We start from the raw sequence: 57671 nt of genomic DNA on the forward strand, positions 1-57671 counted from the left end.
AAACGAGAAATACAATAAGCAATTTGATAAGAGAAGTTTACTACATAACATTAATCATAAAATTGTCCCTGTGTTAGTTGGGACTTATAGAGACATAGAAAATGGAGTTACGAAGAAGAAGTGTAATAGATGTAAAGAGCATAAATTTGCATCGGAAACAAACTACGGAAAGGATAGGAAGGCGCTTAAATCCATCTGCAAGAAGTGTGCAGCGAAAAAAGAAGGAAAAAGAAAACAAATCGTTTGACTTTAGTATTAAATATAGGTTATATTTAAATATTACATAAAACTACGACAATGTATAAGATATAATTACACTACTTGTCTATTAATAATGAGAGGGTAATACCTCTCCTTCTCCCTTATCTTTGAACAGTGAAAACTGTTCTATTTTTTTGGGGAATTGAGGTTATAAATTATGTGTTATGAAGAGTTAAACTTAGTTTCAAAGTTGAAGGTGTACATGGTACTGAATGATATTAATCAGTCTGAGCTGGGGAGACTCCTGAATGTATCGCAGCCAGTTATCAGTAGAGTCTTAAATAAGACTAAACCTTCTGCTCAGCTTGAGAAACGTATACGCAAATTAATTAATGACATGAATATATAGGTTACTAAGGCATCGATCAATTAGGTCGGTGTCTTTTTGTATTTATAAATAGAATCTTAGGGGGAAGTAAAATGGCAAGAGGAAGAAAAAAATATCCGCCAAATGAAGTTGAGTTTGTTGGAGATTTAGTTTATATCCACTTACGAGGCAAGCATGGAGAGGGTAGAGTAGCAATAACCGATTTAGCTAGTTATTTAAAGTTTAATCTTGATAATTACGTATGGGTTGGTGTTAAGGGTAATAAAACTTATTATGCACATGCTCGTGATACCGAGAACAAATGTGATATTAGAATGCATAGAGTAATCTCTAGGAACACAACAAAGTACCATACTGATCACAAAGATAAGAATGGATTGAATAATTTACCTGGAAATTTACGTATCTGTGATGCGACTGAAAATAATTTTAATACAGGCACTAGGCGAGATAACACAACAGGGTATAAAAATGTTACTCGTAATGCAAATAAGTTTGTTTGCCAGGTGAGGATTAAAAAGCATAAATGGTATATGGGGCGTTATGGAACTGTAGAAATGGCTGCTGAAGCTTATAACTACTGTATGAGGTTTATATCGCCTGAGTTTACTTTGTTTAATGAGATACCTGAAGGAAGTTTGACTAGTGAACAAATAGAGCTGGTACATAATAAAGTTAATCAACAGTTGGAAAAAGTGTTTGGTAGTAAATTAGATCCTAAATTGAATGTATTTGATTATACGGATATTAAGGAAGAAAAAATAACAGAAAAGAAATTACTTAAGATTAGTTAAATTAAATAACTACATAAATTTTCCATATTCAAAGGATATACTCTTTTCTTGTCGAATTAAGTAGACAGGAAGGGAGGGTATTAAAATGACCATAGGATTATCTAAAACGGAAATCATTGCTAAATTAAATGAAAATGAAGATATAGTTTCTGACGAGTTATTTGAAAAAATTGCAGAAATTATTGTGGAAAATAACAAGAAAATTGAAAAAGAAATTACTAAAGTAGTTAGTGGAGACTTATTAAAAAAAATAAGAAGATAAGTGATTCACCAAGCAGTCCGTCAATCGATGGGCTGTTTTTTATTTTGATATGGGAGATGTTGAGAATGAAGATATTCTTTGATACTGAATTTACCGGATTACATAAGGATACAACGTTAATTAGTATTGGTTTGGTTAGTGAAGAAGGTCATACTTTCTATGCTGAAATTAATGACTATGATGATACACAAGTTGATGATTGGATTCAGGAAAACGTAATTGATAATTTAAGCATGAATCACTTAATTAAAGAAGAAAGTAAACAAACACATTCAGACGGGTCATTTAGTATGCAAATAAAGAATACTAAAGAAAATGTATCATATCGATTAGGGTACTGGTTAAGTCAATTTAATCAAGTTGAAATGTGGTCAGATTGCCTTTCTTATGACTGGATACTCTTCAATGATTTATTTGGTCATGCTTTTAATATTCCGAAGAATGTTTATTACATACCATTTGATATTTGTACGCTGTTTAAGATGCGTGAAGTAGATCCTGATATTAACCGTGAAGAGTTTGCAGGTATTAAAAACACTGAGGGTAAACATAATGCCTTACATGATGCAAAGGTGATTAAGGCTTGTTATGACAAGTTGACGAGTAGTAAGTTCTTATTGGATCAGTCTGAGAAGATGCTACGTGAAATGTTAATTAAACATACATAAGGATGGTGATTAATATGAGTGAAAATATAGACATTGATGCTCAGAGAGGCACAAAACTTGGACTAACAGGTAAGCAAATAGATATAGCGAGAATACTTGCAGATCCTACAGAAACAAGGACAATTAAGGCTATTTGTGATGACCAAGGAGTGCCAAGAAGGACGTTTTATAATTGGTATTCTAAGCCTGAGTATAAGAAGTATGTGGACAGCCTTATTGATAAATATACTGATGCTGAATTAGGTGGCATTTGGAAGGCTTTAACAAGGAAAGCGCACTCTGGAGATATGGCAGCAATTAAATTGTTCATGGAAATGAAGGGTAAGTACAAAGAGATTAAGGAAATTAAACATAACTTTGAGAATTTAACAGATGAGCAGCTTGATAACCGTCTCCAGGAGTTAATGAAGAAAGTTGGAGATAATTCTTCTATTCAAATTGACATAAAATAAGCGTTTTATCGTTACATAAAACATTTATTAAGTGTAATCTAACAGGCTAAATGTAAAAGGTTGCTATATTAAGGTTTTTATATTACATAAAATTATTACATAAAATATTACATAAAACATTTACATTAATTAATCTCTATTCTATAATGGAATTATAATCCATTATAGGGGGTATTAGTTTTGGAAACTAAAGTAATAGCTTATGCTCGTGTATCAACTCAAGATCAACATTTAGATAGGCAGCTAGAGGCTTTGCAGAAATACGGTTATAACGCATTGATTAAAGAAAAGTACACCGGAACGAAACGGGATCGAGAAGGTTTAAATGATTTAATGGATCGTGTTCAAACAGGAGATACAGTAATCGTTGAATCTATATCTAGATTAGGAAGAAAGACATTAGACATACTTAGTATTGTTGAGGAACTCAAGAATAAAGGTGTTAGATTTGTCAGTCTCAAAGAGAATATGGATACCTCTACACCTACTGGAGATGCAATGTTTAAAATGATGTGTGTTATTGCTGAATTAGAAAGAAACATGATTGCTGAAAGGGTAAAGGAAGGTTTAGAAAGTGCCAAGAAACGTGGTAAAAAGTTGGGTAGACCTAAGTTAGATAATGATAAAATAAGTGTTGCTATGCGCATGTATGACAGCAAAGACTACAGTATAAAAGAAATCATTGAACAGGTTGGTATTTCACAAGGTAAACTATACAAAGAGATTAATAAAAGAAAATTGCAGCAACAAAATTAGGCTATCCAATAATGGGTGGTCTTTTTTATTGTCTTAAAAGGTAGGTGAAACAATGGATTTATGAACTTAGACAAGTTAACTCCACATGAAAAAGAAGAACTTCTAACCTTATTGGAAAAGAAGCAGCTTGAAAAAGTCCGTAATAGTTACGTTGATTATGTTGAATATGTGCATGAAGGCTTATATGAACACGCTAAACATACAAGGTATCTTTGCAGCATTATTCAGGAAGCAATTGAAAATAAGAAACGTATGGTAAATGGTGAAATACCACTAAAAAATCAATACATAGCCTTATCAATACCACCACGACATGGTAAGTCAATGACAATTACAGAAACCTTACCTAGCTTCTATCTCGGGCATTTTAAGCACCACAGAGTTATTCTCGGTGGATATGGTACTGAATTTGCAACTAAGTTCGGTAAAAAGAATAAGGAAAAAGTTGAACGATTTGGTGATAAGTTGTTTGGAATTGGAATTAAAAAAGGTACTTCTTCTGCTACGGACTGGGACATAGAAGGACATAGAGGTGGTACTATATCTCGTGGTATCTTAGCAGGTGTTACGGGTGAAGGTGCTGATTTAATGATAATTGACGATCCCATCAAGACACGTGAAGAAGCTAACAGTGAAGTAACACGGGATAAGATATGGGGAGAATGGATTGATTCCTTTTCAACACGTTTACACCCTGGTGCAATTGTAATTATCATAATGACACGTTGGCACGAATCCGACTTAGTGGGTAGGTTGTTAGATCCTGAATATGGTCAACCATTACCCTGGAAAGTAATTAACTTACCACTTGAAGCAGAAGATGAGAATGATCCATTAGGTAGGCAACTAGGTGAACCGTTATGGGATAGATTTGGTTATGAATTCATTGAAACACGTAAACAAATGTCTGCTTCTTCTTTTAACGCACTGTTCCAAGGTAGACCAACTTCACAAGAAGGTAACATTGTTAAGCGTGAATGGTGGAAAAAGTACAGTACTTTACCTAAAATTCCACGAAAAATCATGTCTGTTGATGCCACTTTTAAGGATTCTGAGACATCTGACTACGTATCTATACAAGTGTGGGGTAAATCAGGTATCAATGCTTATCTAATTGACAGACACAAGGCAAGAATGGACTTTCCTACTACATTAAAGAAGATTATTGAAATGAAGGCTAAACACCCTGACATCAGTGGTATCTTTATTGAAGATAAAGCAAATGGATCAGCAATTATCAGTATGTTACGCACTAAAATTCCAGGCATTATTCCTGTTAATCCCCAAGGTGGTAAGGTGGCACGGGTTAATGCGATATCTGACTATATACAAGCTGGTAATGTATGGCTGCCTAAAAATGAGCCTTGGATTGAGGACTTCATTGAAGAGTGGGCAGCATTCCCTCGGGGTAAAAATGATGATGATGTGGATTCAGCTTCTCAAGCATTAAATAAACTGTTTTATTACTATGCTGAAATCCCTGTAGAAACTGATCCAGATAATCCAACACCGGAAGAAAAGCATTCACAAATGATAAAAGACATGACAGGTGGTACTCCACCTCCAGGAATATTTAAATGGGGTTGATAATATGGAAATTCTAATTGGACTAATTACTGGATTAGTCTTATTTGCCGTTCTCGCTTTAGGATTCTTCATAGGATATAAATTCACAAATAAACACAAAGCTACATCTCTCGAACCTGTATCAGAAGAAGCTAAGCGTAAAGCGGAAGAAATACAAAAGCACTTTTCAAATTTAATGAATTATGACGTTGCAACAGCGTATCAACGGAAGAAGGTGGATTAATGAATGGTAACAGTCACTACACTAAGGACTGGGAACTTTATATTGCAGGTAAGAACTATAACAACAGGTTAAAACCCAACTATTACGATACTGTTGATACCAATTTAGCATTCTTCCATGATGATCAATGGAGAAATGTAGGCGGAAATGACAACATGCCTAAACCTCAGTTCAATATTTTGAAGAGGGTTATAACCTTTCTAGTCGCTTCACTGACAACAAGTAAAACTAAACTTCACTTTGAACCACTTCTCTATTCAATTAATAAGGAAGAAACAAATAATATTGATATATCAGACTTTGCTAATGCCCAAGTGTCAAACTTATTTGAGAAGTGGAAGATGGACTTCAAAATAAAGGATGCTTTATTCGATGCTTCCATTACCGGAGATTGTGGAGCACACCTATATTTTGATATGTCTAAACGCCCTTATGGTGGAAGCGGAGCTTTCAAAGGTATAAAAGGTGAAATCGAGCTTGAATTAGTGGATGGGGTTAACGTATATTTCGGCAATGCGAATAATCGAAGAGTTGATTCTCAGCCATATATAATCATAGCCGGACGTTCTACTGTAAAAGAGCTTCAAGCAGAAGCTAAACGCTATAAGCAAGATGAACGTGATATCAATACAATTGACTCTGATTTGAGCTATATGGAACAAGCTGGAGATGCAGGGAAAATTGAAGTGGAAACTGATGGTGATGGTAAGGCTCTTTATATCATTGTCTATCGCAAGAAAAAGGTTAAACGTGTTAAAAAGGACGAATTCGGAAATGAGATCACTAATGAATTAGGGGAAAAGGAAACTGAAGAAGTTGAAACAATCATGGCTTCTAAAAGTGTTGAAAATGCCTATATTTACAAAGATATTGATACTGAACTAAGTTGCTATCCATTTGCTTGGTTGAATTGGGAAAAACAAAAGAACCAATATCATGGTAAAGCAGTTTGTACAGGCATTCTTCCTAATCAGATCTTCATTAATCGTATGTTTGCAATGGTTATGTACCATTTAATGATGAGTGCATTTCCAAAAGCAGTCTATAACGCTGACTTAATATCTAATTGGAATAATGAAATAGGTTCTGCAATTGGCGTAAGAGGTGTCGGATTAGAAACCAACATTAAAAATGTTGCTGGATATTTAGAGCCAGGAACAATGTCCAATCAAATTTTCCAAGTTATTGATTTAGCCATGCAATTTACAAAGGAATGCTTAGGTATTTCTGATGCTGCTATTGGTAATATAAAGCCTGATAACACTTCAGCTATTATTGCAGTTCAGAAAAGTTCAGCTATTCCACTGGAAAATCCAAGAGCTAATCTTTATGAGTGGATAGAGGATATAGGTAAGATTATTTTTGATATGATGGGCGCATATTATGGCACTCGCCCTGTTGTTTTAGAACAAAATGGTGAAAAAACTGTAGTAGATTTTGATTTTACTCAATTTAAAGATCACTTTTTTAATGTTCGTGCTGATGTGGGTGAGTCTTCATTTTGGTCTGAAATTGCTGCATTGCAAACTTTAGATAATTTATTAGCTTCTGACCGTATTAATTTCCTTCAGTATCTGGAGAGGGTTCCTGATGAGTTAATACCACAAAAGCAACAATTAATTACTGAAGTAAAAGCTAAAATTGAAGCAGATCAACAAGCATTATTACAACAACAGCAAGTAGATGCTGAACAATTAATAAGTCAGCTTTCACCTGAAGAACAGCAGGCATTCTATAGTGCTCCGCCTGAATTACAACAACAGATGTTAGCTCAAATACAGCAACCACAAGCACCTCAAATGTAGGTGTTTTTATTTTGTCCTAAGCATGACATTAAAAGGCTAACAATTCGCCAACCATAGCGAAGGAGGAAATTGAAAATGTTTGAAGATGATGTAATTTTACCTGATGATTTTCAGGCAGACCAACCACAGTCTGAAGAAGTAGTAGATGAAACACCTGTTGAAGAAAGTTTCGATACCAACGAACTGGAAACAACAGAAGATGAAGTAACACCTGAAGTTGAGCAAAATACGGAACAACCTATAGATCAGCAACCACAAACCATTAAGGTGAAGTTCAATCATGAAGAATTGGATTTAAGCCTTGATGAAGCCATTCAATATGCTCAAATGGGTATGAATTACCCTAAACTTCAGGAACGCTTGCAAGCTCTTGAATCGGATCCTAGCAGATCCTTTGTTGAGGAAATGGCAGCAGAACAAGGTATGGAAGTGAATGAGTTTCTTGAAGCTGTTAAAGAAGCCCGGGAACAACAGAAACTAGATGAACTCATACAACAGAACATACCTGAAGAATACGCAAAAGAAATGTTGGAAGCACGTAAGGATCGGGAATCTCGTCAGAAAGCTGAACAAGAAAAAGCTGAACAAGAAAAAATGGACGCTGAGTTCAATGATTTCTTTCAGCATTTCAAGCAGGCTAATGATCGGGATTACAATCCAGACAAAGATCAAATACCACAAGAAGTATGGGAAGCACATGCATCTGGAGTGCCTTTAGGTTTTGCTTACTTACAATATCATAATAATCAATTGAAGAACCAATTAAAGGTGCTAAAACAAAATGAATCAAATACAAAACGAGCGCCTATCGGAAGTGTTACAGAGTATGGAAGCACAGAAGTAGCAAGTGAGGATGATTTCCTCAAAGGTTTCAATTCAATCTAAAAATTTTACTAATGGAGTGATAATAAATGGCAGTAAATTTAGCTAGTAAATATGAGAAAAAAGTAGACGAGCGTTTTAAATTAAAATCGGTAACACAAGTAGCAGTCAACACAGATTACGATTGGAATGGTGTAGATACCATTAAGGTATACTCAATTCCAACTGTAGGAATGAACAATTACACGAAGTCAGGTACTAACCGTTACGGCACAGCAGCAGAACTGGACAACACTGTACAGACTATGCTCTTAACTCGTGACCGTTCTTTCACTTTCACAATTGATAAGGCTAATACTCAAGACACTGGCGGTACAATGGAAGCTGGAAAAGCTCTCGCTCGCCAGGTAGATGAAGTGATCGTCCCTGAAATTGATATTTATCGTTTGGCTACTATGAGTGCTGCTGCAGTTGCTAATGGTCACACTACAACAGGCGCAGTAACCAAAGATAATGCTTATGAAGCGATATTGACAGGTACAGAAAAACTTGATGATGATAAGGTTCCTGTAGGTGGAAGGGTGTTGTTCGTCACACCTGGGTTCTATAACCTTGTTAAACTAAGTTCAGACTTCATTAAGTCTACTGATATTGCACAAAAGATGCTTATTAATGGGCAAGTTGGTGAGATTGATGGAATGAAAGTCATCAAAGTACCTACTTCTTACATGCCTGCTAATACACCTTTCTTAATCGCACATCCTGTAGCAACGGTGGGTGCTCAAAAGCTGGAAGATTACAAGATTCATGATAACCCTCCAGGAATTAATGGAAAACTCATCGAGGGAAGAAAACGTTATGACGCCTTTGTACTTGAAAATAAGAAAAATGCTCTATACGTACACAAAACTATTTAACTTTAATATTTACCGAGGTGATAAAAGATGAGTAAAGTATTTGTAGCTGAAAACGGTGAAAAGTTGGTTGCAAAAGATGAGATTCAAGTGGCTGCTTTTATAAAAGCAGGTCTTAAAGAAGAGAAATCTAAGAAGTAACAATGTAGGGTGGGCTAAGAAATTAGTTCACCCTTTTTAATTGTATTTAGAGGGGTGATTGCATGGCAATAAAAGCCCAGCAAGTATTTGATATAGCAATGACATTAATTGATGAAGTTGAAGAAGAAACAGGCAACGTATCTGTTGATAATCCTGCTTATAAGAGTAAATCTTTATCCATTCTAACCACATTGCAAGCGGAGTTGCTACCCATTACAGAAGACATAGCTGTCTTAGCAAGCTTAACTCAAGATTTATTATTACCTGATCGTATTTGTTTACTTGTTTTACCTTATGGTTTATCAGCTCATTTATTACTTGCTGAAAGTGATGATACAGGAATGGCTGCATTCTACAATAATCGCTATGAAGAGTTAAAACGGAAAATACCTACAGAAATTAGTCCTATTGTTGATCTTTATAATGTTGGAATGAGGGTTGACTAATGGCTCAAATGAATTCGAGAGTAAATGCTTCACCTCCCCTTTTACGCATAGAACCATTTAAAGGAATGAATCTTAGCGTAACTCCTACTCAAATAGATCATTCCCAAAGTCCAGATATGCTGAATATGAACATAGACGAGCGTGGGGCATTAAATAAAAGAACCGGATACGAGAGGATTATACCTCATTCATTAGGAGATGGAAATATAAATGGGATGTTTCTGTACCGGAAGAAGGATGGTACAGAGATTTTTTTATTTGCTCATGGTAACAAACTTTATAAAGGTGATACAGTACCAAACTGGCAGAATGAACGTCTTGCGAAATGGGGAGATGATGATTTAACACAAACCTGGGAAAGTGAGGTGTAGATATGGCTGAAAAAACACCATTTTTAGATTTGTATCAATGGGATACAAAAGATACGAAGTTAACAACGATTCAAGAAACAGCGAAAAACGTAGTCAAAATGGATACTAAGTTTCAGGAATATTCCACAAAGATAGAAGAAGCATTAGTAAAGGGTCAACAGGCTCAGGAACAAGGTTTATACGCAAAAGACCAAGGTGATTACGCAAAAGTACAAGGGGATTATGCTAAATCTCAGGGGAATTTGGCTAATGAAAAAGCCCTATCAGCCGATACTGCTGCAACAAATGCAAACTCAGTTGCCGAAACCTTGAATTTGTTAAAACAAGACGTAATTACAGCTACTAACAATGCTAATAAAGCAACAACTGAAGCTAATGCTTCCACATCAAATGCAGATGCCAAGGCAGAATATGCTAAGCAACAAGGTGATTATGCAGTAACAAAAGCAACCGAGTTGGAACAGAGGGTAGATGCTGCCATTGCGGAAACAACTAACAGTGCCGAGATCATTGACGCTCGTGGCGGGAAGGCTACATTAAGGGAACGTCTCAATGAGCATAGTGAACAGTTGGCAGAAACTGTACAGTTAATCAAGCCTACTGGAACAGGAAATGATAGCACGAATATTAACATGTTAATTGCAAGTGGTGGGAAGTTTCTTGTAAAGAAAGGAACTTATAATATCGTTGAAGATATTCAAGTGAAAAGCAATACGAGAATCGAATTTGAAAAAGGAGCTTTTTTCCAAAAAACAGCAACAGAAAGCAATATGTACTATATGTTAAGCATTGATTCTGTTGATGATGTTGAAATTATAACACCGCAACTTATCGGGGATAGAAATGTACATTTAGGTACGGGTGGTGAATATGGACACGCAATAAATATTGTCCATAGTAATAAAGTGACAATCCATGAACCTGATATAAAAGACTGTTGGGGTGATGGTATCTACATTGGAGTTAATTACTACGGGGTTAACACCAAAAAGACGGACAACATTAGAATTATCCGACCTATTATTGATAACGTGAGAAGAAATGGAATTTCAATTTGCAGTGGGGGATTAATTGAAATTATTGATCCTGTTATCAAAAATGTAAACGGAACAGCACCACAGGCAGGAATTGATATAGAACCCGAAAGTGCACACAATGAAGTTTATTTAGATAAACTAATTATAACAAATCCCATTACCGAGAATTGTAATTTAGGTATTACGGGTTATTTAAACGGACTGGATGGAAAAGACACTATTATTGAAATCAAAAACCATAAAGACATAGGTTCGGTCAACGGTTTTGTTATTTTCAACGGATTAGCCAACGTAAAAGGAGTTTTTGACTATGAAAACTCCATATTAATGAACAATTACCACAAAGGAATTAGCATCAATGATTATGGGATTAATATGCCAACACTTAAAATAAAAAATCCTACTATCATAGATTCAAACCAAATGAACAGTGCAGATGATGCTATTGCTTCTGCTATTTATCACCCTCCTACTAGCGGGACAGCCGGTGTTGGTAACATAGAAATTGAAAACGCTACGGTTATCGACACAAGAGAACCAAAACAAATAAGATATGCGATTAATATGGCTGATAACTTACTTAAAAAGGTTAAAATTATTAATCCTAAACGATTAGACACTTCTTTCAGGCACATTAATTTTTATGCAACAGAATCTCTTATAGTTGACGGACTTGGAGTGACAACCACAGAAGATACGTATAGTGGTGGTTTAGATATTACCGCTCAGAACTATCGTTCAAAAAGAAGAAACACCAACGCAACTGATTTTATCACTTATAACCTAAAAGAAATACCACACTCTTCACCAGTAACGTTCGAGGTGACAGGAAACTTTAAAATAGTAATTAACGCTCCGACCGGTAAAGCCATATTCCCTTTGACAACAGTTGGACAGAAACTTGAATCGAGTGTGAAGGGCAGCAAAATCACACTAACACCATTGAGTGACGGTAATTGGACAGTTGATAGAACGATTGGTACGTGGACAGTGGTTTAATAAACAGTTGGATCAAACTGTTCACTAAGGCAACTCTTAAAAACTGTCCTTTTATTGTGTTTTTTGAAGGTATTTATCTTTTATGTAACTAATGATTTTCATCAAGATATCATTAAAGAACATAAATGTAGCATCTAATTGTGAAATCAAATTGCGTTCAGTAAAGGAACGAAACTTATTAATAACAAACTGTTTGCCTGGATATAAATTTCCAGATGGATAAAGAAATGAGGAAGCAAAGAGTTCATTCTGTTCCAATACACCAATGATATTCCGATGTTTAGTCACATTGCAAAATGCACGGAGGTATTTTGTTAGTTCATTTTGTTTCATTTCTAATAATAGAACATTTAGCTCTTCGTCAGGAATGTGATATTTAAATATCTCATCAAAATATACTCGCTTTTTTATTGTTGAATTTAATAATTTAGCATTAACCCATTGTGCAATAATATCAAGTGAAGATTGAAAGGTTAGCATCATTGCTGTGAATTCAGAAGAAACTGCTATCAATTGTTCTTCTTCGTTAAAATCCTTGATTGATTTTAATGTTTGCATATGATGAAACGCAGCAGATTTTAATTTAAATTGTAAAGAATCTAAGTAAATGTTTGGATTCATAATTTCACTTTCCTCTTCCATGAATTGGTTTCTTTTATAAATCAATTGTATCGTTAAAGAAAAACAGAGAAAAGACATTGTTTACTAACTTTAAGAAAGGAGGGTGAACATGCAGGTTTGGCAAAGTGATTTATATTACTTGATAAAACCAGTCGAATTACACTCAGGGATATCTGATAATCAGGTATCCTTTTTTGTTATGAATGACAAATGCTATATCTTGGACGGTGTGAACTATCTTGAGTTTGACGGAACAACCATGAAAGCTGTGGAACCGTACATTCCGACAATTTCAATATCCAAGGAACCTGCTGGAGGTGGATCAGCACACGAGGACTTCAACCTATTAGGAGCAGGATTTAAAGACAGCTTCAGTACACTAGGTACAGATACAGTATTCCATCTTTCACTAAAAGGATTAGATACCACAGTATGTAAAGCAGAAGTAAATGGAGTGTCCATGACTGAAAATAACGGCTTTACAGTAGATCGTGTGAATGGAACAGTAAATTTTACAACAGCCCCGGCTAAAGGAACAAACAATGTGATAATCACTGCTTATAAAACTCAGGTAGGGTTCCCAGAACGCATTAAGAAATGCCGTTTCCAAACTATGTATGGCGGTTCAAATGATACGAGGGTGTTTATCAGTGGTAATCCTGATATGCCTGATTATGTATGGCGCAGCGGTTTATATGACCCAACATACTTTCCTGAAAATGGTTTCTATAAATTCCCTGAAGATGTAAAGGGGTTCTCTAAACAATACGATTACCTTGTTGTTCATCGGGTGAATGGTAAACATTTGATTTCATATGAAATTGGTGCAGACGGACTTGCAACGTTTCCTTCTAAACCGATTAATGATCAGATTGGGACTCTTGCATCTAAGTCGATTCAAATCATTGAAAATAACCCTGTTTCCTTGTCAAAGAATGGTGTTTACATGCTTACTGCGTCAAACGTAAGGGATGAACGTAACGTAACTCATCTATCAGCACCCATAGATGCTAAATTGTTAAGGGAACCGAACCTTGATAAAGCCGTGTCTGTGGAATTTGACAAAAAATACTGGCTTGCGGTGGATAATAATGTCTACATGTATGATTACATGGTACAAGAATGGTTCTTGTATGATAATATCCACGCTTCAAATTTCCTGGAGTATAAAGGAAATCTTTATTTCGGGGATCATCAGGGGTTATTATACCGATTCAAGCGTGATGATGAACCTCGTGCTTTTCATGATGATGGAAAAGCTATTAATGCATATTGGACATCAAAGCATTTCACATTCGGAGCCGATGAATTAAGGAAGTTCGTTGAAAAAGTGTTCTACAGTATTAAGCCAGGAAGCAGAACGTCAGTTGATCTGTATTATGTGACCAATAAAAAAGAGAGTGAACTTGTTAAAAGTACTCGAATGGATTTATTCGATTTCAATGATATAGATTTTAATAATTTTAGTTTCTTAACAAGTATCTTCCCTCAAGAAACTATGGCGAAAATTAAAGCAAAGAAAATTACACATTTCCAATTGATACTTAAAAATGATAAAGCGGATGAATCGCTTGGTATTTTATCAGTTGGTATTAAATACAAATATCAATCTTATGTGAAATAGAGGTGAGGACATATGACATTACAACCATTAAACGGATTTACAAAAAAAGTCGCTGATATGCCGGATAGACCGAATCGGCAATTAACTACTGCTGAAGTTAAAGCGCAATTTGATGCGGCTCCTGAAGAGTTGAGGGTGTTTGTTAATAACATAATATCGCAGTTAAATGCTGATTTTGCATTGAAGCAAGAAATCAATAACATTGTGCTCGGACAGATTAATGACGGTAGTTTGCCTGATATAAAACTGTCAAATGATGCCGGTCAGATTAAGGATAGGTTAGCGAAGGATATAACAGATCTAGCGAACTTTAAAGCGGAAAAAGCACAACCTAACGGTATAGCAACTTTAGATGCAAACGGTATTTTAGCACAATTACCGTATGTGACCGGAACGTATACAGGAAATGGTGTGAATGGTCGTTTAATTGATTTAGGATTTCGCCCTAGCGCTGTATTGGTAGCGGCTATGGGAGGCAAACAGTTCGAGGCTGGAACAAACAACTATTTTTATGCACTTGGTGGGTTGGTTACGGCTGCGAATCCTACATTGACTGGCAGTACATTAACGATACTATCCATTCAACCAACAGGTTTCAATGTATATAGCGGAAGCGATGCTTCATCAATCACAAACTACTCTCAAACAAATGCGAATAACGGTGTTTATACGTATATGGCGTGGAAATAAAAAGGAGTGATTCTATGATAGTTTACAAAGACAACAAAGGATTTGAATCCAGGGAAGATAAACCCAGTGAAAATTGGACAGATGCGGATGTATTCGTTGTAGAGGACGGATCAGAATTAGCACAAAAAATCATGGCAAATTACCCTTATTATAATTTTGTTACGGATCAAGATGGTGAATTAATCGACATTACACCAACAGAAAGACCACCTGAGCCACAGGAACCTCCATCAACGGAGGAACGGTTGCAAGCTGTAGAAGAAACGTTAACGGCTCTGTTAGGGCTGTAGGAGGAATCATATGTACAATTTCATTCGCAATCAATGGATCATGGGGAAATATACCCCGGAACAGGTACAAAATGCAGTAACAAAAGGATATATCACACAAGAGCAAGCGGATACCATTCTGGCTACACCACAAGTAGTATAAACACCTTAAGAGGTGTATTTTTTATGGGGAGAAATCCCAATTCTTTTTAAGGGGTGAAACAATGGCAATCACAAAATCAGTAGTAACACCTAAAAAACCAACTGTACCAAATAAACCTACAATTACTACGTATAATCAATCAAATGTGCAGACAGCATCGTCTAAACCAAACGTAACCATAGATCAGAATCAACCTAATCCAAATGTGACAGTAGGAACGAAAGCAGATGGAACGAAAATATTTTATCAGACGGGTACCCCTTCGGGAGGTGGTGGAGGGGGAGGTTCATCCAAACCAAAGACTTCTTCTTTTAATCAACAAGCATATACCCAGCAATATCAGAATCAGATTAACAGTATGTACGATAGACAGAGAGAGGCACAGTTAAATCAATTACGTGCAACTCGTGATCGTGCTGTAGGGGAGATTAATCAACAGAAACAGCAGGTCGCTCCACAGTACCAAACTATGCGAAACCAAAGCGATGTAGTGAATACTCAACAAGTTCAAAGACTACGTGAAACAATGGCTGCAAATGGTTTACAAGCAAGTGGAGAAAATGTGACTGCTCAAACAGGATTGGCTAACCAAAGACAATCAAATTTAAATTCTCTAAACCTACAAGAGCAGCAAACAATGAATGACCTTAATCGTAGAATAACTGATTTAAATAACCCAGCAGAAGAAAATGCATTAATCGCAAACCTTGAAGCAGAACGTGCTCGTGCATTGTTAGATATTGGTATGAGGGCAGATGAAATCGGTTATTCTCGCAGTCGTGATGCAGTTATGGATGGTCGATATGCCGATGAGACTAATTACAATCGTGGAAGAGATTCTGTTGCAGACCAACGTTATGCTGATGAAACAACCTATAACAGAGGGCAGGATCAAAAACAATGGGATTATCAATCGAGTAGAGATAAGCTCAACGATTACTGGAGACAGCGTGAATACGATGCCAGTAGATATGACCTTCGTAAAGAATGGGATTACCGAGATAAACGGGATAGAGTATCGGATGAACAGTGGCAGAAACAATATGACGCTGGACGATATGACAGAGCAAAAGATGTGGAATGGAGAAAAATCACTTATAACAATATGTCTGCATCCGAAAGAGCACAACTTGAATGGAATAAACGACAATACGGTGAAGACATGGCATGGAGAATGTTTGAACTTGAGTACAATGGCGAGTTAGCACAGTCGCAATCACAAGCTGAATTAGATTTCTACGGGAATAATCCATTAAATTTTCTTCCGTAGGTGAAGGAGGGGGATCAGTAGCTGATTATTATTTAAATAACTTTAGAGTTTCCACACCTTTTTCTCCTGGAAAGGGGATTAATGATGGGTGGCACGCTTCAGGACATAACGGGGTAGACTTTGCAGGTAAAACTGCAGGAGCAGCAGACGGAATGAAAATTCCTGCCGTTATGGGTGGAAAAGTTATTAATGTATTTAAAAACAATAAAACTGCAGGAAATGCCATTGTCGTTCAAGGGGCAGATGGACGTGTATATCAGTATAATCATATGAAAAATGCTCCTTCTTATAAAGTGGGAGATACCATAAAACAAGGACAAGTGCTTGGATTAATCGGCAGCACTGGAAGGTCATCGGGACCACATCTTGACTTGAAGATTTCTCAAGGTGGTAAGTATGTTGATCCATTGAAAGTAATAAAGTCTATTCAGGATGCCAGTCTTAAAAAGAATAGCGGTGGTGTTCCTGTTGGTAACCTTAAAGATATTAACAGTGAACCCGTTTCATCTAAAGGAAAAGCAAGTTTTCCAAGCTCTTGGAAACTAAATCAAGCGACAAAAGCACCTGGATATCAAACTTATAAATCACATCTAAATGAAGCGTTGAAATCAGGGAAAATACCTGCTGACTGGGTTGTTGATTTGACTGAATTGGTGGGACGTGAATCAACGTGGAATCCTTCTGCTAAGAATCCTAACAGTACAGCCCATGGATATGGGCAATTCCTTAAATCAACTCGTGCTGATTATGAGAAGAAAACAGGGCTAAATTACAATAACCCTGTTCATCAAATTATTATGATGGCTCAATATGTGAAAGATCGATACGGCACTCCTGAAAAAGCATTAGCATTTTGGGATAAAAACAACTACTACTAGGGTGGTGAAGTATGGCTATTAATCGAAATAAATATAAAGAAATATTTGAAAAGCGATTCGGTAAAGGTTCTTACGATGCAGGATTGAAACAAGCCAGTGATATTGGAACTTCTAAGGTGAAAGCAGAAATAGCTAAAGACCAATACATGCAAGCATTGAAGGAAGCTCAAGCCGCAGCGAAGAAGGCTCAAAAGGAAGCGGAAAAGAGAGCAGAAGAAGAAGCAATGTATGGTGGTCAGAGCAAGAAGTCTTGGGAAGCTAAAAATAAAGCCCAAGGTGAAATCACTAAACAACAGGAAAAAGCACAGGCTCAGGGAAGGGGAGGTCATCTCCCTACCCGTGAGAACCAAATGAAGGAACGTAAAGCCATTGAAGAAGGTAGAAAAAAGACTTTAGATCCAAGTGAAATGACTCCATATGCTCGTGGTGAATACGATAAACCGAAGGAAAGTAAAAAATCGGGTCTTGGAGTACTTAAGGATTTTTTAACAAGTAAAGATGTTGATAAAGATGGTGATCGTGACGGTCTACTTGGCTTAATGGATAGATTTGTCGCTCCTGTTTCTAAAGGTGCTACTGAAATGTTTATCCCAGGAAATTCTGAACGAATGGCTAAAAATAGTCCTAAGAATGCTGTAGTAAAAGCAACGCAAAAGGATAGAGGCTTAGAAACGAAAGTCTTAAACACTATTGGGGCAATTGGTGCAACTGCGGTTCCTTATGCCAAGGGCTATAAAGCGGCAGAAACTGCAGTTAATAAAAAATCCCAAAACTTGCAAACATAGCGAACCCTTATGCTAAAAAAGCAGTAACAGGAGCAATGGCAGGTGGATTAGCAGAAGCAGGTATTTCTGCTACAAATGAATTAGCAAACTCAGAAGCTTATAAACTAGAAGATCATGCAATTCGTACAGGGTTAGGGGTAGCTGGAGGGGCTATTCTTGACCCTGCTTTATTTGGTATTGGTAAACTACTTAAAGGCAGAAAAGGCACTAGTACCGAATCAATGGTTAATGAGGATGAATTATTGAGACTTCCAGTCCCTAAATTAGGATTACCGGAGCCGCAAACAAGATTACCTGAACCATCTAGGGTTGAACCAACATTTGACACTTTTACTAAAGCATTTAGCAGACCTGAAAGTTTGTCTAACCCTATTCCACAGATGCCAGAAGTTTTATCTCGTGAATTATCAATGAATCGATTAAATAAAGCTGGGTTAGGTTTTGGATATAATACCAAGAATACTCCAAAACCTAGACCAAACTTATCCATGATTGAAAGACCGATTGATCCAATGAATCGAGGACAACAATACTGGCAGAACAGATATGAGGATTTTGTTAAAACCGTTCAATCAAATTATGATACTAACCGTCTTACTGAAGAAACATTAGATGATTTATGGTCACAGTTTGCTAAATATGATGAGCCTTTAAATCTATATCAGGTTGTAGACCTAGCATATCCAAAAGGGTTTGAAGCTCCTCCAGTTCCCAAACAACCTCAACCTGAAGCACCTTTAAAAGCAGCTTTGCGTGGTGATGAGCGTATTAATGAATTACTCAAAGGGTTTTACCCTCCAACTCGCCCAGAACCAAAAATCAGTCGGCAAGCAACGTTAGACGAAATGTTTCAAAGAATGAGGGATTTAGCTCCACCAAAAAAGGAAACGCCTACCCTTGAACCACTACAATTTAACAGGTTAATCAAGACAAACCAAGCTGTGAAAGAATCTGCAGCGGGGGCGGAACCATCGCTAAATCGATTAAGACCTGGAAGAGATTATGAACCAATTGAAGCAATGCCCCGAGAGGCAGAATTTGATAACGGGGGTAAGTTAATCAGATTGAAAGATGGAGATCTTCCCCGTGAAGGAAATGAACCTAGTCCATCTTTGGCTGAACTTCAAAATGTAAAGGATATTAGTCAATTACAAGTTGGCACAATGGATCCCTACAGAATTGCAGAAAGATTACCCCAAGAACAATCTACGAGAATTATTTCTAATTTAGATAAAGCGAAGAAAGCCAATATTGATTATCAAGAAAGAATAACCAATGATCTTTATGAAAAAGTGGTCAAAGGGTTGGGTATCAAAAAAGGCTCTAAAGAATCTGCTTTAGTACAGGACTTTGGTGAAAAAACATTAGTTAAGAAGTATTTGAGAAAACGTGGTATTGATCCTAAAAAGCTTTCAGAAGAAGAAATTAATAAAATCAACCTACAACAATTGAAAAAGACACACCCCGATTCTTGGAGCAAGATTATTGAAGCGGATAAATACTTTAGAACAATCTACAATCAAATCATTGATGAAGTAAATAATGTGCGTTCAACAATATACCCTAACAATCCTGAAAAGTTAGTCCCTAAAAGATCTGATTATTACCACCACTTCAATGAGCTAACAGGATTTGAAGGAGTAAGGAATTTATTTGATACACCTGCTAATATTGATCCACACTTAGAAGGGGTATCGCCTTACACAAAACCTAACACGAAATTCCAAGGGTTTATGCAAAAACGAGGATTAGGTAAATACAAAAGTGATGCAGTAGGTGGATTTATTAAATATCTTCAAGCAGCTTCACATTCTATTAATATCGATCCTGTTATTCCGGTATTGAAGAAAACAGCAAATGAAATAGCAGATGCTACTGAAGAAACCCGAAATGCCAATAAGATCATTGAAGCATTACAAGATCACGCAAATGATTTAGCAGGAAAGACAAATCCTTATGACCGTTTGATACAAAAGATGATTGGACGTAAAGGTGTTCGTATTACGTCTGCTTTAAACAGTAGAGTAAAAAGTAATATGATTGTTGGAAATCTTGCTTCAGCATTGGGACAGGTGGGAAGCGTACCATTAGGTATAGGTAAGGCAAAGCAGTATTCTATTCCTGGACTAAGAGATACTTTAATACAAGCAGCTACTCAAATTACTGGGAAAGCTAATAAATCAAACCCTACATATCAGTCACAGTTTCTTAAAGAACGTTTTTCAGATAAACTGTATCGGAGATTTGACCAACGATTAATTGAACAACCGAAGAAATTAGCCATCTGGCTACTAGAGACGGCTGATAAATCAGGTACTACATTTATTTGGAATTCAATGTACCATAAAGGTCTAAAAGAAGGGGCTACAGACGCTGTAAAATTTGCTGATGCTGAAACTCGAAAGATTGTAGCTGGTAGAGGCGTAGGCGAGGTTCCATTACTTCAGAAATCTAAAACCATGCAAATATTAGCACCTTTTACTCTTGAAGTAGGGAACCAATGGCGAGTATTAAAGGACATGGTTGGGGAAAAAGATGCAGTCGGACTAATGACTTTCCTTGTAGCTTCTTATGGTCTCAATGAAGTAATGCAACAAATCAGAGGAAGTGCAGTTTCCTTTGATCCTGTGGGGGCTATTCAAGAAGGATTCACTAAAACAGAAGGAGATGGAACTGATAAAACAATTGGTGCGTTAGCTTCTTTAAATGGCGAAGTTGTCGGTAATATACCTGGTGGAAACTTGCTCACTCAATTTGCAAATACAGAAAAGAAAGTTCCGTTTACAGATTTAAAGTATAAAGAATTATTTGGAGAACGGAATCCTAACCGATTCGGAACAGGGTTAACAGTCTCAAAGGCTCTAAATGATCCGTTGTATGCTTTACTTCCATTTGGAGCTGCACAGGTTAGGAAATCAACTAAAGGTTTAGATGCAATGGTTAACGGTGGTGTTTACAAAGAAGATAGTAAGTTTATACCTTTCAGTGGAGATAAGTCGGAATTAATGTATCCAATTGAGGAAGGTTCCTTAGAAAATATCAAGCTTCCATTATTCGGTACAAGTGCAGTCTCAGGAGCTAGAGAGTATTATAATAACAAACGTAAACCATTATCAGAGAAGCAGACAGCAACTTATGAAAAGCAAAAAGAACTTGGAAATGGTAAACAGTATTATGATGCACTGATGGTATCAAGGAGATCCAAGACGCTTAAGAATAAAGTTACGGATATCCAAAAAGACAAGAAATTGTCAGAACAAGAGAAACTTGAAAAAATTCAAAGGGTTATGACTGAATTACAGAGTTTAAAAAACTAATGTTATTTTTTCCTGAAAAGGATTATAATGGATATTACTAAGTGGTTAGGGGGTGATAAGATGCAGTTAATTTATTGGATTCTTATTGCCCTTCTGACACTGTTTATATTAATTGGTATTAAAGATGGAATATCCACTTTTTTTGGAATGTGGTTCGAGTATGGGTTTAAATTTGCAGCATTGACAGCCATTTTAATTAGCTTAATTATAGCACCAAGTATAATAAAACAATTTGTACCGGAATATTATGATTATTCTATAGGTGTATTAATTGGTTATATTATTCTCTTAGCTTACTTACGACTTAATACGAAAAAACATGAAGAATACAAGATTGAGGACTGAGAAATCAGTCCTTTTTTTATTTTAAAAAGGACGGTGTCATATGGACTTACAATTAGTTCATTCTTATTTATTCGGAAGTGTTAAATACATTGACTTGTTATTGGTTTTAATGGTCGTAGACCTTGTCATGGGAACATTGAAAGCAATTAAAAACGGAAGGCTTCGGAGTTTAACTCTGTACCTTGGTTATGCCAGGAAAATAGGGACTTTTTGTGTAATTATAGTCGCTAATATTATTGATATAATATTAGATCTAAATGGAATCGTTGCCTATGGTACGGTTCTTTTTTATGGGTATTATGAGATACTTTCTATTTTGGAAAATTGCGGACAATTAGGAATGAAAATTCCACCTATAATTGCTGATAAATTACAGGTACTTCAGCCAACTGAAAAGAAAGTAGATGATAAGAATGAAAATTGATGATATCAGAAAACAGACAGCCGGGGGAGCCAGTAAACGTTCTTTAAATCAAATAAAGAACATCGCTCGTCATCATTCAGCAACATCTGATGGTGATTATAACGCCTTCTGGAATAACCGATGGAAAGGGTTAGGTTGGAAAACAGGGGGCTATCATGAATTAATTCTAAGGGATGGTTCAGTGCAACTTTGTTATGATCCTGAAGTCATTACAAATGGAATTAAAGGTCATAACACTAACACTTATCACATTTGTGTAGTAGGCAATGGTTCATTTACTGAGGCTCAGGAAGCTACTTTTAATGAACGTTGTAAGTTAGCTATGAAGCGATTTAACCTATCTGCTGATAAGGTGTTAGGTCATAAGGAATTCAAAGGCGCATCAACTGAATGTCCTGGAATTGACATGAACATTGTTCGAGCTAGATTAAAAGATACTCCTGTTAAAACTGCTTCAATGGATGATGGAAAAAGGTATCGTTTATTTACTGGCACATTTGGCACTATAGCCGATGCTGAAAAAGCTGCAGCTAAGATTAAAAAGGATTATGGATACATTACTTACATAAGAGAAGAATAATAAAAAGCCCTTCCGATTGGAGGGGCTATTTAATATATGTCTAAAACACTTTCTAATTCATCGATACGATTTTTTGCGTCATCTAATTCATACTGCAAATCATCATTGACAGTAATTAAATCCTCGTTTTGTGTCTCTAATTCTGTAATTCTTGTGTCCATTTCTTCTATTACTGTTTGCATTTCTTCAATTTGTAACTGAGTATCATCATAATCAGCAGTCGATGTATCGGAACATCCACTCAATATAATTGCAACTCCAATAATTAACCCACAGATAGTTTTCTTCATAATCAATCCCCTTTATTTATCCTTAATTTTAATCAACTCGTCTACCAAAATATTCAATTCCCTTGCAATTATAGCAGCTTGCTCTAAATTTGGTTGAGTTTTATTTTGTCGCCACTTAGAAAAAGTTTGCTCCGATACATTGCATAATTTGGCAAGATGTTTATTCTTTAATCCTTTTTGTTCCATCCAAAAGTCTACTCTATTCTCAAACATACTATCCCCCAATACCCTTTTATAACTAATTCTTCAATTTATGTTGAATTACCTTTAACGAAAAGATTCATAAAAATTAAACAAAAATTTAATGTACAAGATAACTAGACAAGCAGTTGCCCATACACTTTACTATACGACACGAAGGATATGGTCTATCACACTACAATGAATGGAATAAAAATCATCAACTACTTGCAAATTCTATACTTTCATTCTTCCTATTCGTATTCGTTTATTGTGCAACTATATCTACGATATATCAAAAGGGGGCGTGGTGGTTTGTTATTCAGTTTAGTTACAACTGGCAGCATGTTGGGTGTACTTGGATTTTCTTACTACAAAAAAACAAATTTTAATAATGACAACGATAAGATTTTAAAAATAGCAGAAAATTGTGGCTTGTATACTAAAACTGAAAAAATGAAATTGTATCGTAGAAATTACAACAAGAAGGGGAATTACACTGAATATGTCTACAAAATACCTTTAGGTATGGAGTTAGAGGACTTTAAAAGTAAAATCGGTAAGTTTAAAGATGGTTTAAATAATCGAAGTGTAAGGATGATTAAGTTAAAAGACTTTAAAGGATTAACATTTGACAGCACTATACTGAAGCAACTTGAGGACATTATTTATAGTCGTATCCAACTAAGTAAGGAAATTGAAATGGAATATGACGGAATGTTAAAGATCAGAGTTTATGAAGAAGGATTAAAATCTGAATACAGATTCAAAGAAGAAATGTTCAAAGAATTAAAGAAATGGGAAGTGCCACTAGGAGTAAGTTTACAAAGGGTAATTAAGATTGATTTTGATGTAGCTTCTCATGTGTTAATTGGTGGTGCTACAGATATGGGAAAGTCAAATGTATTAAACCTCATAACAACTGTCCTGCTTCACAATAATCCTAATGATGTTGAATTTACGTTGATTGATTTAAAAGGTGGACTTGAATTTTCTAAATACGAACATATCAAACAAGTTAAAAATTTTGCTACAAATGCTGATCAGGCTAAAGAAGCATTGGAAAATGTGAAAGCAGACATGACAAATACATTTGAATTTTTGAGAAGTAAAGGGTTTAAGAATGTTAAGCAAGCTAAAATCAAAAAACGACACTTTGTAATTATAGACGAAGCAGCAGAACTAGCCAGTGATGGAGAAACAGACAAGGAATTAAAGAAAGTAAAAATTGAATGTGAAAATCTTATTAAAGACATCGCAAGAAGAGGTAGAGCAAGTGGTCTGAAATTACTCTATTGTACCCAGTATCCTACTGTTGAGACGGTTAGTAGTCAGGTGAAAAGGAACTTAATAGCAAGGGTTTGCCTTCCAGTGGATACAGCAACAGCTAGTTCAGTAGTTTTGGATGAAGGAGGGGCTGAAAAGTTACCGCTAATTCAAGGTAGGGCAATTTTTAAACGCCATAGAAAAACGGAAATGCAATGTTATTACATGGACGATGAAATAATCGATAAGGTTATAACTCCACACATCACCTTTAATCCAAGGAGTGAAGAAAGTAGTGTATCACACAACTTTGAAAAAAAATCAACGTCAAGAAAGTATACTACTATCATTGAAAAAGCTTGATTATTTAACACGGAGTCAAATACAAATTATTCATGATTTAAAAAGTGACCGCAATGCTCAACGTGTTTTAAAGGCTATGGAAGAATATTTACATGTAATCAAAGACGGTGAGAACATTTACTATCTGAATTCAAAAGGTCGTGAATTAATTGATTGTGACAAGGTAAGAAAAAGTACAGGAAATATCCAACACTATATCATGAGAAATTACCTTTACATTGTTTTAGGGTGTCCTTCTGAATGGGAAAATGAAATGAAAATTACTCACATTGAGGGAAATGAAAAGATTACTTGTAGACCTGATGCTCTAATTAAAAAGGGAGACATTTACACAGTAATTGAAGTTGATAATACCCAAACAATGAAGAAGAATCTTGAAAAGATAGATAAGTATCGGGTTTTAAGGCAGCGTGGAGCGTTTGGATTTTTTGCCCCTAAGTTTATATGGATTACCACAACAGAACATCGTAGAAAGGAATTAATGGCAGCTAGTCAGGGTTTAAATGTTGAGGTTTACACTGTATCAGACTTCAAAAACAGGGAGAGATGACATCATGTTTAAACGCAAAGTGAAGGAAGAAAGATACTCCGTTAAAGAATTTTTGAATCTAAATAAGAAACCTGTAATTGCTAATACTCCATTTGAATTCAAGAGTGAAATGGCTGAATCCATAGGTGTATTAGGTGGTTTAAGCCTTATACCATTAGCTACTAAACCTTTCTTTGAAGCAATTCCTGCAATGGCTGCTGAAGTACCGCAAGCTGTTACAGTTACGTCTACAGCAGATATGACAGCAAAGTTAATGCATGCCTTTGATCCATTAATTACTCTCATTCAGGCGGTTGCTTATCCGATAGCATTAGTTGTGGTCTTAGGCGGTGCAATCATGGTAATGATGAGAGAACCCGAAAAAGGATTCAGTATGATGCAATCAGCCGGACTTGGATATATTTTAGTTCAGATGGCACCTTTAGTCCTTAGCATCTTGGTTGAAGCTACAAAATTAATGTAATTATGTGGATTAAATTAATAACAAAAGTGACGGATGTAGGAATTAAGACTTCGGGGAAAGTGCTTAAAAGTGATATGAGTAGCCCTCTAAATCAAGATACTATATCAGTAATTGTAAATATTGCTAAAGAAATCCTATTTTAAGGAGTGGACACCTGTGTGGAGAATCTTTAGATTTATGGGTTACAAGGTACAGGTAAAAGTATTTGATGAAGGTTCTCAATTTGGAATCTCTGAGTTTCCAAGAATAAGTAAAATGTGTGTCCATAAAGGCAATAAATGGCTACTAAACTATGATCGTGGATGGGATTTTAATGATTTATCACCAACAGCTTACAAGCTTCTGCTTAAATTTCTGGAGTGGGCACTATGATTAAATTTTGCATAATCGGAGCATACGTGGCTCATAAGATTTGGTGGAAACGGAATAACAGAGAAGTGACAATTAAGTGGAAAACATTCTTTAAAGAGGCTTAAAAGCGGAGGGATTGTTATGAAATTGCTGAACCAAAAAGAGGTACTTCAAATTGTTAACAATAGAAAAGAACTCCTTGAAATCTTGATTGATATGGATATGGTTAGTTTGCTTAAAATTATTCAAAAGCATGAATTTAGTGGATCTGATATTAGTCAATTACTCGAAAGGGGACTTGAAGATTTCCGTATCGAATTTAAGGAATTCTTTAATGATGTTTATGATCTAAATGTTGAAATAACAAAAGAGGATAGACCATGAAACGAAAAGATGAACTTTTTATTGAAGTCCTTATATTAGCTCGAAATATGCTTGAAAGTATGGAAGAAGATGAAATTCAAGCGCAATTTGGTTCTGATTACTACTATGAATTACAAAGATTTATAGGATGGGAAGCTATGGGGCATTGGAGAGAAAAGGGGTGAATTTATGATAGTCCGAATCACAAGTAAATACGGCTCAGTTGATTCTATTCATAAAACACCACATTCGGGAATTGATATAGCTTTAGAGGAAGGAACACCATTAAGTACCTTTAAAGAAGGCGTAGTCAAACACGTATTGGATTACGGAAATTCAAACGTAGGCAAGGGTGTAGTCATTGAACATAGTGATGGTACTCAAGCGATATACGGTCATTTGAGCCAGATAAATGTACACGAAGGCGAATATCTTCACGAAGGTGAACAGTTTGCATTGAGTGGTAATACAGGGCGTTCAACAGCAGAGCATTTACACCTTGGTTTCAAGGATGCAGAGGGTCATGTTATAGATCCCTCTCCTTATCTTGATGAAGTAAGTAAAAATATCGGTCAACAAAGTTTCTGGGATAAGTTTGTAGCAAATGGGCGTGTAGGTGATGGAATAGGGGACATACCACAAAATAGTGTATGGGAGTGGTTTGGTGAAAAAGCTGCAGAAATTACCGTTAACGGTGCTGTTACTTTTATGTCGGATATTGCTTTGGCGCTTCCTGTCCTCACCATTATTGGCGGTACTGTGTATGTTTGCCTTAACATGTTTAGTTCGGGGCTTGCTAAATGGAGTGCAATAGGGACTGTATTATATGGGTTACTAGTTGTTAAGGGGTGATTAATCTTGAAGTGTGATCACTGTAAAAAAGCAATCCAGGAAAGTGCGGTAATTATTTATAGTAGCGTATTAGGGATATTTCATGATAAATGCTTTAGTGACCATGTTTATTTGAGTTTTAATTGTACTAAGGGAGAATTAAGAAATGTAAATCAAGGGTTATGGTAAAAAATATAATTAGTGCAGGATTTATAGATATTTTGAAGAAATATATAAGAAATATTTTTTAGGGGAGTGATAGAATGTCCAGCATGGTGACAATTGTTGCTGCAAGTAGCGTTAAAGAACTAAATAAAAAACTTGATGAAATTAAAAGAGAACATGAAACGAGAAATCCTGAAAGAGACGTAGAAGTTAAAGTAATAAATCCTAAGCCAGAAACTGTTGAATTCAAAGATTGGGAAGCTACTTCTTTTACAGTTGGTGTTGAATTGATAAAACGGGAGGAAGACGAGGTATAGAGGTTTTTAATAAACAATTCTCAAAATATTCATAATAACAACACATAAACACCTTCCAAATAAGTTATCATTGTTTTTGGGAGGTGTTTTTTATGTACAAAGTACAATTCGTTAATGCCTACACCCAAGACATACTTCGAGAAGAAGAATATAAAGAAATAATGCTTATTCTAGAAATGGTAAGTTCATTTGAACAAAATAAGGATAAGAACGAGAAATTAAACAACCCAAGCTATATTTTCGATCATCAAAGACGTACATGGGAAGCTTTTTATTTATCTCATGTAGTAGTTGAAGAGGAGAAGTGTAGGATTTATAAGTTGTTTTTTAAAGTGAAAATGTCAGAAATACAGGCGATAATTAGATAGGAAATAGAAGGAAAATATCTCCTTTTGTCGAAATAAGTAGACAGGAAGGGGGGAGTAATTGTGAAAGAGTATAAAGATTATCGAACGATATATATTAGTGCTCAAGGTGAAAAAACAGATGCTGAAGAGATAGCTAGAGTAATAAATATTTGGGCTGAAGATGGAGCAGTATTACATTCTGTTGTTCCTAGAATTTATGAAGGAAGTACAGAGGGTTATTATATAATACTTGAAACGACAGAAGTTGAATAATTTGTTAAGCATCCTTTCCGGGTGCTTTTTTTCTAAAAAGAGATTGCTGCATTAATAACAGGATATAGGGAGTGAAACAACGTTTGGACTTAATAAAAGATTTATCGGATATTCTTGTAGAAGAATACAAGAAATTGGGTATACCAATTCAAAATAAAGATACCCACCATTTATTAACAGGTTTCTTTAATCTTAGCGACAAGACTATTTCACCTAAAAGAAGAACAATTCGAATTTCAAAAGAATTAAACGAAAAAAATCTTGAAGAACCGTACAATGAGTACTTAAAACAGATCAGACATAAATTTAAATATGGGAAAAATGTGAATACTTATCTAAGTAAAAAAGCTTTTAAACCTGCTCAAAAAGATCCTCTATTATATGACTGGGGCATACATCATTTACATTTAAATAATGAATTTTCTCCTGAAGGTTTTGTGGAAAGGTCAGATTACTTATTGTTTTGTATTATAAAGAGCGACACTGTTTATTTTATTGACGTAACAAAACATAAATTAGATGATCGAACTGAATTTTCTCAGCAGAAGTTATTGAGAATTGTTAAGAGTAATTGGAGTCATTTGCTTGAACCATTTAAGATGAAAGGTTTTTCATCACTCGAAAGGAAAATGACAGACAAAGATTATGCAGAACTGAGACATGCAGGTGCTATGTCATTTGTAGAAATAGATGGAGAAGTGTTCGCTATGATTGGAGGGGGAATCTCCACTGCAAGAACAAATATTAAACATACAATAAAAGCGGATAATGTTTTTAGAAGCTTAAGAGATATGGAAGAACATCTACATCAAATCCAAAAAGATTTATTGGAAATTAATCTTAATACTAAACTGCCGCAAATAAATATCAACTATAAATTGATTCAAGAAGGTGATTCGTTCTTTGTGATTGAAGAAAAGTCAGGAAATAAAGTAATTGAATCTAAAAGCCTTTATAACGTGATTTTCGGTTTAAAAGATTTTATTAATAACTGAAAGTTTCAACATTGGAACTTTCAAATTTTATGTTTATAAAACGAACAAATGTTCCGTATAATAAAGAAAGGAGTAAAGGGGTTGATCTAATGGGAATCAAAGACAGGGGAAAATTGAAATGGCAAGGGGCATTCTTTATGCCAGAACACGTTAAACTGCTTCGTGATATGCACACAGATTATCACCGGATAAGTAAACCAATATTGGATGAATATCAAATTGAAGAGTATGAAAATAAGATCTGCTATGCAATGGAGTTTGTATTGTCGGTGAAGGTTACAGTTTGGGAAGATGGATTTGAGAAAGAGTATATAGGGAAAGTTTGTAGGCTGGATGAAATACATAAGGTGATTTATTTGAAATTGCATAATGAAGAAGGATACATAATGAGGATAAAGTTTGATACTATAGTGGGGGTCGTGGTACTGGAATAGGATTAGCATGGAGGAAATTAATTAATAAATCGACTGGGGTTTCTTCTATTAAAATATTCAATCGCATAGAATGATAAATTAACCGTTTTCTTTATTTTTTAATGGACAGTTGAGTTAATTTAAGGTATATTTTTCTTATTAGAAAAGATCGGCATTAATGGTGTCATAAACCCTTTTGTATCAACGTTTTCAATGATGATGATGCAGATGGGTATGAAACCATCGCAAAAGAAAATCAATCAAATGATGAGCGCCATGAATAAGGGTATGAAGTAAGAAAACCCTTGCGGCTCAAAGATTCAATGCTTGTTCTAATTTGTGGCAAGTATTCCTAAACTTTTTAGTCGAGTGAATCTTTTATCAGTCATTATTTTTTTTTGAATTATCTTTCATCAACCTAATCCGAAACCACTTTTCTATTGGAAACCAAAAACCAAAGAAGGGTGGTTTTTTTGTGTGCTTTTAGAAGATGTGATGGAAGAATACTTTTACCACTGTATTACTAAAGGGGTTTACTGAGACACCAATGAAAAATAAACGGTTGGAGTACAAATAACTAAAAACAAAATACAAACAAATTAAGTATTTATGCTATCGATATCAAGAAGGAATAAACATTTTCAGTAACTGGCAAAATCTCATTATTTCCCTTAGTCCCATTCGGCCTATATTTTTCCCTAATTGCGATTCTAACAGGAATCTCTTGGTCAAATTCTTCTAACATCTCGATTAGTTCAAGAACTTTAATCTATATCACTCCCTATAAAACGATTCTTTTCATTTAAAGATACAAAATTATACCCTAGTTCTTCTTCAGTAACTATGATCTTTCCCCATACTTCCTCGGATTGTAATACAAACTCTTTCACGCCAATGAATTCTGATTCTGAAATTACAAAGAATATAGTTCCCTTTTTGTGTATCCCTTTGTAATTTGTAATTAATTTGTACATCTTCATAACATACCTCTGTGGTTTTTTAATAGGATTTATTTATTGATCTTTACTATTTGAGACCTTAAAATCGATCAGCAGAAGCATTATCACATTCTGTTCCCTATGTTTAAAGACTTTATGATTTGATGCTTTACCTTTTCTTGATAGCTTAAAAATATGGAAAAATATTCAGCGTATCATCTTGTCATAAAGCGTTGTCTTTTCAATGAGTATACTCTTCCAGACTGAGTAATTTCATAAATTCTTTAATCAGTACTCTCGTTTCTTCCATTGTAATAGCTATAATTCTATATTCTAATTTTACCTTAATCCTTCCAGCGATCCCACAACCATTTATGAAACTGCTGCACCGGAAGAAAGCTTCCTACATAAGTGATGGGATAAGCAACATAACACAAAATTGTAAAGTTTGAATAGCACAAGATTTTGTTAATTAAGATGAAGAAGTTAACAAAATGCGAAAAGGTTGGTTAAATCCCACTAACTGCACAATGAAATAAATGGATAAAGAAATGAGCTTTGAAGAACTAGCGAAGAAGATAATTTGGCTATATAAATTTGTGCGATTTTACTCTTATCAACCGTATTGCGGAATTAAGAAATTACTCATATTACGCGATAAATGTGGACAAATTAAGTATACTCTATGAAACAACAAAGGATGATAATCCATGGAGATAAGGATAGAAAATAATGAGAGTGGTTCAACAGATGTAATTGTGAATGCTGAAGGAGTTGATTATCAAATCGGCATTATAGAAGAACATCCTACAGCACCTGGATATTTTCGAGCAATTGCATACGATGGATCATTATTACAATCATCAGAACAAAATTTAATTTTTTATGACGTTGAACAAGCTAAAAACGCAATTATGCAGGTTTACGCAGGGATACAGTAATAATATATAATTTCATTAAAATCGAGTAGTCTCCCAAGGCTGCTCGATCTTTTTTGGCTACATTCAGCAGTTAACGAAATTAGTGAGGCAGATTTGAAGAGCCGCATACAAAAGCACAAAAATAAGTAAAGCTTCTAACAACTTGATGTAAGACTTTTTCGTTTCAGCCATTATTGTTTTAAGTGAAATAAAAAGCTAAAAATTAACAGTGTTCCCAAATTAAAAGTGAAGTTTATTTTCAATTCTAAACGGGTTTTCATCTACAATGAACCGGAAAGTATTGGACTTTGAAGATGAAGAGTAAGGTCTCTTTAGGAGTCCTGTTTTTCATAAAAACCTAGCATTAAACAGCTGTCTACAAATAAAAAGCACTCCCATTAAGAATGCTTAAACATTACTGAACTATTAATTTGAAAGACATAATCGCATGGCCTACACCGCAAAGTTCTGAACAGCTTCCCAAATATTCTCCTGCTTGTTCTGGAGTAAATTGAACTGATTCTCCACTTGCGACTCTCGCTCCCTTTATTTTTGGCAACCACAGTTCATGCTTTACTTGATCAGCACTTTTCAAAGTAATGTTAACTGTTTCTCCCTCCTTAACGGTAACTTCAGCAGGTTCGAATACAAAGTCTTCCGGATTTGGACCTGTTTTCGCAACTATTTCAATTTCTTTAATGGTTTCTTCACTTTTATCAATTTGTTTACTTGTTTGTGGTTCAGATTTCGCAGTTGTTTCATTGCTACATGCCATTAATGTGAATATGGCTAAGAAAATACTAATAAATAACATAACTCTTTTGATAAGACATCTCTCCTTGAAAGAATAATAACTTTGATATCTTATCACTATCCTAATAGAGGTTTCAATATTGATCTCACAACCATTAATAGTTACTTTTTCGGTGTCGATACAGTCACTCCGATTACTGCCCCGCCAATCATTCCTGAACCAAACAGGTAAGGAAATGAAACAAATTTGAAAGTCGTCATTCCGATACCAAAACCAATAGTACCATTCAAAGTATATAGTAACCACACGTCATAACGACAGCCCGATTGAGGCATCACCAATAGCACGCTATTCATGCCAATAAATAAAATTTGAAACAATGGTTCCCATAAAGTCAATACAGTAAAAAAGAAAGTGCATTCCCTATAAAAAAACGAATCCACTCAACACAGATAGAAGTACAAATTGCTGTCTCTCATCGCAATACCCATCGCTGCTCCTCCGAAATTCCCATTAATCAGAACCCGAATAACAGAGTATGCCCACTTAAACCGGCAATCAATCCTCCAATTCCGAACCCAATAGAAGGTAACCAAATCAATCGTTTACTCGTTTTGTAGCTGTTCATTATTTACCTCCTCGAACATGAAAGGATCTAGATAAAAGACAGGCCCCTCCCTGCATGTAAATACAAAAGCCGGTTACTAACCCTCTTAGGATTTATATAGAGAACATTTGTTTTTAAGTAACTCCTTAAGTAGACCATTTTCAATAATTTCCTTATAATCATAATGGCAGCAAGTTAAATTTTTAATCTGGAAGTGAACTGGAATGATCAACATAGATAATCTTTTGAGAACAGTTGTGGCCGACACTAACATTTACAAAAGTAAATTGCTTGCACACTTGGAATGGGAACCAGGTTCAACCCATTTGTTGGTTGCATCGTCGATCATTCAAAAAAGGTACATATTAATTAAGGAAAATGAAGTGGATATTGGTTCGCTTGACGATAGTTTGTATTTTTACGAGGTTGTGAAAGAATTGCAAGCTCCAACATATGAAGGCATATTGAATAAAATTGAGGAAGGGGACTGGTTAGGGAACTTTTCATTTCTATTAACAACAAGGCAGTTTGACACAAAACAAGAGAGAGTGTTACTTGAAAAAAATTATGCTCATCTAATCTACCTCACTGAACCGCCAATTGAAACAATCGAGTTCTTGCAAATGGACTTTTACCTGGGTTTCAATAGTGAAAAAGCAAAATGGGGAGTCTGCTGGTTGAAGCATGATAGTCCGTTTTCTAGGGAGGAAGGCCTGCTTTGTCCACGCCAGAATTGCATCACTGAAGGATTGGGTGTTATTTGGGCTTCCAAAGCTGAAGCTGACTTGATTTTGAAAAATATTCTCCTCATCACTCGTAAATTTGGTTCCAAGGGTAATTTTCGAAATTACCCAACTGCAAAAGACTTCATGGATGATTTTTTGATGATTATGAAAAAAATAGCAAACAAAAGCATGAAAGCAAGTGAAATAGAGGAATGGAGCAGCAATGCCCTCGCGCAATTTAGTGTCACCTGATATCTAAGTGAAAAAACATCGGCTCCTCCTTCACCAATACCATGCTAGCCACTCATGCTATCCCCTCCACTAACCATTATGGAAAGGCCGTAATGATTATATTTATTTATAATGATTCAATTTCACCTAAAAGGTTAACTGTTTTATAAGTCAGTAAAATTTTGGTAAACTGTTTAAGTGTTTTAGTAATCTAAATGATGATTCCTGCATTTTCTTTAATGATTGGTTTTTCTTTTTAGGAAAATAAAATGGTTATATAGAGACTCGGGGGAATACATATTGAAAGTCTTTAAGGAATTAATGTGGTTTTTTAAACAAGAAAAAAAGGCTTATATATGGGGAATCGTACTGCTTTGCATGGTGGCAGTCCTGCAATTGGTTCCGCCTAAAATCATTGGAATTGTAGTTGACCAAATTGAAAGCAAGGAGCTTACAGCAAGAACGCTTATAATATGGATGGTATATTTGGGATTCGCCGGATTGGTTATGTATGGTCTGAGATATTACTGGAGAATCCTGATATTCGGTTCGGCTGTCAAATTGTCCCGGCAGCTGAGGAATCAGCTGTATGACCATTTTACAAATATGTCACAGGCTTTTTATCAAAGAAAACGGATCGGCGATTTGATGGCACATGCTACAAATGACCTTCAGGCGATACAGCAGACTGCGGGGGCGGGAGTGCTTACACTCGTTGATTCCCTAGCAACTGGGGGATTCGTCATTGTAGCAATGGCGATGATCAATTGGAAATTGACCCTGATCTGTCTGCTGCCAATGCCATTCATGGCGTATCTCACAAGCTATTATGGCACACTTCTGCATAAGCGTTTCCATAAAGCCCAGGAAGCCTTCTCAGATTTAAATGATAAAACGCAGGAAAGCTTAAATGGGATTAAGGTAATTAAAACCTTCGGCCAGGAAAAAGAAGATATTGAAGCGTTTAGGAAGCAATCGCTTGATGTTGTCGGGAAAAATATTGCGGTTGCCAGGGTAGATGCGTTATTTGACCCAACCATATCAGTGATTGTCGGCATCTCTTATTTTTTGACAGTTGCTTTTGGAGCCCGCTTTGTGCTTTCAGATGATATGACTATTGGGGATCTTGTTTCTTTTTCTTCCTATTTAGGTCTGCTAATATGGCCGATGCTTGCATTTGGCTGGCTATTTAATATTGTTGAAAGGGGCAGGGCTTCCTATGACCGTGTTCAAAACCTTTTAAATGAAAAGCCGGATATCGTAGATAAAGAGAATGCTATCCAAAGTGCGCCCGTTGGTGATTTGAAATTCCGGATATCAGCATTCCGATTTCCTGATGAAATCCATCCGGTCTTAAAGAATATTAACTTAATTTTAAAACGGGGCGAAACGCTTGGAGTTGTCGGGAAAACAGGTGCTGGAAAAACTTCCTTGCTAAAGCTGCTGACCCGTGAATTTGACCAATATGAAGGCAGCATCCACTTTGGAGGACATGAAATAAAAGAATACAGCGTCCAGCTGTTACGGAATTCGATAGGATATGTTCCACAGGACCATTTTCTGTTTTCCGCCACTGTTGCCGACAATATTGCTTTTGCGAAGCCTGTGGCGGGATATTCAGAAATATTGAATGCAGCCCAGTCTGCTTACATTCACGACGAAATCCTGCAATTTTCTGAAGGCTATGAAACGGTGGTTGGAGAGCGGGGCGTGTCTTTATCTGGTGGCCAGAAGCAAAGGATATCGATTGCCCGGGCACTCATAAAAAATCCAGAACTGCTTGTCCTGGATGATTCATTATCCGCGGTTGATGCGAAAACAGAGGAAATGATTCTGCATAACCTGAAGGAAAATAGAGCGGGAAAAACAACAATTATTACTGCCCACAGGCTGAGTGCTATCCAGCATGCCAATTTAATAATCGTCTTGAACGAAGGTACCATTGTTCAAAAAGGGACACACGAGCAGCTTATGAACGAGCAAGGCTGGTATAAAGAAATGTTTATCCGCCAGCAGCTGGAAGAACTTGTGGAGCAGGGAGGATAACATGGAAGAAAAAATCAGAACGATCAGCGCTAGAGAGCAGCGCATTGTACTCACGCGGCTGCTGAGTTATTCACGGCCCCATAAAAAATTAATCCTGCTGGCGTTTTTCTGCTTGTTTTTAACAACAATTGGAGATATTGCGGGCCCAATGCTGGTGAAAATCTTCATCGACGATTATGTAACGAAAAATAATATTGTCTTTGGACCGCTTTCGGTGCTTGCAGGAGCGTATTTGACGATTCAAGTTCTAAATTTTTTTATTAGTTATTTTCAGCTGCTTACATTCCAGGAAATTGCCTTGAAAATTATCCAAGAGCTGAGAGTTGATATTTTTTCAAAGGTCCACCAGCTTGGATTGAAATATTTTGACCAAACACCCGGAGGGAGCACTGTCTCAAGGATCACGAATGATACCGAAGCAATAAAGGATATGTTTGTCACTGTATTGGGGACGTTTGTCCAAAGTTTCTTCTTGCTCGGAGGAATCCTGATTGCGATGTTCTTCCTAAACGTCAAGCTTGCTATATTCTGTCTGTTTCTGCTGCCGCTCTTATATTTCGTTATAAAAAAATATAGGGAGCATAGTTCAAAGTTTTATCAGGAAATGCGGGAGCGGCTGAGCCAGATGAATGCCAAGATAAATGAGTCGCTTCAAGGCATGGCGATTATCCAGGTTTTCAATCAGGAACGTCGGCTCCGAAAGGAATTTAAGCAAGTGAATGACATGCATTTCTCAGCCGGAATGAAGAATATAAAAGTGGATGGCTTATTGCTTCGTCCCGCAATTGATTTGATTTATGTTATTGCAATCATGATAGTTTTAAGCTATTTTGGTATATCGTCCTTTCAATCGCCAATTGAATTAGGTGTTCTATACGCGTTCATTAACTATGTGGATAGGTTCTTTGAGCCTGTTAACCAGGTGATGCAGCGCTTATCATTGTTCCAGCAGGCAATTATTGCGGCTACACGCGTATTTAAGGTTTTGGATGAAGGTGAATTGGCACCAGGATACGATGGTGAAGATGTAAACCGCATTACTGAAGGAAAAATTGAATTTAAAAACATCTGTTTTTCATACGATGGCAAGCGAGATGTTTTAAAAAATATTTCATTTACGGCAATGCCAGGTGAAACAGTAGCTCTTGTAGGGCATACCGGAAGCGGTAAAAGCTCAATCATCAACTTAATGATGAGGTTTTATGAATTCGGCAAGGGAGATATCCTGATTGACGATGTCTCAATAAAAAATTATGCAAATGAAGAACTGCGCAGGAAAATGGGATTGGTTCTGCAGGATCCGTTTTTGTTCTTCGGGACGGTAAAAGACAATATCAGGCTAAATAACGAGGAAATATCTGATTCGGATATTCATAAAGCTGCTGAATTTGTCCAGGCGCATCGGTTTATCGAACAACTTCAGGATGGGTATGACCATAAGGTGGTTGAAAGGGGTTCTACTTTTTCAAGCGGGCAAAGACAGCTGATTGCCTTTGCCAGAACGATTGCTTCTAACCCGAAAATATTGGTACTGGATGAGGCGACAGCAAACATTGACACTGAAACCGAGGAAGCCATCCTGATTGCCCTTGAAAAATTGCGAAGAGGCAGGACGACAATTGCTATCGCTCATCGGCTCTCCACTATACAGGATGCCGATTCAATATTGGTGCTCCATCAAGGAGAAATAGTAGAAAGAGGCACGCATCAGCAGCTGCTTCAGAATCAAGGGCTTTATTATAAAATGTATTTGCTTCAAAACGGTTTGGTAGACAAAATGGAGGATGCGGTTCATTAGGCAGTGGTTTATGGCCGGAGAGTACAAAAGCGATGAAAGACATAAGGATGTATGAGGTTTAAGTGACATCGGCTTTTAGAAATTTGGTATTATACAAGTTTAAAAGCCGGTCTAATTCCTGGCTGTGTTCAACAGTAATATGCGAGCTTAATCCATTTTTTAAAACTACCTGGAAAAGCTCTACTCTCTTTTCTTCAATTAGTTCAAGAAGCTCTTGTTTTAACACGGCTGCCGACCTCGCATTTATTAGTATAGCGGTATGTAATTAGTATAATAGAGCATGAAAATAAATTCAAATGGGAAGATAGCTAATACTTATTGGGAAATTGTGAAGAAAATTCCCGTAAAAACAAACCGTTTTTTTAACAGCCATACAAAATTCACAAAGGGATTCATATCATTATTTGAATTGATTTGTTAGAATAATTTTAAGAGGTCTTTTTAGGAGTTGTAATACATGAATGATGTAAATGTTTTCCTTGCGTTTGGTGCAGGGTTTCTTAGTTTTATTTCACCGTGCTGTTTACCTTTATATCCAGCATTTTTATCCTATATTACAGGCATGAGCGTAGGAGAAATAAAGACAGATAACGCCATGCTGCAGAGGCGCAGCATGCTTCATACTATTTTCTTTCTTCTCGGTTTTTCCGTAATTTTTATTGCGATCGGCTTTGGTGCATCCTTTGTGGGCAATTTTTTTAATACATATAAAGACTTGATTAGGCAGATTGGCGCTATTGTTATTGTTTTCTTCGGTTTTGTCATCGTTGGACTTTTCCAGCCGAAGTTACTTATGCAGGATAAGCGTTTCGAATTTAAGCGTCGTCCTAGTGGTTACCTTGGTTCATCATTAATCGGAATGGCCTTTGCTGCTGGATGGACACCGTGTACTGGTCCGATTCTGATGGCTGTTTTGGCACTTGCTGCAACCAACCCTAGCTCCAGTCTGTTTTATATGATTGCATATATACTTGGATTTGCAATTCCTTTCTTCATCCTTTCTTTCTTTATTGGAAAGATGAAATGGATAAGAAAATATAGCCATGTAATCGTCAAAGTCGGCGGCTATATTATGATTCTTATGGGGATTATATTATTCTTTGATTGGATGACAAAAATCATTATCTGGCTGTCCCCGCTTTTTGGCGGATTTACGGGATTTTAAAATCTTTGTCTATATATGATTCCAAATTTGTCGCATTTTTTTAATTGATATAAACCCTTATGTTAGTTATATTTAACATTGTGATTATTGGTAAAATTATTCAATTTTCTTTGGCAATATTTTCATCCGTTGTTCAATGTCGAGGAGGATCCAGCAGTGACTAGAATATTGATTGTTGATGATGCAAAATTTATGAGAATAACGCTCTCAAATATCTTGAAAAAAGCAGATTTTGAAGTTGTAGGTGAAGCAGAGAATGGAAAGCAGGCCATTGAATTTTACCGTGATCTCAATCCTGATCTCGTCATAATGGACATTACGATGCCTGAATTAAGCGGTCTTGATGCTATTAAACAAATAAAGCTGGAGTTTCCTCAAGCTAAGGTGATAATGTGCTCGGCAATGGGGCAGCAAAAAATGGTGATGGAAGCAATTGAAGCTGGCGCTAAAGATTTTATCATAAAGCCTTTCGATGAAAACCGGGTACATGAAGCAGTTAACCGTGTTCTCAGCTGACCGTTAGAATCCTCTAACGGTTTTTTTTGAGAATATGGTCAATTTACGTAATTATATTTGATGAAGTGAAGTCACCAAATGCTGTATGGCAAAGAGTTTTTTAATCTGGAAAAATTTCAGTTGCCTCCCAGTGACTCCTTTTTTTCACTATCGCGATAGGCTATAATTAGGTAGAACTTTATTCTATATACATAAAGGAATGAATGTATTTGTTATATTTGTCTACTGGTTTTGCTATATTCATGGCTATCCTGGTTATGTTTATCAGGATGAAAGCGGCAAAACGACCAGTGTCCGCAAAAAAAATAATATTGCCTCCAATTTTTATGAGCACTGGAGCACTGATGTTTATCCACCCTATGTTCAGGGTTACTTTATTGGAAGTTTTAGAGGCTTTAACGGTAGGCATACTATTTTCTATCTTATTAATAAAGACTTCTAATTTTGAAATTAAAGATAAACATATTTACTTAAAAAGGTCGAAAGCTTTTGTTTTCATCCTGATAGGGCTTCTGATAATAAGAGTCATAGCCAAACTGATCTTAAGTTCCTCTATAGATGTGGGAGAACTGAGCGGAATGTTTTGGATTCTTGCATTTGGAATGATTGTTCCTTGGCGCATCGCTATGTACTTGCAGTATAAAAAGCTTGAAAACGAATTGAATAAAAGTGTTCCGATAAAGTAAATCAATTACTCACCGAACGGTGGGTTTTTTTATTTGGGATGGTAAATAAAGCAAAATACAAGACATAAGATGCTGAACTCATAGATTTCACGTTACTGCAAATAAAAAAGTAAAAACCCGTACAATAGTAGTAGGGATTGGATTTAATTGTACATAACATACTGCTAACATGTCGCTATTGTCTGCTAGCATTATGTTAGCATTATCTATTTCAACTGAAATATACCATTTGTGCATCAACAATTCTTTGTTTCCACTAATCCTGAAAGACTGAGAGGAACAAGTAAACAGTTAGTTCTATTAACGGACTTTCTAGCCTATAAACATTGCCTTCAGTTTAAGACCGATAAGTAAATCGGATATCCCTGTTTAAAAGAAAACTAAGCTTAATAAAAAAACCTGAAAATCATTTGTGATAAAAATGATTTTAGGTTTTTTATATATATATTATGCTTGCTTACCTGCTTCAATGGTAATGGATATTTTAATTTGGTCTCCAATAAGAACGCCGCCCGTTTCGAGCGCAGCATTGTAAGTAAGGCCGTAATCGCTGCGGTTTACTTTTCCTTCTGCACTGAACCCCACTTTATCGTTGCCCCAAGGATCTTTTCCCTGGCCTTCAAATGTAGCAGTGAATGTTTCTGAACGTGTAACTCCGTGAAGCGTAACATCCCCGGTAATTTCGTATTCATCGTCATCTTTTTTCACGATATTTGTAGATTTAAAGTTTATGTTTGGATATTGTTCCACATCAAAGAAATCTGCAGATTTAAGATGCGCATCCCGATCGCCGTTTCTTGTGTCAATGCTTGAAGCATCAACGCTAAATTCAATATCAGCAGAAGTCAAATCAGCAGGATCTGCATCAATAGAAGCCTCAAAATTATGGAATGTTCCTTTAACCTTCGCAATCATCATATGCTTTACTGAAAATTCTACACTGCTGTGTGATGCATCTACTACCCATTTTTCCTTGGTCATTTTTATTCCTCCTAAATTGTTTTCCGCTAATTTAAAATATCTTTAATTAGAGATAATTGAAACTAAGATAAATTATATTCAGGTTTTTTATATTTGTCAATAAAAAAATTTAAAATAATTTTCCAGTTATTCCTGGATATGGGATTAGAGGATGGACCCAGAGGGTTTCCCGTTACATTAGCAAAACCTAAATGAATCTAAAAAAGTGGCTTTTTAAACAGCGCAAGAACAATGCGGTAAAGGTAAGGGCAAGAAACAGTGTTAGTGTGATTGGAATTCTATATACTTTGATAAATAAATAATCAGGTCGGAGGGCTATTTAACGAAGGAGTGTGGGGTATAGAGTTGCCTGAAAGATTGGTAGTTTGTATCTCCAATATAAAGTAAAGCATGTCTCCTAATTATCTCTATAGAGGAAAAATTGTTGACTGATGTGTATTACTCGAAATTAAGATAAAACTAAAACTTAAAAGAGAGAATTTAACAAAATATCTGGATTTGCCTGCCTTTTCTTTCTCAATAGCGCTTCTTTATTCACCAGGTTTTTGGTTGTTTATTACATGTATATTGACAATCCCAATGTTTAACATTCGGCCTCCTGTGGTCTATAAATCGTGGAAATCAACTATTTCTCAATGGATTCGTTCACGATCTTAACCTCTTCATATATTGCCATGTCAGAGGTAATGTCCGCCTCCGGGATGATAAAATTTCTCTTTGTACGTATTTTTTTACATTTGCTTTAAATACCACTTTCTGTTACAATAAAAGAGAATTATTTTTGTTCGGTGTAAAGGATATGTTAAGTTTTTTGACTTTTCGTCTTGATGATCACTTTGGGCAAGGATAGTAACACATTGTGTGTCTAGCACACTAGGAGGCAACAAAAATGGAACAAGGTACAGTTAAATGGTTTAATGCAGAAAAAGGTTTTGGATTTATCGAACGTGAAGGTGGAGACGACGTATTCGTTCATTTCTCTGCTATCCAATCTGAAGGTTTTAAATCATTAGACGAAGGTCAAAAAGTTACTTTTGACGTTGAGCAAGGAGCTCGTGGACCTCAAGCTTCAAACGTACAAAAAGCTTAATATATTTTCGAAAAAAACAGATCCTTTGTATGGGTCTGTTTTTTTTTTTTGCTTTAAAAGTTAAAAGTTAAAAGCTGAAAAAACCTGCTCAACTGATGAGCAGGTTTTTTGGTACAAACAGTAAAGGAATGGTGCGTTAAAAGGTTTAACTTAGTATAGCATAGTTTATAACGATAACCTATTTTCTTCAAAAAATAATTTTATCCTGATTTTTTACAGAGAAAAGTGTGATGAAAAGCGACATTTACGGGAAAAGAGGAACGATAATTGATGGTTTCCATTTACATAAACAGGAGGGGAAGGGTTGAAGAGTATGTGATGTAAGATTTGGTGATTGTCTAATGTAACGGCAAAAGGGGTTATATGTTGCGAAGTGAGCCGGAGGGGAGAATGTAAATACGATTATTTCCATTATGGAAGGGGGGAGAGAAAAATCGATAGTGATTATCTGTTTGCTATTAACATCGCAGTTGCCTGCACTTCAGAAATTCCTTTTATTAATCCTAATTCGCCGATCAAAATTTTTCGCGCATTTTCTAGCATTTGTTTTTCGCTGGAATTAAGAGTCTTTTCTTTTTGGATCCGCATTAAATCCCGAACTACTTCGGCGCCTTCCCTTAATTTTCCTGAACGCATTTTTTCTGAGTTAATCTTGTATCTCTGTTTCCAGGATAATGATGTATCGGTTTCTCCCTGATGGAAAACATCCATTACCATGTCCATCGAAAGCGTATCGGCAACCAAACGAATACTTGTCTTGGTTATATTTTTTATAGGAACAAGTACTTGCATTTTATTTATAGGTATATTTATTACAAAATACTTCTGAATTTGTCCTTGAATTTCCTTTTCTTCAATCTTCTCAATTACGCCTGCTCCGTACATTGGATATATAATGTTGTCTCCAATCTCAAACAAATAATCATCTCCTTATAGTGTATTTTAATAATAACATGATTGATTATTTTTATCAAATTTTTAATAATAACATTAATATTAAATTAGTGTCAATAGTTTTTGTTTTTTTTAACACTGGAATTACTAAGTTGTTTTTCTAATTCCTAAATTATAGTAAATGTGACTGCTGTAAGCAGTTGCAATGGTACATTTTAAAGCTGGGCTTTCCAGACACTAGGAGGGAACAGGAGATTGAACAAGGTACTGTTATATGATTTAATGCAGAAAAAGGTTTCGGTTTTATCGAACGCAACTTGGCTCCAGTGTGTACAGTTTAATGGGTTACTCGGTCGAGGACTTGTCACAATTGCAAAGTCCGGTTCACTCAAATTTGGGTTTTTTCGATTAACGGTTGCATATAATGGCTTTTTCTGTGCGGTATTCCTTCATTGGAAAAATTCGGCGGAAGGGCATTTAATTTGGAGCCAAGCCAAAACCAATTAGGAGAAATGGATGGATGGTCCCATGATTGGAGGGGTAAATGGCGGAATCTCTTTCCCATCAAAAGTATATTTGCGTTGACTGGAATTTTTTTTGCGGGATTGAAACAGTTACAGGCATGCGGATGATCTAAAAAGCAATATAAAAGAAAATTTCAGTCTACGAATGTAGATGCTCGGAAGAAGCGGTCAGTTCCCGAATCTCTAAAAGATGGAACTGACCCTAACTATTATTATCTAACTATTTATAAGCTGCTATTGTTCCGTAAAACAGTTATAAAACCGCCCAAAATATCATGGCTGACAGTAAATCCTTTTCGTATATAGAATTCAAGGGCGCTATTATTGCCATTTGAGACAAAAATAAAATAATCTTCGATGTCATCAAATGTCTCCAACCATTCCCGGGACATGCTGAAAAGTTTCGAACCTATTCCGTATTGTCTGTACTCTTCTTTAATATAAAATTGCGATAAACAACCTACATGATTTTTACTAACAGATTCAAGATCGAAAAAAGTGGCAAAATCATTCGAATATGTTTCTTTGGGAGAGATATTTGAATATACATAACCTACTGGTTCATCACTATGTTTAACTACGACAATATGATTGTATATTGCACTCTTTAATGAAGGAAGCAGTCTGGTGTCAAAATTCATGCTGTCAAACAACTCGGGTGTAATGTATGATTTGGACTTTTGGAATGCCATCAATTCATTGCATAGATCTCGGATTATTTCGATTTCATCGACAGGTAAAATTTCATATGTTAAATGCATATTTAGCTCCCTTATTTATTACTCTTACGTTTATCTTTTTATGAAGCCTTAGTAATGCTAGAGGCTTTTGATATAAAAGACTATATGAAACAACAAGACCAAACAACTCAAACTTCATTCCCATCCTTGTAATCAACCCATTTTCTATTTAATGCACTAATGAAGGTCTTTACATTTTTTTTATCCTGCATGATCGGTGAGTAAATATAAGAAAGCGTCCTGGTAAAAGAATGATCCTTCAGCTTTATTATTGAAAGATTTCCATTCTGAAGATCTCTTTCAATAACACTTCGCGAAAGCAATGAAAGTCCCATTCCATGGATAAGGGTTTCTTTAATTCCTTGATTGCTGCTGATAGTCAGCATTGATTTTATTTTTAAACCATTTGAGCGGATGACATGGTTAAGATATTCTCGCGTCCCGGAGCCAACTTCTCTTGTTATCCATGCTTGATCCTGCAGGTCTGCAATGGTTGCTTCATCCCTGCAAGCCAGCGAATGATAAGGGGACGAAACAATGAAAAGCTCGTCCTTCATAAATGGGTTCACGGTTACCTCATTTTCATTTGTTTGACCTTCAATTAGGCCAATATCTACATTATACATCCTGACAGACTCAGTAATTTCTTCAGTATTCCCAATGATAACCTGGAGTTCAAGCTCCGGATATTTTTTTTGGAGGTCAAACAGCAGGGAGGGAAGGATATACTCTCCAATGGTAAAACTGGCTCCGATCTTTAGCTCTCCTTTTATGGAGTTATGGTGTTCCAGGATGTCTTGCCGGGTCTGTTCGTAAATAGTGATCATTTGTTTGGCCCGTTCGTATAAAATTTCACCGGTAGGGGTGATTTTTAACCATTTTGGCGAACGGACAAATAATTGGGTCTGGAATTCTTTCTCCAGATTTTTTATATGTAAACTTACACTTGGTTGTGACATCCGCAGCATTTCGGCTGTTTTTGTAAAATTTTTCACTTCCGCAACTGTTACGAAAGTCTTTAACGCATCATAATACATAGGGATCCCGCCTAATTATTAGCAATATTAATAGCAATGATTATTTATATGTATTTTACTAATGATTGGTCTTCCGGTAAAGTTTGAAATAGTAGCAAAAATGAAATGTAATTTATTAAACCGACTTTATTTATAAGAATAATAGAGATACAATAATAGAAGTCGAATGATAAGCATGCAAATACTGTCATTTTTAATAAATGATGTGTAAATATTCTCTTTGTGAGGTGGAAATCGTTGCAACTTCAAGTATTTAACAGTCCGTTCAATCAGGAGCAGGCAGAGCTTCTAAATCGCCTGCTGCCAACCTTAACCGAGTCACAGAAAGTCTGGCTTAGTGGTTATTTGGCCGCAACACAGACGGTATCCGTTCAGGGAACTCAAGAAACTCCGACTTCGGGATTCCCTGCAGGCAATGCGGGAAAAACAATTTCAAAAGAAGTGACTATACTGTACGGATCTCAAACTGGAAATGCACAGGGACTTGCTTCTCGTGCTAGCAAAATGTTAGAGGAAAAAGGTTTTCAAGTAACCGTTTCGTCCATGAGTGAGTTTAAGACGAATAATTTGAAAAAAGTCAAAAACCTCTTAATTGTTGTAAGTACACATGGAGAAGGAGATCCGCCTGATAATGCGCTGTCGTTCCATGAGTTCCTTCATGGCAGGCGTGCTCCAAAGTTTGATGATCTTCAATTTTCCGTATTATCATTGGGTGACAGCTCGTATGAATTTTTCTGTCAGACAGGCAAAGAATTTGATTCCAGGCTTGAAGAGCTGGGCGGCACTCGACTTTATCAGCGTGTTGATTGCGATCTGGACTTTGATGAGCCGGCAGCCGAATGGCTTGAAGGTGTTATTAGCGGGTTAGCCTCAGCACAAGGAGGATTAGCTGCTGAAACTCCAAAGTCAGCACCTCAGGCAGCTGAAACCGAATATTCCAGAACCAATCCATTTAAAGCGGAAGTGCTTGAAAATATCAATTTAAATGGCCGCGGGTCCAATAAAGAAACCCGTCATCTAGAAATTTCACTTGAAGGGTCTGGCCTCACTTATGAACCGGGAGACAGCCTCGGGATTTATCCAGAAAATGATCCGGTTCTGGTAGAACAGCTTCTTAAAGAAATGAACTGGGATCCGGAAGAAACGGTCACGGTCAATAACAAAGGGGAAGTTCGCACACTTCAAGATGCGCTCACATTCTATTTTGAAATTACCGTATTAACAAAACCGCTGCTGGAGCAGGCATCCAAGCTATCAGCTAATGGTGACCTGGAACAGCTTGTATCAGCTGGTAACCAGGACAAATTAAAAGCTTATCTCAATGGCCGCGATCTGCTTGACTTGATCCGTGATTTCGGACCATGGAGCGTATCTGCCCAAGAATTTATTGCCATTCTACGAAAAATGCCGGCCCGGCTTTATTCAATCGCAAGCAGCTTAACAGCGAATCCTGAGGAAGTGCACTTGACTATTGGGGCCGTCAGGTATGATGCACATGGACGCGAACGAAAAGGTGTCTGCTCTATCTTATGCTCTGAACGGCTGAATCCAGGAGATGTGCTGCCAGTTTACATTCAACATAACCAGAATTTTAAACTTCCTGAAAATCCAGATACACCGATCATCATGGTTGGTCCAGGGACAGGAGTTGCCCCGTTCCGCTCTTTCATGCAGGAACGTGAAGAAACAGGAGCTCAAGGTAAATCGTGGCTATTCTTCGGTGATCAGCATTTTGTAACGGATTTCCTTTACCAGACTGAGTGGCAAAAGTGGATAAAAGACGGAATTCTTACTAAAATGGATGTAGCTTTTTCACGAGACACGGATGAAAAAGTATACGTACAGCATCGTATGCGCGAACACAGTAAGGAATTATTCGAGTGGCTGCAAGAAGGAGCTGCTGTTTATATTTGCGGCGATGAAAAAAATATGGCCCATGACGTTCATAATGCTCTTATTGAAATTATTGAGGTAGAAGGCGGCATAAGCCGTGAAGAAGCTGAAGGCTACCTTGCCGAAATGCAACAGCAAAAACGTTATCAGCGTGATGTATATTGATTTAAGGATGAAAGGAGTTTTAACAACATGGTGAACCCAATTTTAAAAGCGCCGGAAGGAAAGCCAAGCGATGTTGAAGAGATAAAAGACAGAAGCAACTATTTGCGTGGTACCCTTAAGGAAGTAATGCTAGACAGAATTAGTGCCGGGATTCCGGATGATGATAATCGTCTGATGAAGCATCATGGCAGCTACTTGCAAGATGATCGTGATCTTAGGAATGAGCGCCAAAAGCAAAAGCTGGAGCCTGCGTATCAGTTCATGCTTCGTGTACGTATGCCGGGCGGTGTGTCAACACCTTCACAATGGCTAGTAATGGATGATCTTGCCGACAAATATGGCAATGGCACTTTGAAGCTGACTACAAGAGAAACTTTCCAAATGCATGGAATACTAAAATGGAATATGAAGAAAACAATACAGGAAATTCACGGAGCAATGCTGGATACAATAGCGGCGTGCGGCGACGTGAACAGGAATGTTATGTGTACTTCCAATCCATTTCAGTCCGAAATTCATTCGGAAGTATATGAATGGTCAAAAAAATTAAGTGATGATCTATTGCCGCGTACAAGAGCGTACCATGAAATCTGGCTGGACGAAGAAAAAGTGGCAGGCACACCAGATGTTGAAGAAGTTGAACCAATGTATGGTCCGCTTTATTTGCCAAGGAAGTTTAAAATCGGTATCGCTGTACCTCCATCAAATGATATCGATGTCTTTTCACAGGACCTTGGATTCATTGCAATCGTTGAAGAGGGTAAGCTAATTGGTTTTAATGTTTCAATCGGTGGCGGTATGGGAATGTCGCACGGAGACAAAGCAACTTACCCTCAGCTGGGTAAGATCATCGGTTTCTGTACACCTGATCAAATGTACGATGTAGCTGAGAAAATCATCACAATTCAGCGTGACTATGGAAACCGTTCCGTCCGCAAAAATGCCAGGTTCAAGTATACTGTTGACCGGCTTGGACTTGAAAATGTAAAGGCTGAGCTGGAAAGCCGCCTTGGCTGGAGCCTCGGTGAATCAAGGCACTTCCATTTTGACAATAATGGTGACCGTTATGGTTGGGTCAAAGGCATTCAAGGAAAATGGCATTTAACATTGTTTATTGAAGGCGGGCGGATTGCAGATTTTGATGGTTACCAGCTGAAAACAGGCTTGCGTGAAATTGCTAAAATCCATAACGGGGATTTCCGTTTGACAGCTAACCAAAACCTGATTATCGGAAATGTATCTAACCAGAAGAAGAAACAGATTAGTGCGTTAATCGAACAATTTGGTTTAACCGATGGCAGTCACTACTCAGCACTTCGTCGTAGCTCCATGGCCTGTGTTGCTCTTCCGACTTGCGGATTGGCGATGGCAGAAGCTGAACGTTATTTACCAACGCTGATTGACAAAATCGACACAATTGTTGATGAAAACGGACTACGAAATGAAGAAATCACTATCCGCATGACAGGCTGCCCGAACGGCTGTGCCCGCCATGCTCTTGGAGAAATTGGCTTTATCGGCAAAGCGCCGGGCAAATACAATATGTATCTTGGTGCTGCATTTGACGGCAGCCGCTTAAGCAAGATGTATCGCGAAAACATTGGTGAAGAAGAGATCTTAAATGAGCTTCGGACGATTCTTCCTCGTTACGCAAAGGAACGTCAAGAAGGTGAACACTTCGGGGACTTTGTCATTCGCGCTGAAATTGTAAAAGCAACAACTGACGGCACGAATTTCCATGATTAATTGGAATAATATGCAGTAGAGACGGGATATATTCCCGTCTCTTTTTTTATGGGCATTCAGGGGCGGGGAGCGCGATCAATCCTTACCCTTTTGTGTGGCCGTAATTAAATGAACAACGGTAAAAAAATCGAACAATTTGACTATTAAATTTAAATTCGGCTAAATTATCAATCAAACTGGAGAAATTAATAAAAAGGGATAGTGTTTGTTTCTGATAAAACTTATACTTTAATTACAAAGTGTGGATATAACAGTGATTTTATTGAAAATATTATAATAGGTACCCCGGTGCAGAGTGTAAACTTCAAAATATAAAGGGAGATTGTTGGATGGCAGCAGTAAAGTCTGTGAAGATTGATGGCAAAGAAATCCGTATATTTAACAGTGCAATCTATATTGTTGAATCGAATACCAGGTACACCTTGGAATTGGATATCATTGTCAGTGAAGTAGCAGAAAGAAAGTATGGCAGGGAAGAAAATTTGATTATAGAAATAGAACTGCAGGATGGCAGAATGATAAATTCGATCATGCATGTCCAGCAAGTGGCCGGTGAACTGCCTAAACTTAATTTATATTGCAATCTCGATGAAATTGATGAGTATCCGGATTTTCAATTACTGACTGAAAACGATATTGAATTTCCAAACATAGAAAAGGGTATTACTTTAGCAGAGATAAGACAATTTGAAATGCCTAACGAAAACATTCGATTTAAATTAACATTGCCAATTGACCAAGCTGAATGGCTGAAAAATCTAAAACAAAAGGAATTAAATCAATTTTTTAAGGAAGCTATTTATGAGTATTGGAAAAACCAAACGATTAAATAAAATGGCTGCTATTTGAAGAATATTAAGATAGTAATAGTTGTTCGGGAAATGAGGGTTCCCTGTTCTTTATTTTTTGATCGACCGCTTATATTGTCTATAGGAGTTGCAGCGTTGTGCAGATTAACAGGTTGTTAAACTATAAAAGATAATTTGGGCAAAACTAGGCTAATCCTAAACTATTCATCTGATTAAACTGTTAAGAGATGTTTTATGGTTAAGAAATGGAAAAAAAGTAGTTGCGAACATTTGTTCCTTGTGGTAATATTAAATAAACAAAGAAGAAAGAAACCTGATCAAACGATCAAGTTAAAATACACTCAATAAAAAGCTTTACAGCAGGTTGTATGTCGCGCCTAAAGGGAAGGTTGTAGCGGCAGCCTGGCTGGTTACTAGTACGCCCTGACCGATAGCGGACAGGGCTTTCTATTTGGCAACAAAATTATTATTGAACCACAAAAGGGGTGAGCTGTATCCAAACAGCTGCCTTCTTTAACTTTGATGTTTAATCATGTGCTTACTTGTTTTTTGTTTTATAGGTAAGACAATTTCAAAAATAGTGCCAAAACCTGGATTGCTTTTCACTTCAATGGTTCCATTATGTATTTCAATGATCCGTTTACACACCATTAGGCCCAAACCGGTGCCTTTTTCTTTTGTAGTATAAAAAGGTTCAAATAGCCTCTTAAGCCTTTCCTCAGATATTCCGCATCCTCTATCTCTAATTTCTATTTTGAATTGGTTTTCATCAAGCTTTTTAAGTGAAATATCTATACTCAATGATTCAGAAGTAGCCTCAATTGCATTTTGTATGATATTTATTAACACTTGTTTGATCTGATTTGGATCGCAGAATGCTGTAATCTTATCGGAAAAATATAAATTTACTAAAATGCTTTTTAAATTAGTTTGAGGTTCCATAAATTTAATTACATTCCGGACCAATGCATTGATATTGGCTTCCTTGATTTCCATCGTTTCGTTTGGTTTGGCGATAAACATAAATTCATTTACGATTTGATTAATTCGATCAAGCTCGTCTTCCATAATGACAAGGTATTCATTTATCGAAGAATCGGTTATCTTTTCTTTAATAATCTTTGTGAACCCTATTAATGAAGTTAAAGGATTCCGAATTTCATGGGCAATTCCGGCAGCTAATTCACCCACAACTGACAGTTTTTCCATTTCCCGGATCCTTTTTTCATTATTCTTTTCTACCGTAATATCAATGGCTGAACCATTAACCTCTACAACTTGGGAATTAATTGTGATAGGAAATAAACTGCATCTGTAATAAGTGTCACCTACAGACCCTTCATAATTAACCGTTTCCCCATTCCAGGCTTTTACATAAAATCGTTCCTTTTGGCGTGCATGGTCTTGCGGAAAAAAATCAAAAACCGTTCTACCAATCACCATGGATGGGGTCAGCCCTAATTTCTGAAGCAGATCACCCTCAATGTATGTATGAATAAACTGATTGTCCTTTTTTATGAATTTAAAAACAAATCCATTTTGCCTGGGAACAAAATCACGATAATCAATCATAAGCCGCATCCCCTGTAGAAAAATATTGTTTATATTGTTTCGTGATATTTTTCGTAATTCCTTCTTAATAAGTATTAGGAATAAAATAAAAAGGGGAGATGCATGGTGTTTATATGATGAATGACCAAGCTTTTTTGTTTAGGAGTTTCATCAAGCTGTGAATCTGGACGGAGTGTGCCTAATGTTGGGTTTTTAAAGTACCAACTCGACTACAACAGAATTGTTTTGTAACCATAATAAAACACCGTTACTGCAATAAGCTAACGGTGTTTCTTAAAATTTATTAATTAATGAATAATGATCAAACCTTGAATTTACCTATCACATCTTGCAGCTCATCAGCCATATTAGTTAGTGCGTTGGCGGATGCTGAAATTTCTTCCATTGATGCTAGTTGTTCTTCAGTGGCTGCGGAAACTTCTTGTGTGCCAGAAGCAGTCATTTCAGTAATTTCAGTAATTGATTGTACCGAATGAACCATTTGCTCAGTGCCTGCTGACATTTGCTGAATAGCAGAGGATACCTCTTGTATTTGACTTGCAACTTCATTTACTGACTGTTGAATATGCTTAAATGAAATACCTGCAACTTCAACAATTTCAATACCATCTTCAACTTCTTTTTTAGCATTTTCCATTGAAGAGACGGCTTTATTCGTTTCGCCTTGGATGGAAGAAATTAATTGAGCAATTTGCTGGGCGGAATTAGAGGATTGTTCCGCCAATTTTCTAACTTCATCAGCCACTACAGCAAATCCTTTACCATGTTCTCCTGCTCTGGCAGCTTCGATTGCGGCGTTCAAAGCTAATAGATTGGTTTGGGCCGAAATGTCAGTAATGACTTCAATGATTTGACCTATTTCTTTTGAACGTTCTCCGAGGTCTGTTATCACTTGCCCTAAACTGTTAATTGTCGTATTTATGGAAGTCATTTGGTTTATAGCAGTCTGAATTGATTCGTTTCCTTGTTCTGCTTTATCTAATGCTTCTGTAGCTGTAGAAGCAACATTTTGCGAATTGGATGCAATTTGATGAACACCAATAGAAATTTCATTAACCGTTTTTGACGTTTCAGTTGTACTTTGAACCTGTGAATCCATTCCTGATGCAACTTGTTGCATAGTAGAAGCGATTTGTTCAGTTGCGTTACTTGTTTGTTCGGCACTTGCCGTAAGTTCTTCTGCAGATGCTGCCACCTGCTCAGTATTTTGCCTTATTTGCTGTATAAACGTGCGCAGATTTTGGGACATATGATTAAAGCTATCTGCCAATACTTTAAATTCATCTTTATAGTTCTCATCCATTGAGACACTCAAGTTACCCTCTGACATTTCTTTCATTTTACCCATTAAACGAGAAAGTGGAGCCGTAACCATTTTTGAAAAATAAATCCCCAATAAGGTTGCAATTACTGTACTAAATAGGATTACCCAAATGGTTCGCATAAGAATTTGTTTAGCGGGTGCTTGGATCTCTGCATATTTTTCTTCAAATCCAACAACCCAGTTTGTTCCCGGAATGTTCCCCATAATGACAAGGTTTTTGTTACTTCCGGATCCAAAGTCTTTTGACACTGTATTTACTTTTTTGTCATCAGTTGTGATGCTCTTTGCCAACTCGTTCATTTCTTTTCTTGAACCTTGTTGACCAATTAAAGATTTATCTGGATGAGAAATCACAAGACCATCTTTATCCCGGATGGTGACTTGTCCTGTTTTGCCAACTTTAATCTTGCTTACAGTACTTGTAAAAAACTCGGCATTAATGGAATTGGCAAGCACTCCTGTAACCTGCCCTGAATCATCTTTAATTGGAACAGCAAGAACGACAACTGGTTTTCCGCTTGTCTTAGAAATAACCATTTTCCCAATTGCTGATTTTCCCTCCATTGCCGCTTTAAAATAGTCTCTGTCAGTATATGTGTTTTTCTGCCCCCGAAGTTTAGGGTCACTATCCGCTATAGGGATTCCATTTTTGTCTATTATGAAAAAGTGAGCATGATTGGTTGTTTTATCAAAGCTTTCTTCCAAAAATGTATTCACTGCTGGTAATAAGTCGTTTTTACTGGAATAGAATTCATTGTCGCTAACTTTACTTCTAAACACTGTTAAATCTTTAATTCTTTTGTTGTTAGCCATAACAGAAGTAGTGACGATTTCCCCGTTTTCGAGAGCATCAATCAAATTGGCAGTCTGCTCAGCATTTGTTACAAGAGCTAATTTTGCTTCATTAACAAGTGTTTTCGAACTTGAACTATAGCTAACAAATCCGGAAACCAGAAGTGAAGCAGTAACTAACCCTCCAATGTAAATAGGTAACTTTCTTTTAATACTCATGTTTTAGTTCCTTTCATTTACCCAATTAAAATCATTTCATGTGGTTAATTCCCTCTAGTATCATTGGAGAGTTAAGGAGTAATACAAATACTTTATAGTAAGATACATTTCACCAGCTCCTCAGATTTATTAATATTAACTAAAGTATATATCGTCAAAAAATGTTTATTTTGAATGTAGCTGAAGCCTCATATCCTCACATTCTCAAAAAATCACTATATTAATACAGATTTAATGAAAAACTACATTATTCGGGAATAAAATATTAGGTAATCTTTCCTGTTTTGCTGGTTTAACTGTTTTTTTTAAATAGACTATCTCTATAGCTAAATATGTTGAAATATAGTATTTTTGATTTGAAATGAGCTTTTTGTGAATAAAACATTTTAGGATGAAGATTATAAATGCAACAATTTCTTCAAAGTATTCGCCGGAGTTAAATGATAAATAATTTTTCAGGTATTCGGCATAAAATGGGACAGGAATTGGAGTGGAAATATGTGTCTAAGTATAAAGGAAACCCCCATAAATTTAATTCACCTCAAGAGGAATTAGACTTGTATAAACGAATAATCGCTGAGCTTCCTATAGATATAGACTATATTGATGCAAAGACGAATATAAGAATTTGGAAAAAGAAAAATGATAAAGCGATTTTTACGGAGGAGGTTAAGGAAAAAGATACCGTAATAAGCGAATTAGTTTATCCGTCAATTGGATATAAAATTGAGCAGCTAGAAGTGTTTTTACAATCGATGCTTGATGTAGTCCCTCATCACATTGTTTTTATAGATAAGAATGGAATGATCACACTTTGTAACACACAAACATTAATAGATTTAAATGAAACGAAAGAACAAGTAATTGGCAAGCACATTTCTAACCTATTAAAAATTGATGATGCGGATATTAAATTACTAGAAACGCTACGTACTGGGAAAGAAATTTATAATGAAGAAATTCTAGACTCAAACTATGGAATTATCAATACTAGGATCATATATGATGACAACGGTGATATATTAAGAGTCATTGGTCTTTTCCATTTCTTAAACCATTTAAAAGAAGCTGAAAAAATGAATATGATCGGACAAATATCAGCAAGTATCGCTCACGAAGTGAGAAATCCATTAACAACGGTACGCGGATATTTGCAGCTGATGGGACAAGGACAGCTAGAGGCAGATTCAACCTTATTTCGAACTCTGTTAATACCAGAGCTAGACCGGGCAAATAAAATTATAAGCGACTTCTTAATGATTTCAAAGTCTTCACCCATGACGAAGGAACCTGAGCTGGTAAGTGATTTCGTAGCACAATTTATGGGGCTGCTGTATAGTGAAGCCATTCTGAAAAAAGTGGACCTAGTGGTAAACATTAGCGAGGGTCTAGACGGCACCCTCATTCTTGTAAATCAAAGCGAACTCATTCAAGTATTTATAAATTTATTTAATAACGCAGTGGAATCTAAAGGAAACGGTGACCTGAAGATTAGTTTAGTATGCACTAGGGAAAAGGATTGCGTAATTTTCCAACTTAAAGATAATGGGACTGGTATCGAAAACCAACATTTAAAATATATTTTTGATCCTTTTTTCTCAACAAAGGAAACGGGAACTGGCTTGGGATTATCGCTTTCAAAGAAAATTATTGAACTGCACGGAGGAACTCTCTCTGTTTCTAGTACTCCAAACAAAGGAACTGTTTTTACAATCAAACTTCCAATTATGGTGTGAGAAATGGTTAAGCAAAAAAGCAGGTGCCTGCCGTTATTGCTATCGGGGATAAGGAAGGTTAATGAGCAGCAAACAGAAAAAAACAGACGTACCTTAATTGGTGCCGGACTCATGAGCACGATTTTGGGATCATTACTGAAATAGTTTGGACCTAAATGTGAAATCAAAGTTTTAAGAAACTCGGAAACGCAGGAGAACAAAGCTCTAACGAAACAGAGAACAAAAGATTCATTTAAAGTTATGATACTAGCTGGAGTTAAAAGATGAAGTTTAGCTGCAATTATAGAACAATGAAACGGAAGTATCAATTTTGAAGTGAGGCCACTTATTAATCTTTTTGGACAAGAAATAACAAGGAACGCATTAATACCAACGGTACAGAGTGTGGGAATGGAATCCATCAGAGACTGCACAAGCCTCTCAAGCTGTTGGAGTTCGAGGAATAGTATTCTTTCGGGTTTCTATTAAGCAACTGTCAGAGTGGCTTGGACAATTTTCTATAATACTTTAAAAAAACCCTCCAACTGCTTTTTACCAATAATTATATTGAATTATTAAATGGTATCACAAAGGGCCTAAACGTGTTTAAGGTTCTTATGTGATTTTTTTGCTTTTTCAGAGTTGTTCTATTTAGTCGCCATACGTTGTCGTTAGAAGTACACCATGTCAGTAATTAGAATAAAGTAAGCAATTTTAAGAAAACACTTACAAAACAAATTTGCGTAATATTCTAAAAAACTATTGTCAAACTATTGTGATTAAAATATAATTTTAATGTAATAAAATATAACATAATTCCGAGAGGTAACATAACATGAATGAGACACTCACTCCAAATACAGTAACGATACCATCAGCTTTAGAACAAATCAAAGAGACTATTAATGAAAAAAGTGTTGAATTGCTACACTTACAATTTGTAGATATTGAAGGAATTTTAAAGCATATCACGGTAACTTCTGAACAACTAGAAGATATAGTAGAGGGGAAAATGATGTTTGATGGTTCCTCTATTAAAGGTTTTTCACCAATTAATAGATCCGACCTTTATCTGCAGCCAGATTTAGCTACATTTACTATTCTTCCTTGGACACAAGAAGAAGGTTATGCTGAGGCACGATTCTTATGCTCTGTCATGAACCCGGATGGAACACTTTTTGAGGGAGATACAAGGAATGTATTGAAGAAAACGATTGAACGTGCAGCTGATAAAGGCTATACCATTTCCGTAGGACCTGAGTTAGAATTCTTCCTTTTCAAAACTGATGCAAATGGCTATGCAACTCAAGAAATCAGTGATAGAGCCGGCTATTTCGAGCCATCACCATTTGATCTTGGAGAGCGCGTTCGTTTAGAAATTTACCGTGCCTTAAAAGCAATGGGATTTACGATTGAAGCATCTCACCATGAGGTAGCGGAAGGACAGCATGAAATTAGCTTTAAATATTCTGATGCACTAACTGCAGCAGACCTATCAACTACATATAAATGGGTTGTGAAAACTATTGCACATAAATTTGGATTACACGCTACATTTATGCCAAAACCGGTTTTTGGAATCAACGGTTCTGGTATGCACGTGAATATGTCATTCTTTGAAGGAAGCGAAAATGCATTCTTTGATCCTTCAGATGAACTCCAATTATCTGAAAAAGCTTATCAATTCCTTGCTGGGCTACTAGATAACGTGAAAAGTTTTGCAGCGGTAACAAACCCGCTAGTAAACTCTTACAAACGTTTGGTCCCTGGGTACGAAGCACCATG

The 57671-nt window shown here is 36.3% G+C and carries 63 protein-coding genes and 1 pseudogene (2 of these 64 cut by a window edge); 51 read left to right on the forward strand and 13 right to left on the reverse strand.

The features are described 5' to 3' along the window. The 14 genes from D0469_RS06920 to D0469_RS06985 form a co-directional block, all read left to right on the forward strand. Positions 1-247: the 3' end of a hypothetical protein gene (locus D0469_RS06920; RefSeq protein ID WP_117325908.1), read on the forward strand. Its footprint begins 1184 nt before the window's first position; only the last 247 of its 1431 coding nucleotides appear in the window; its start codon lies off the left edge, out of view; the stop codon is at positions 245-247. Between the two features lie 434 nt (positions 248-681). Further along, positions 682-1383: a hypothetical protein gene (locus tag D0469_RS06930; RefSeq protein ID WP_117325910.1), complete on the forward strand. Its 702-nt coding sequence runs from the start codon at positions 682-684 to the stop codon at positions 1381-1383. Between the two features lie 85 nt (positions 1384-1468). Continuing rightward, positions 1469-1645 carry a hypothetical protein gene (locus D0469_RS21005; protein ID WP_158553376.1) on the forward strand — a complete coding sequence of 59 codons (177 nt, stop codon included), beginning with the start codon at positions 1469-1471 and terminating at the stop codon, positions 1643-1645. A 65-nt stretch (positions 1646-1710) separates the two neighbouring features. Further along, the gene (locus D0469_RS06935; RefSeq protein WP_117325911.1) at positions 1711-2313 is read left to right on the forward strand and encodes a 3'-5' exoribonuclease domain-containing protein; all 603 of its coding nucleotides are present in this window, start codon (positions 1711-1713) and stop codon (positions 2311-2313) included. Between the two features lie 14 nt (positions 2314-2327). Beyond that, positions 2328-2765 carry a phBC6A51 family helix-turn-helix protein gene (locus tag D0469_RS06940; RefSeq protein ID WP_158553377.1) on the forward strand — a complete coding sequence of 146 codons (438 nt, stop codon included), beginning with the start codon at positions 2328-2330 and terminating at the stop codon, positions 2763-2765. 180 nt (positions 2766-2945) lie between these two features. Beyond that, complete coding sequence (locus D0469_RS06945) at positions 2946-3521, forward strand: recombinase family protein (RefSeq protein WP_117325913.1); 576 nt, start codon at positions 2946-2948, stop codon at positions 3519-3521. A 60-nt stretch (positions 3522-3581) separates the two neighbouring features. Next, on the forward strand, positions 3582-5108 hold the full coding sequence (gene terL, locus D0469_RS06950; RefSeq protein WP_117325914.1) for a phage terminase large subunit: 1527 nt from the start codon (positions 3582-3584) through the stop codon (positions 5106-5108). A 4-nt stretch (positions 5109-5112) separates the two neighbouring features. Continuing rightward, entirely contained in the window at positions 5113-5331 is a 219-nt protein-coding gene (locus D0469_RS06955; RefSeq protein ID WP_117325915.1) for a hypothetical protein, read from the forward strand. Then, positions 5331-7136, forward strand: a complete 1806-nt coding sequence (locus D0469_RS06960; RefSeq protein ID WP_117325916.1) for a portal protein — start codon at positions 5331-5333, stop codon at positions 7134-7136. The genes D0469_RS06955 and D0469_RS06960 overlap by 1 nt, the downstream gene beginning before the upstream one ends. A 75-nt stretch (positions 7137-7211) precedes the next feature. Beyond that, positions 7212-8021 carry a hypothetical protein gene (locus D0469_RS06965; RefSeq protein WP_117325917.1) on the forward strand — a complete coding sequence of 270 codons (810 nt, stop codon included), beginning with the start codon at positions 7212-7214 and terminating at the stop codon, positions 8019-8021. Between the two features lie 26 nt (positions 8022-8047). After that, positions 8048-8875, forward strand: coding sequence for a N4-gp56 family major capsid protein (locus D0469_RS06970; RefSeq protein WP_117325918.1), 828 nt, complete (start codon positions 8048-8050; stop codon positions 8873-8875). Positions 8876-9075: 200 nt separating this feature from the next. Beyond that, a complete protein-coding gene (locus D0469_RS06975) occupies positions 9076-9459 on the forward strand; it encodes a hypothetical protein (protein ID WP_117325919.1) in 384 nt (127 codons plus the stop codon). After that, complete coding sequence (locus tag D0469_RS06980) at positions 9459-9830, forward strand: hypothetical protein (protein ID WP_117325920.1); 372 nt, start codon at positions 9459-9461, stop codon at positions 9828-9830. The genes D0469_RS06975 and D0469_RS06980 overlap by 1 nt, the downstream gene beginning before the upstream one ends. 2 nt (positions 9831-9832) lie before the next feature. Then, entirely contained in the window at positions 9833-11866 is a 2034-nt protein-coding gene (locus D0469_RS06985) for a hypothetical protein (RefSeq protein WP_117325921.1), read from the forward strand. A gap of 51 nt (positions 11867-11917) precedes the next feature. Here the strand turns inward: D0469_RS06985 and D0469_RS06990 are convergent, their stop codons facing one another. Next, positions 11918-12508 carry a hypothetical protein gene (locus D0469_RS06990; RefSeq protein WP_117325922.1) on the reverse strand — a complete coding sequence of 197 codons (591 nt, stop codon included), beginning with the start codon at positions 12506-12508 and terminating at the stop codon, positions 11918-11920. A gap of 88 nt (positions 12509-12596) precedes the next feature. Between D0469_RS06990 and D0469_RS06995 the strand changes: the two genes are divergently transcribed. From D0469_RS06995 to D0469_RS07045, 11 genes are all read left to right on the forward strand, one after another. Continuing rightward, complete coding sequence (locus tag D0469_RS06995; RefSeq protein ID WP_117325923.1) at positions 12597-14111, forward strand: hypothetical protein; 1515 nt, start codon at positions 12597-12599, stop codon at positions 14109-14111. Between the two features lie 12 nt (positions 14112-14123). Continuing rightward, positions 14124-14801 carry a hypothetical protein gene (locus D0469_RS07000; RefSeq protein WP_117325924.1) on the forward strand — a complete coding sequence of 226 codons (678 nt, stop codon included), beginning with the start codon at positions 14124-14126 and terminating at the stop codon, positions 14799-14801. A gap of 14 nt (positions 14802-14815) precedes the next feature. Continuing rightward, positions 14816-15091 carry a hypothetical protein gene (locus tag D0469_RS07005; protein ID WP_117325925.1) on the forward strand — a complete coding sequence of 92 codons (276 nt, stop codon included), beginning with the start codon at positions 14816-14818 and terminating at the stop codon, positions 15089-15091. 10 nt (positions 15092-15101) lie between these two features. Then, positions 15102-15233: an XkdX family protein gene (locus D0469_RS07010; protein WP_117325926.1), complete on the forward strand. Its 132-nt coding sequence runs from the start codon at positions 15102-15104 to the stop codon at positions 15231-15233. Positions 15234-15294: 61 nt separating this feature from the next. After that, a complete protein-coding gene (locus D0469_RS07015; protein WP_117325927.1) occupies positions 15295-16503 on the forward strand; it encodes a hypothetical protein in 1209 nt (402 codons plus the stop codon). Positions 16504-16580: 77 nt separating this feature from the next. Then, a complete protein-coding gene (locus tag D0469_RS07020; RefSeq protein ID WP_267897294.1) occupies positions 16581-17381 on the forward strand; it encodes an aggregation-promoting factor C-terminal-like domain-containing protein in 801 nt (266 codons plus the stop codon). 11 nt (positions 17382-17392) lie between these two features. After that, positions 17393-18166, forward strand: a complete 774-nt coding sequence (locus D0469_RS07025) for a hypothetical protein (protein WP_117325929.1) — start codon at positions 17393-17395, stop codon at positions 18164-18166. A 35-nt stretch (positions 18167-18201) separates the two neighbouring features. Continuing rightward, entirely contained in the window at positions 18202-21483 is a 3282-nt protein-coding gene (locus D0469_RS07030; RefSeq protein ID WP_117325930.1) for a hypothetical protein, read from the forward strand. Positions 21484-21543: 60 nt separating this feature from the next. After that, positions 21544-21828 (forward strand): hypothetical protein, encoded by a 285-nt coding sequence (locus D0469_RS07035; RefSeq protein WP_117325931.1) that lies wholly within the window; start codon positions 21544-21546, stop codon positions 21826-21828. Positions 21829-21868: 40 nt separating this feature from the next. Continuing rightward, complete coding sequence (locus tag D0469_RS07040) at positions 21869-22252, forward strand: phage holin family protein (protein ID WP_117325932.1); 384 nt, start codon at positions 21869-21871, stop codon at positions 22250-22252. Beyond that, positions 22242-22832 (forward strand): peptidoglycan recognition protein family protein, encoded by a 591-nt coding sequence (locus D0469_RS07045; RefSeq protein ID WP_199478398.1) that lies wholly within the window; start codon positions 22242-22244, stop codon positions 22830-22832. The genes D0469_RS07040 and D0469_RS07045 overlap by 11 nt, the downstream gene beginning before the upstream one ends. Before the next feature lie 29 nt (positions 22833-22861). Here D0469_RS07045 and D0469_RS07050 read toward each other — a convergent pair whose 3' ends face one another. Together D0469_RS07050 and D0469_RS07055 are read right to left on the reverse strand one after the other, a co-directional pair. Then, positions 22862-23122 (reverse strand): hypothetical protein, encoded by a 261-nt coding sequence (locus D0469_RS07050; RefSeq protein WP_117325934.1) that lies wholly within the window; start codon positions 23120-23122, stop codon positions 22862-22864. A gap of 12 nt (positions 23123-23134) precedes the next feature. Then, complete coding sequence (locus D0469_RS07055; RefSeq protein ID WP_117325935.1) at positions 23135-23335, reverse strand: helix-turn-helix transcriptional regulator; 201 nt, start codon at positions 23333-23335, stop codon at positions 23135-23137. 282 nt (positions 23336-23617) lie between these two features. Here D0469_RS07055 and D0469_RS07060 point away from each other — a divergent pair, with 282 nt between their 5' ends. The 13 genes and pseudogenes from D0469_RS07060 to D0469_RS22105 form a co-directional block, all read left to right on the forward strand. Then, entirely contained in the window at positions 23618-24931 is a 1314-nt protein-coding gene (locus D0469_RS07060) for an FtsK/SpoIIIE domain-containing protein (protein ID WP_158553378.1), read from the forward strand. After that, on the forward strand, positions 24864-25481 hold the full coding sequence (locus D0469_RS07065; RefSeq protein ID WP_233522974.1) for a replication-relaxation family protein: 618 nt from the start codon (positions 24864-24866) through the stop codon (positions 25479-25481). The genes D0469_RS07060 and D0469_RS07065 overlap by 68 nt, the downstream gene beginning before the upstream one ends. A gap of 4 nt (positions 25482-25485) precedes the next feature. Next, entirely contained in the window at positions 25486-25944 is a 459-nt protein-coding gene (locus tag D0469_RS07070) for a hypothetical protein (RefSeq protein WP_117325938.1), read from the forward strand. Between the two features lie 156 nt (positions 25945-26100). Further along, entirely contained in the window at positions 26101-26316 is a 216-nt protein-coding gene (locus D0469_RS07075) for a DUF7678 domain-containing protein (protein ID WP_117325939.1), read from the forward strand. Positions 26317-26436: 120 nt separating this feature from the next. Continuing rightward, positions 26437-26679: a hypothetical protein gene (locus tag D0469_RS07080; RefSeq protein ID WP_117325940.1), complete on the forward strand. Its 243-nt coding sequence runs from the start codon at positions 26437-26439 to the stop codon at positions 26677-26679. Further along, positions 26676-26843: a hypothetical protein gene (locus D0469_RS21010; protein ID WP_158553379.1), complete on the forward strand. Its 168-nt coding sequence runs from the start codon at positions 26676-26678 to the stop codon at positions 26841-26843. The genes D0469_RS07080 and D0469_RS21010 overlap by 4 nt, the downstream gene beginning before the upstream one ends. 4 nt (positions 26844-26847) lie before the next feature. Continuing rightward, positions 26848-27510, forward strand: a complete 663-nt coding sequence (locus D0469_RS07085) for a M23 family metallopeptidase (RefSeq protein WP_117325941.1) — start codon at positions 26848-26850, stop codon at positions 27508-27510. A 242-nt stretch (positions 27511-27752) separates the two neighbouring features. Beyond that, positions 27753-27971, forward strand: a complete 219-nt coding sequence (locus D0469_RS07090; protein WP_117325942.1) for a hypothetical protein — start codon at positions 27753-27755, stop codon at positions 27969-27971. 92 nt (positions 27972-28063) lie between these two features. Continuing rightward, entirely contained in the window at positions 28064-28339 is a 276-nt protein-coding gene (locus D0469_RS07095) for a hypothetical protein (protein WP_117325943.1), read from the forward strand. 60 nt (positions 28340-28399) lie between these two features. Beyond that, positions 28400-28591 carry a hypothetical protein gene (locus tag D0469_RS07100; RefSeq protein WP_117325944.1) on the forward strand — a complete coding sequence of 64 codons (192 nt, stop codon included), beginning with the start codon at positions 28400-28402 and terminating at the stop codon, positions 28589-28591. Positions 28592-28662: 71 nt separating this feature from the next. Then, positions 28663-29586, forward strand: coding sequence for a hypothetical protein (locus D0469_RS07105; RefSeq protein WP_142919170.1), 924 nt, complete (start codon positions 28663-28665; stop codon positions 29584-29586). Between the two features lie 89 nt (positions 29587-29675). Beyond that, positions 29676-30020 (forward strand): YolD-like family protein, encoded by a 345-nt coding sequence (locus D0469_RS07110; protein WP_117325946.1) that lies wholly within the window; start codon positions 29676-29678, stop codon positions 30018-30020. A 189-nt stretch (positions 30021-30209) separates the two neighbouring features. After that, a pseudogene (locus D0469_RS22105) lies at positions 30210-30296 on the forward strand (YneF family protein); the annotation flags it as partial. Between the two features lie 467 nt (positions 30297-30763). Here D0469_RS22105 and D0469_RS07120 read toward each other — a convergent pair. After that, positions 30764-30979, reverse strand: coding sequence for a hypothetical protein (locus D0469_RS07120; RefSeq protein ID WP_117325948.1), 216 nt, complete (start codon positions 30977-30979; stop codon positions 30764-30766). Between the two features lie 668 nt (positions 30980-31647). Here D0469_RS07120 and D0469_RS07125 point away from each other — a divergent pair. After that, the gene (locus D0469_RS07125; protein WP_117325949.1) at positions 31648-31878 is read left to right on the forward strand and encodes a hypothetical protein; all 231 of its coding nucleotides are present in this window, start codon (positions 31648-31650) and stop codon (positions 31876-31878) included. Between the two features lie 394 nt (positions 31879-32272). Here the strand turns inward: D0469_RS07125 and D0469_RS07130 are convergent, their stop codons facing one another. Together D0469_RS07130 and D0469_RS21860 are read right to left on the reverse strand one after the other, a co-directional pair. Further along, the gene (locus tag D0469_RS07130) at positions 32273-32728 is read right to left on the reverse strand and encodes a cupredoxin domain-containing protein (RefSeq protein ID WP_158553380.1); all 456 of its coding nucleotides are present in this window, start codon (positions 32726-32728) and stop codon (positions 32273-32275) included. Between the two features lie 44 nt (positions 32729-32772). Beyond that, positions 32773-32901 carry a hypothetical protein gene (locus D0469_RS21860; RefSeq protein WP_267897291.1) on the reverse strand — a complete coding sequence of 43 codons (129 nt, stop codon included), beginning with the start codon at positions 32899-32901 and terminating at the stop codon, positions 32773-32775. A gap of 541 nt (positions 32902-33442) precedes the next feature. On the opposite strand from D0469_RS21860, the gene D0469_RS07135 reads away from it, so the two are divergent. The 3 genes from D0469_RS07135 (at position 33443) to D0469_RS07145 (ending at position 38018) form a co-directional block, all read left to right on the forward strand. Next, the gene (locus tag D0469_RS07135) at positions 33443-34195 is read left to right on the forward strand and encodes a hypothetical protein (protein ID WP_117325951.1); all 753 of its coding nucleotides are present in this window, start codon (positions 33443-33445) and stop codon (positions 34193-34195) included. A gap of 279 nt (positions 34196-34474) precedes the next feature. Next, positions 34475-36220, forward strand: coding sequence for an ABC transporter ATP-binding protein (locus D0469_RS07140; protein WP_117325952.1), 1746 nt, complete (start codon positions 34475-34477; stop codon positions 36218-36220). Between the two features lies 1 nt (position 36221). Continuing rightward, the gene (locus D0469_RS07145; RefSeq protein ID WP_117325953.1) at positions 36222-38018 is read left to right on the forward strand and encodes an ABC transporter ATP-binding protein; all 1797 of its coding nucleotides are present in this window, start codon (positions 36222-36224) and stop codon (positions 38016-38018) included. A 58-nt stretch (positions 38019-38076) separates the two neighbouring features. On the opposite strand, the gene D0469_RS07150 is transcribed toward D0469_RS07145, so the two are convergent. Then, a complete protein-coding gene (locus D0469_RS07150; RefSeq protein WP_117325954.1) occupies positions 38077-38244 on the reverse strand; it encodes an aspartyl-phosphate phosphatase Spo0E family protein in 168 nt (55 codons plus the stop codon). Positions 38245-38475: 231 nt separating this feature from the next. On the opposite strand from D0469_RS07150, the gene D0469_RS07155 reads away from it, so the two are divergent. From D0469_RS07155 to D0469_RS07165, 3 genes are all read left to right on the forward strand, one after another. Further along, positions 38476-39183, forward strand: a complete 708-nt coding sequence (locus D0469_RS07155) for a cytochrome c biogenesis CcdA family protein (RefSeq protein WP_117325955.1) — start codon at positions 38476-38478, stop codon at positions 39181-39183. 156 nt (positions 39184-39339) lie between these two features. Continuing rightward, complete coding sequence (locus tag D0469_RS07160; protein WP_117325956.1) at positions 39340-39699, forward strand: response regulator; 360 nt, start codon at positions 39340-39342, stop codon at positions 39697-39699. A 203-nt stretch (positions 39700-39902) separates the two neighbouring features. Continuing rightward, the gene (locus tag D0469_RS07165; protein WP_117325957.1) at positions 39903-40385 is read left to right on the forward strand and encodes a CcdC family protein; all 483 of its coding nucleotides are present in this window, start codon (positions 39903-39905) and stop codon (positions 40383-40385) included. 447 nt (positions 40386-40832) lie between these two features. Here the strand turns inward: D0469_RS07165 and D0469_RS07170 are convergent, their stop codons facing one another. Further along, the gene (locus tag D0469_RS07170; protein WP_117325958.1) at positions 40833-41366 is read right to left on the reverse strand and encodes a YceI family protein; all 534 of its coding nucleotides are present in this window, start codon (positions 41364-41366) and stop codon (positions 40833-40835) included. An 889-nt stretch (positions 41367-42255) separates the two neighbouring features. Between D0469_RS07170 and D0469_RS07175 the strand changes: the two genes are divergently transcribed. Next, a complete protein-coding gene (locus D0469_RS07175; RefSeq protein ID WP_101594107.1) occupies positions 42256-42456 on the forward strand; it encodes a cold-shock protein in 201 nt (66 codons plus the stop codon). Between the two features lie 444 nt (positions 42457-42900). On the opposite strand, the gene D0469_RS07180 is transcribed toward D0469_RS07175, so the two are convergent. The 3 genes from D0469_RS07180 to D0469_RS07195 form a co-directional block, all read right to left on the reverse strand. Beyond that, the gene (locus D0469_RS07180) at positions 42901-43374 is read right to left on the reverse strand and encodes a CarD family transcriptional regulator (protein ID WP_199478400.1); all 474 of its coding nucleotides are present in this window, start codon (positions 43372-43374) and stop codon (positions 42901-42903) included. Between the two features lie 724 nt (positions 43375-44098). Then, positions 44099-44635 (reverse strand): GNAT family N-acetyltransferase, encoded by a 537-nt coding sequence (locus D0469_RS07190; protein WP_117325960.1) that lies wholly within the window; start codon positions 44633-44635, stop codon positions 44099-44101. A gap of 107 nt (positions 44636-44742) precedes the next feature. Further along, positions 44743-45651: a LysR family transcriptional regulator gene (locus tag D0469_RS07195; protein WP_117325961.1), complete on the reverse strand. Its 909-nt coding sequence runs from the start codon at positions 45649-45651 to the stop codon at positions 44743-44745. Between the two features lie 237 nt (positions 45652-45888). Between D0469_RS07195 and D0469_RS07200 the strand changes: the two genes are divergently transcribed. The 3 genes from D0469_RS07200 (at position 45889) to D0469_RS07210 (ending at position 50288) form a co-directional block, all read left to right on the forward strand. Next, complete coding sequence (locus D0469_RS07200; protein WP_117325962.1) at positions 45889-47709, forward strand: assimilatory sulfite reductase (NADPH) flavoprotein subunit; 1821 nt, start codon at positions 45889-45891, stop codon at positions 47707-47709. 27 nt (positions 47710-47736) lie between these two features. Beyond that, the gene (gene cysI / locus D0469_RS07205; protein ID WP_117325963.1) at positions 47737-49455 is read left to right on the forward strand and encodes an assimilatory sulfite reductase (NADPH) hemoprotein subunit; all 1719 of its coding nucleotides are present in this window, start codon (positions 47737-47739) and stop codon (positions 49453-49455) included. 329 nt (positions 49456-49784) lie between these two features. Next, entirely contained in the window at positions 49785-50288 is a 504-nt protein-coding gene (locus D0469_RS07210; protein WP_117325964.1) for a hypothetical protein, read from the forward strand. A 489-nt stretch (positions 50289-50777) separates the two neighbouring features. On the opposite strand, the gene D0469_RS07215 is transcribed toward D0469_RS07210, so the two are convergent. Together D0469_RS07215 and D0469_RS21015 are read right to left on the reverse strand one after the other, a co-directional pair. Then, on the reverse strand, positions 50778-51836 hold the full coding sequence (locus D0469_RS07215; RefSeq protein ID WP_158553381.1) for an ATP-binding protein: 1059 nt from the start codon (positions 51834-51836) through the stop codon (positions 50778-50780). A gap of 301 nt (positions 51837-52137) precedes the next feature. After that, positions 52138-54171, reverse strand: a complete 2034-nt coding sequence (locus D0469_RS21015) for a methyl-accepting chemotaxis protein (protein ID WP_158553382.1) — start codon at positions 54169-54171, stop codon at positions 52138-52140. Positions 54172-54611: 440 nt separating this feature from the next. Here D0469_RS21015 and D0469_RS07225 point away from each other — a divergent pair, with 440 nt between their 5' ends. Continuing rightward, positions 54612-55907, forward strand: coding sequence for an ATP-binding protein (locus D0469_RS07225; RefSeq protein ID WP_233522975.1), 1296 nt, complete (start codon positions 54612-54614; stop codon positions 55905-55907). 814 nt (positions 55908-56721) lie between these two features. Then, on the forward strand, positions 56722-57671 hold the 5' portion of the coding sequence (glnA, locus tag D0469_RS07230) for a type I glutamate--ammonia ligase (protein ID WP_117325966.1). Its footprint extends 415 nt past the window's final position; 950 of the gene's 1365 nt are visible here — the first part of the coding sequence; the start codon lies at positions 56722-56724; the stop codon falls past the right edge of the window.

The organism is Peribacillus saganii, assembly GCF_003429095.1.
Lineage (GTDB): Bacteria > Bacillota > Bacilli > Bacillales > DSM-1321 > Peribacillus > Peribacillus saganii.

Bases quoted from the DNA above. Each gene is read 5' to 3' on its own strand.
- D0469_RS06960 (WP_117325916.1), top strand. From the start codon at position 5,331: ATGAATGGTAACAGTCACTACACTAAGGACTGGGAACTTTATATTGCA.
- D0469_RS07010 (WP_117325926.1), top strand. From the start codon at position 15,102: ATGTACAATTTCATTCGCAATCAATGGATCATGGGGAAATATACCCCG.
- D0469_RS07050 (WP_117325934.1), bottom strand. From the start codon at position 23,122: ATGAAGAAAACTATCTGTGGGTTAATTATTGGAGTTGCAATTATATTG.
- D0469_RS06990 (WP_117325922.1), bottom strand. From the start codon at position 12,508: ATGGAAGAGGAAAGTGAAATTATGAATCCAAACATTTACTTAGATTCT.
- D0469_RS21010 (WP_158553379.1), top strand. From the start codon at position 26,676: ATGAAACGAAAAGATGAACTTTTTATTGAAGTCCTTATATTAGCTCGA.
- D0469_RS07070 (WP_117325938.1), top strand. From the start codon at position 25,486: ATGTTTAAACGCAAAGTGAAGGAAGAAAGATACTCCGTTAAAGAATTT.
- D0469_RS07120 (WP_117325948.1), bottom strand. From the start codon at position 30,979: ATGAAGATGTACAAATTAATTACAAATTACAAAGGGATACACAAAAAG.
- D0469_RS06995 (WP_117325923.1), top strand. From the start codon at position 12,597: ATGCAGGTTTGGCAAAGTGATTTATATTACTTGATAAAACCAGTCGAA.
- D0469_RS07030 (WP_117325930.1), top strand. From the start codon at position 18,202: ATGGCAGGTGGATTAGCAGAAGCAGGTATTTCTGCTACAAATGAATTA.
- D0469_RS07095 (WP_117325943.1), top strand. From the start codon at position 28,064: ATGTACAAAGTACAATTCGTTAATGCCTACACCCAAGACATACTTCGA.
- terL (WP_117325914.1), top strand. From the start codon at position 3,582: ATGAACTTAGACAAGTTAACTCCACATGAAAAAGAAGAACTTCTAACC.
- D0469_RS06955 (WP_117325915.1), top strand. From the start codon at position 5,113: ATGGAAATTCTAATTGGACTAATTACTGGATTAGTCTTATTTGCCGTT.
- D0469_RS07145 (WP_117325953.1), top strand. From the start codon at position 36,222: ATGGAAGAAAAAATCAGAACGATCAGCGCTAGAGAGCAGCGCATTGTA.
- D0469_RS06930 (WP_117325910.1), top strand. From the start codon at position 682: ATGGCAAGAGGAAGAAAAAAATATCCGCCAAATGAAGTTGAGTTTGTT.
- D0469_RS21005 (WP_158553376.1), top strand. From the start codon at position 1,469: ATGACCATAGGATTATCTAAAACGGAAATCATTGCTAAATTAAATGAA.
- D0469_RS07055 (WP_117325935.1), bottom strand. From the start codon at position 23,335: ATGTTTGAGAATAGAGTAGACTTTTGGATGGAACAAAAAGGATTAAAG.
- D0469_RS07040 (WP_117325932.1), top strand. From the start codon at position 21,869: ATGGACTTACAATTAGTTCATTCTTATTTATTCGGAAGTGTTAAATAC.
- D0469_RS06940 (WP_158553377.1), top strand. From the start codon at position 2,328: ATGAGTGAAAATATAGACATTGATGCTCAGAGAGGCACAAAACTTGGA.
- D0469_RS06965 (WP_117325917.1), top strand. From the start codon at position 7,212: ATGTTTGAAGATGATGTAATTTTACCTGATGATTTTCAGGCAGACCAA.
- D0469_RS06985 (WP_117325921.1), top strand. From the start codon at position 9,833: ATGGCTGAAAAAACACCATTTTTAGATTTGTATCAATGGGATACAAAA.
- D0469_RS07125 (WP_117325949.1), top strand. From the start codon at position 31,648: ATGGAGATAAGGATAGAAAATAATGAGAGTGGTTCAACAGATGTAATT.
- D0469_RS07035 (WP_117325931.1), top strand. From the start codon at position 21,544: ATGCAGTTAATTTATTGGATTCTTATTGCCCTTCTGACACTGTTTATA.
- D0469_RS07085 (WP_117325941.1), top strand. From the start codon at position 26,848: ATGATAGTCCGAATCACAAGTAAATACGGCTCAGTTGATTCTATTCAT.
- D0469_RS07045 (WP_199478398.1), top strand. From the start codon at position 22,242: ATGAAAATTGATGATATCAGAAAACAGACAGCCGGGGGAGCCAGTAAA.
- D0469_RS07000 (WP_117325924.1), top strand. From the start codon at position 14,124: ATGACATTACAACCATTAAACGGATTTACAAAAAAAGTCGCTGATATG.
- D0469_RS06970 (WP_117325918.1), top strand. From the start codon at position 8,048: ATGGCAGTAAATTTAGCTAGTAAATATGAGAAAAAAGTAGACGAGCGT.
- D0469_RS07170 (WP_117325958.1), bottom strand. From the start codon at position 41,366: ATGACCAAGGAAAAATGGGTAGTAGATGCATCACACAGCAGTGTAGAA.
- D0469_RS07195 (WP_117325961.1), bottom strand. From the start codon at position 45,651: ATGTATTATGATGCGTTAAAGACTTTCGTAACAGTTGCGGAAGTGAAA.
- D0469_RS07015 (WP_117325927.1), top strand. From the start codon at position 15,295: ATGGCAATCACAAAATCAGTAGTAACACCTAAAAAACCAACTGTACCA.
- D0469_RS07005 (WP_117325925.1), top strand. From the start codon at position 14,816: ATGATAGTTTACAAAGACAACAAAGGATTTGAATCCAGGGAAGATAAA.
- D0469_RS07110 (WP_117325946.1), top strand. From the start codon at position 29,676: ATGGGAATCAAAGACAGGGGAAAATTGAAATGGCAAGGGGCATTCTTT.
- D0469_RS07225 (WP_233522975.1), top strand. From the start codon at position 54,612: ATGATAAATAATTTTTCAGGTATTCGGCATAAAATGGGACAGGAATTG.
- D0469_RS07155 (WP_117325955.1), top strand. From the start codon at position 38,476: ATGAATGATGTAAATGTTTTCCTTGCGTTTGGTGCAGGGTTTCTTAGT.
- D0469_RS07210 (WP_117325964.1), top strand. From the start codon at position 49,785: ATGGCAGCAGTAAAGTCTGTGAAGATTGATGGCAAAGAAATCCGTATA.
- D0469_RS06975 (WP_117325919.1), top strand. From the start codon at position 9,076: ATGGCAATAAAAGCCCAGCAAGTATTTGATATAGCAATGACATTAATT.
- cysI (WP_117325963.1), top strand. From the start codon at position 47,737: ATGGTGAACCCAATTTTAAAAGCGCCGGAAGGAAAGCCAAGCGATGTT.
- D0469_RS07135 (WP_117325951.1), top strand. From the start codon at position 33,443: ATGATCAACATAGATAATCTTTTGAGAACAGTTGTGGCCGACACTAAC.
- D0469_RS07090 (WP_117325942.1), top strand. From the start codon at position 27,753: ATGTCCAGCATGGTGACAATTGTTGCTGCAAGTAGCGTTAAAGAACTA.
- D0469_RS07215 (WP_158553381.1), bottom strand. From the start codon at position 51,836: ATGATTGATTATCGTGATTTTGTTCCCAGGCAAAATGGATTTGTTTTT.
- D0469_RS07080 (WP_117325940.1), top strand. From the start codon at position 26,437: ATGAAATTGCTGAACCAAAAAGAGGTACTTCAAATTGTTAACAATAGA.
- D0469_RS21015 (WP_158553382.1), bottom strand. From the start codon at position 54,171: ATGAGTATTAAAAGAAAGTTACCTATTTACATTGGAGGGTTAGTTACT.
- D0469_RS07190 (WP_117325960.1), bottom strand. From the start codon at position 44,635: ATGCATTTAACATATGAAATTTTACCTGTCGATGAAATCGAAATAATC.
- D0469_RS07165 (WP_117325957.1), top strand. From the start codon at position 39,903: ATGTATTTGTTATATTTGTCTACTGGTTTTGCTATATTCATGGCTATC.
- D0469_RS06935 (WP_117325911.1), top strand. From the start codon at position 1,711: ATGAAGATATTCTTTGATACTGAATTTACCGGATTACATAAGGATACA.
- D0469_RS07025 (WP_117325929.1), top strand. From the start codon at position 17,393: ATGGCTATTAATCGAAATAAATATAAAGAAATATTTGAAAAGCGATTC.
- D0469_RS06980 (WP_117325920.1), top strand. From the start codon at position 9,459: ATGGCTCAAATGAATTCGAGAGTAAATGCTTCACCTCCCCTTTTACGC.
- D0469_RS07175 (WP_101594107.1), top strand. From the start codon at position 42,256: ATGGAACAAGGTACAGTTAAATGGTTTAATGCAGAAAAAGGTTTTGGA.